Here is a 55,483-nt window from a genome sequence, read left to right as displayed (position 1 = left end):
CTCCCACAGGTACCCCGCTGATTTCGAAACCAGTGGAGTACCTGTGGGAGTGGCGGTTCGCCGCTGCGACTTGTCCCGCGATAGGGCCGGCCCGGTCAATCAATATTCCGGGGCAGGCACAAGGTCACCCGCAACCCACCCTCACGCAGGTTCAACAAGCTCACCTCCCCGCCATGGCTATGGGCGATATTGCGCGCAATCCCCAGCCCCAGCCCATACCCCTGCTGCTGCCCCGCCAGGCGGAAATGCGGTTCGAACACCTGCTCCAGGCGCTGCTCCGGCACCCCCGGCCCCTGGTCGTCGACCTGCAGCACGAAGGCCTCGGTGCTGTCGATGATGCGCAGGTGCGCACGCTCGCCGTACTTGATGGCGTTGTCGATCAGGTTGCCGATGCAGCGGCGCAGCGCCAGCGACTTGCCAGGGTACGGCGCCAGCGCGCGGCCCTCCAAGGTGATGCGCCCATCGCCCAGGTAGGGTTCGGCAAGAATCTCCAGTACCTGGTTGAGGTCGATCGGTTCGATGTTTTCGTGGATGTCGGTATCTTTCACGCATTGCAGCGCGCCCTTGACCAGCAGCTCCAGCTCGTCGAGATCGCGGCTGAACTTGGCCTGCAGGTGCTCGTCTTCAAGCAGTTCCACGCGCAGGCGCAGTCGGGTGATCGGCGTGCGCAGGTCGTGGGAGATGGCGCTGAACAGCTGCGAGCGTTCGGTCAGGTAGCGGCTGATGCGCTCACGCATGGCATTGAACGCGCGCCCCACCTCGACCACTTCGCTGCCGCCACCTTCAGCCACCGGCGGCACGTCCGCCCCCAGTGACATCTCCCGCGCCGCCCGCGCCAGGCGCTTGAGCGGCCAGCTCTGCCAGTGCACCAGCAGGCCGATGAACAACAGCAGCAACAGGGTGGTCAGGGCGATGAAGCCGATCTGCTGGCGCGGCAGGCGCTCGGGTTCAAGGCCGGTATAGGGCTCGGGCAGCAGCGAGGCGATGTACAGCCACTCGCCTTCGTCCAGGCGGATCTGGGTGACCAGCACCGGCGGGTTGAGCGGTTCGAGGGTCAACGCGTAGTGGGCCCAGGAGCGCGGCAGCTCGTCGAGCTTCAGGCCGCTGTTGAAGATGCGCAGGTCGTCGGGGCTGACGAACTCGACGGAGATTTCCATCTGCTGGCCCAGGCGCTCGTGCAGCACCTGCTGGAACACCTCGATCACCGCCTGCTTGCGCGGGGTGATGGGCAGCACCGGCATGCCCAGCGGCTTTTCGTTGAGCGAGACGAAAAAGCGCGTACCGCCCATGCTGCGCAACTGGTCGAGCACCATCGGCCGGTAGGCCACCGGCAGGGAACGGAAGTAGCTGACGCTGGCGCTCATCGAGTGCGCAAGGCTGCTGGCGCTGGCGCGCAGCCCCTGCAACTGGCTGGCGCGCAGTTGGGCGACCCAGATCACGCTCGACAGCCCCTGGGCGATCAGCACCACCAGCAAGGTGAGCAGCAACATGCGCCCGAGCAGCGAGCGCGGCAACAGGCGCAAGCGGCGCTCGGTGGCCTGCTCAGCCGGCACAGCTGACATTCGCTGCAAGCAAGTAGCCGCTGCCGCGCACGGTGCGGATCAGCCGCGGTGGCTTGTCGGTGTCGCGCAGGCGCTGGCGCAGGCGGCTGACCGCCATGTCGACGATGCGGTCCAGCGGCATCGGTTCACGCCCGCGGGTGGCATTGCCAATGGTGTCGCGGTCGAGGATCTGCTGGGGATGGTCGAGAAACAGCTTGAGCAGGGCGAAGTCGGCACCGGAGAGAATCACTTCTTCACCATCGCGGTGGAACAGGCGATGGCTGACCGTATCCAGGCGCCAGTCTTCGAAGGTGAGCACCGCGCTGGCGGGGGTGGCCGTGGTGAAGTCACAGCGACGCAGCAGGGCCTTGATCCGCGCCTGCAGCTCGCGCGGGCTGAATGGCTTGCCCAGGTAGTCGTCGGCGCCCAGCTCCAGGCCGATGACACGGTCGGCTTCATCGGAGCTGGCGGTGAGCATGATGATCGGCACCCGCGACTGACGCGGATGCTGACGCACCCAACGGCACAGGCTGAAGCCGTCCTCGTCGGGCAGCATCACGTCGAGGATCACCAGGTCGTAGTTGCCGGCATCCAGCGCGCGGCGAAAGCCCTGGCCGTCGGGTTCGGCATGGACCTGGAAGCCGGAGCGGCTGAGGTAGGTCTGCAGCAGCTCGCGAATGTCCTGATCGTCATCGACCATCAGGATGGTTTTACCGGCAGTGCTCACAATGAATTCCCTTGGGTCGGTACAGGTCTTGATGCCTGTTGTGGCGACATTCTATCGGCGTCGATGCCCTTCGCGGGCAAGCCCGCTCCTACAGTTTTTTGTGGGAGCGGGCTTGCCCGCGAAGGGCACCACAACCGACCGTCAGTGGTCCAGCCTCTGCTGCAAGGCCACCCCGGCCCCGAGCAACCCGGAAAACTCCGCCGTCACCAACCATACCGGCACACCGGGGAAGTAGCCGCTCATGCAGCCCTTGTCGGCAAAGCTTGCCGCGAACCCGCTGCGCAGGAACAGCTCGGCGAAGCGCGGCACCACGCCGCCAACAATATAGACCCCGCCACGCGCCCCCAGGGTCAGCACATTGTTACCCGCGACACGCCCGAGAAAACGTGAGAACTGTTCGATCACCGCCAGGGCCTGCGGCTCGCCGCCCAGCGCGGCATCGGTGATCTGCGCCGGGGTCTTGTGACGGGGTGTGTCGCCATCCAGTGCACAGATGGCCTGGTACAGCCGCACCAGCCCACCACCACTGAGCACGGTCTCGGCGCTGACATGGCCAATCTGCCTGTGGATCTGCTGGTGGATCGCCGCCTCACGGGCATTGCCCACCGGCAGGTCGACATGCCCGCCTTCGCCCGGTAGCGCCATCCAGTGCTGCTCGCCAAGGCTCAGCAAGGTGCCGACGCCAAGGCCGGTACCCGCGCCGATGACCAGCGCCGGGCGCGCGGCGTCCGCCTGCCCGGGGCACACCTCTACGAACTCGCCAGGCTTGAGGCGGGTCATGCCCAGGGCCATGGCGGAAAAGTCGTTGATCAGCGACAGGCGCTCGACCTGCAGCACCTTGCAGAAGGCCGAGCGGCTCAGGCGCCAGTGATTGTTGGTGAAGCGAAACTCGTCGCCATCGACAGGGCCGGCTACCGACAGGCACACGTCCGAGACATCGCCACGCTTGAGGCCCTGGTCCTTGAGGTAGGCCTCGATGGCCTGCTCGGGGCTGGAATAGTCCGCTGTCGCCAGCACCTGCACCGCGTGCAGGTCATTGTCACGCCACAGGGCAAAGCGGGCGTTGGTACCGCCGATGTCACCGACCAGCGAGGCCTTCATTTGAAACGCTCCAGGGCAGAGGTAAAGGCGCTGGCGCCCTGCTCTGCCGGGCTGAACGCGACGCGCATGAAGCCGAACAGCTCGCGCCCGCACCCCAGGTCATTACCCAGGGGCGCATCAGGCTGATCGCGCCCGGCCAGCTCCTCGGCCGACACCATCAGTTGCAGCGTGCCTTCGACACCGTCGACGCGCACGATATCACCATCGCGCACCCGTGCCAGCGGCCCACCGTCATACGCTTCGGGGCACACGTGGATCGCCGCCGGGATCTTGCCCGACGCACCAGACATGCGCCCGTCGGTAACCAGCGCGACCTTGTAGCCGCGGTCCTGCAGCACGCCGAGGAACGGCGTCAGCTTGTGCAGCTCGGGCATGCCATTGCAGCGTGGGCCCTGGAAGCGCACCACGGCGACGAAATCGCGCTCCAACTCGCCAGCCTTGAAGGCATCGGCCAGCGACTGCTGATCGTGGAAGACTCGCGCTGGAGCCTCGACCACCTGGTGTTCCGGCGCCACGGCAGAGACTTTCATCACCCCACGCCCCAGGTTGCCTTCCATCACCCGCAGGCCGCCTTCGGCCGAGAATGGCCGGGCGACCGGGCGCAGGATGCTCTCGTCCAGGCTGTGCTGCGGCCCCTCGCGCCACACCAGCTTGCCGTCGTCGAGGAACGGTTCCTGGGTGTAGCGGCGCAGACCGTGGCCGGCCACGGTATTGACGTCCTCGTGCAGCAGCCCGGCGTCGAGCAGTTCGCGGATCAGGAAGCTCATGCCGCCTGCGGCCTGGAAGTGGTTGATGTCGGCCTTGCCGTTGGGGTAGACGTGAGACAGCGTCGGCACCACCTCGGAGAGGTCGGCCATGTCCTGCCAGGTCAGCTGGATCCCGGCAGCCTGGGCAATCGCCGGGATATGCAGGGTGTGGTTGGTCGAGCCGCCGGTGGCGTGCAGAGCGACGATGGAGTTGACCAGCGCCTTCTCGTCGACGATCTCGCCCAGGGGCATGAAGCTGCCACTGGCCTTGGTCATGCGCGTGACCTGCTGGGCCGCCTCGGCGGTCAGGGCATCGCGCAACGGGGTGTAGGGATTGACGAACGAGGCCCCCGGCAGGTGCAGGCCCATGACCTCCATCACCAGCTGGTTGGTGTTGGCCGTCCCATAGAAGGTGCAGGTGCCAGGGCTGTGGTAAGACTTCATCTCCGACTCCAGCAACTCCTCGCGGCTGGCCTTGCCTTCGGCGTAGCGCTGGCGCACGTCGGCCTTTTCCTTGTTGGAGATACCCGAAGGCATCGGCCCGCCAGGAACGAAGATGGTCGGCAGGTGGCCGAAGCGCAACGCACCCATCATCAGGCCAGGCACGATCTTGTCGCAGATGCCCAGCATCAGCGCGGCATCGAACATGTTGTGCGACAGGGCGATGGCGGTGGACATCGCGATCACTTCGCGGCTGGCGATCGCCAGCTCCATGCCAGGTTCACCCTGGGTCACGCCATCGCACATGGCCGGTACGCCACCGGCGAACTGGCCGACCGAGCCGATCTCGCGCAGCGCCTGTTTGATCTGTTCGGGGAAGTGCTGGTACGGCTGGTGCGCCGAGAGCATGTCGTTGTACGCAGAGACGATGGCCACGTTGGCGGCGTTCATCATCCGCAGGCTGTGCTTGTCCTGGCTGCCACAACCGGCCACACCGTGGGCGAAGTTGGCGCACTGCAGGCTGGCACGCATCGGGCCGTCGCTGGCCGCGCCGCGAATGAGCTCAAGGTAGCGTTCACGGGTGGCACGGCTGCGTTCGGTCAGCCTTGCGGTGACCTCAAGGATGCGCGGATGCATGTACTGGACTCCAGGCTATGTGTAAGGGCGACCTGAACCGGCATTTCCACTCCAAACGGTTGCGACCTAGGCTCAAGGCAGGGGCCGGAAAGGTCGTTGGCGTGGAAGGCTCGATCACTCGTTGTAGGTTTACCAAAATATTGCCACTAAAAATGCTTGTTTTCTATCTTGGAGTGAATAATCTTGTAATTCCAATAACAAAACCGTTTCAGTGAAGCTTCTACCCATTTTGTGCCATAGGCTTCACCCAGACTGCCAGAGGTAATGCCAATGACCCTTCGCATCGCGATCAATGGATTCGGCCGCATCGGACGCAACGTCCTGCGCGCACTCTATACCCAAGGCTACCGCCAGGACCTGCAGGTCGTCGCCATCAACGACCTGGGCGACAGCGCGATGAACGCCCACCTGCTCAAGTACGACAGCGTACATGGCACCTTCGATGCCACCGTGGAGGCCGATCATGAGAGCCTGACGGTCAACGGCGATCGCATCGCGGTCAGCGCCATCCGCAACCCCGCCGAACTGCCCTGGAAAGCCGAAGCCATCGATGTGGTGTTCGAATGCACCGGGCTGTTCACCGACCGCGCCAAGGCGGCGGCCCACATCACCGCCGGCGCCGGCAAGGTGATCATCTCGGCGCCGGCCAAGGGCGCCGATGCTACCGTGGTGTATGGCGTCAACCACGACGTGCTGCGCGCCTCGCACCAGATCATCTCCAACGCCTCGTGCACCACCAACTGCCTGGCGCCGATTGCCCAGGTGCTGCACCGCGAGTTCGGCATCGAGCAGGGCTTGATGACCACCATCCATGCCTACACCAACGATCAGGTACTGACCGACGTCTACCACAGCGACCCCTACCGGGCCCGCTCGGCCACCCAATCGATGATCCCGAGCAAGACCGGCGCCGCCGAGGCCGTGGGCCTGGTGCTGCCAGAACTGGCCGGCAAGCTCACTGGTATGGCGGTGCGGGTGCCGGTGATCAACGTGTCGTTGGTCGACCTGACCGTCAACCTCAAGCGCGAAGCCAGCGCCGACGAGGTCAACCGCCTGTTCCTCGAAGCCAGCCGTCATTCGCGCGTGCTCGGCTACAACAGCCTGCCGCTGGTATCGTGCGACTTCAACCACAACCCGTTGTCGTCGATCTTCGACGCCAACCACACCCGCGCCAATGGCCGCATGCTCAAGGTGCTGGCCTGGTACGACAACGAATGGGGCTTCTCCAACCGCATGCTCGACAACTGCCTGGCGTTGTTCAGGGCGCAGTGAAAGGCCTTGGGGCTGCCTGGCGGCCCCACCTTTACCCCTTCATGACATTTCTCCGCTTGACCTGGCGCATGGATGATAAGCATTATCATTAACCCCTCGTCGGCCAGGTTTCCCCGTGAGTCAGTCCCGGTTCAACTCAGTCTTCCTCACCCAGCGCCTCACCCTGCTGCGCACCTTGCAGCGCATGGTCGGCAACCCCAGCACGGCGGAGGACCTGCTGCAGGAAACCTACCTGCGGGTTACCCGCGCGCTGGGTGAGCGCCCTATCGAACACCTCGAACCCTTCGTGTTCCAGACCGCCCGCAACCTTGCCCTCGACCACTTGCGCGCGCGCCGCGTGCAGTCGCGCACTCTGGTCGACGATGTGCCCGAGCAGGTGCTGCACAATGTCGCCGCGCCGCTGGGCAACAGCGAGGATGCGGTGCATGCCGAGCAACTGCTCAAGCGCCTGAGCGTCAGCCTCGGCCAGCTCACGGCACGCCAGCAGCGCATCTTCATTCTCAGCCGCCTGCACGGTGCCAGCTACCTGGAAATCGCCGAGCAGTTGCAGGTCTCGGCCAGCACCGTGCAGAAGGAACTGAAGCTGATCATGGCGATCTGCATGGGTGTGGCCGACCGCCTCAAGTAAGCGACCGCTCGCCACCTGGGCAGGTGCTGGCTATTGCCATGCCTGCGCACAGCGCCGATCATCTGCAAAAAACGCCATGCAAGGATCCCCCGTGAGCAACCCCGCCCCTCGCCCATCGCCCGCCGAGCCAGACGCCCGCGCCCGCGCCATGGACGAAGCGCAGGACTGGCTGATCCGCCTGCAATGCCCCACCGAGCAGGACACCCAGGACTTCGAAGCCTGGCTGGGCGCCGCCGAGCAGAACGCCGAAGCCTATGTCGAAGTCGAAGCGCTGTGGAACGGCGTCACCCTGCGCCACCTGGCGAGCGATCTGCACCAACAGCGCCGCACTTCGCTGCGCGGGCGCCTGCGCAGCCACTGGAAACCGCTGGCCACGGCGGCCATGCTGGTGGTCGGGCTGTTCACCTTCGGCAACCTGCCAGTGCGCCTGCAGGCCGATCACCTGACGGTGGTCGGCGAACGCCAGCGCCTGCAACTGGACGATGGCGCCAAGGTGCTGCTCAACACCAACTCGGCCTTTGCCAGTGACCTGCGCGACGGGCGCCAGGTTGCGCGGCTGTTGCAGGGCGAAGCCTATTTCGAAGTGCCCGGCGGCAACCAGCCGCCGCTTGAAGTCCAGGCCGGCCCCTTGCGCGCCCAGGCACGCGACACCAACTTCGCCGTACGCTACCTCGATGGCCAGGCGCAGGTGCGCGTGCAGCGCGGCGACGTCGACCTGCAGGCCGCCAGCGACCAGCGCATCCGCTTGAGCGCCGGTGACAGCATCAGCGTCGGGCCTGATGGCTTCGGTCAACGCCAGCGCGCCGACCTGCACAAGGAACTGGCCTGGATCGATGGCCGCCTGGTGTTCGAGAACTGCCCGTTGAGCCAGGTACTCGATGAACTGCGCCGCTATTACCCGGGCTGGATCATCAACCGCAACGACCACCTGCAACAGGTGGCCGTTACCGGCAACTACCGCCTGGACCAGCCCCTGGAGACCCTGCGGGCCCTGGCCCATATCACCTCGGCGCAGTTGCACGAATATCCGGCGGTGGTGATTCTCAACTGAGTGATGCCTGTGGGGGCGTCGAACCGCCGCCCCCACTAAATTATTTTTACGCGACTCCCACACCACGTCCGTCTCGTTATAGCCAATGCAACTGATTCTTGTTCGAAAACAAGAACTGCACTCACCTATAACAGTTCGCGCGACAGGGAGCGCTTCCGATGTCCTCAGGTCCAACCCGCCCTTCCCCCTCTTCCCGACGCATGGGGCAACTGTCCCTGCTGACCCTGGCACTGCTGGCCAGTGGCGCCTGCAGCCTGCCCGCGCTGGCCGCAGAGCCTGCCCAGGCCGCCAGCCCACGCATGGGCGACTACCGTTTCGCCATTGCCCAGCAGCCACTGGTCTCGGCAATCAATGCGTTCAGCGAAGTCACTGGCTGGCAGGTCGGCTTCTCCGCCGAGCTGGCCGAGGGCGTGGCTTCGCCGGGCGTGCAAGGGGCACTGGCACCGGAAGCGGCACTGCAAAAACTGCTGCACGGCACCGGCCTGGGCTTTCGCAAGATCGGCAACGGCAACGTCGTGCTCGAGCGCCAGACCGCAGGCAACGCCATCGCCCTGCAACAGTTGACCGTCAGCGCTACCCGCAGCGCCCAGGACGTAAGCCAGGTGCCGAGCACGGTCAGCGTGCAGACCCGCGGGCAACTGGACCGCCAGAACGTCAACGACATCAAGCAACTGGTGCGCTACGAGCCCGGCGTCTCGGTGGGCGGTGTCGGCCAGCGCAGCGGCCTGAACGGCTACAACATCCGCGGCATCGACGGCGAGCGGATCCTCACCCAGGTCGATGGCGTGTCGATCCCCGACAGCTTCTTCTACGGCCCCTACGCCCAGACCCAGCGCAATTACGTCGACCCCGAGATCGTCAAGCGCGTCGAGATCCTGCGTGGTCCGGCCTCGGTGCTGTACGGCAGCAACGCCATCGGCGGCGCGGTCAGCTACTACACCCTCGATCCGGACGACATCATCAAGCCCGGCAAGGACGTCGGCGCGCGCCTGAAGACCGGCTACAGCTCGGCCGACGAAAGCTGGCTGACCTCCGCCACCGTCGCTGGCCGCCAGGGCGACTTCGACGGTCTGCTGCACCTGAGCCAGCGCAACGGCCACGAGACCGAATCCTACGGTGGCCACGGCGGCACCGGCCTTGCCCGCACCGAAGCCAACCCGGAAGACGTGCGCACCACCAACGTGCTGGCCAAGCTGGGCTGGAACTACGCTGACGACGCGCGCCTGGGCTTCACCTACGAACACTACAAGGACGACCGCGACCAGAACATCCTCAGCGCGGTGGGCGGCCCATTCATCCCCGGCCGTGGTGCGTCGAACATGTATCGGATGCGTGAAGGCAACGACACCGTCACCCGCGAGCGCTTCGGCATCAACCACGAGTTCGGCCTCGACAGCCTGGTCGCAGACCACGTCAAGTGGAGCCTGAATTACCAGATCGCCAAGACCGACCAACGTACCGACGAGCTCTACTTCGCCTCCGGTCGCCAGGTGTTCCGCGACCGCCAGACCACCTACAAGGACCGCCAGTGGGTGTTCGATGGTCAGTTGGACAAAGCCTTCAGCATCGGCGAGACCGACCACCTGCTCACCTATGGCACCACAATCAAGCACGAGAAGGTCACCGGCTCGCGCAGCGGTACCGGCACTTGCCTGAACATCGGCGGCACCTGCCGCGCCATCGGCCAGAACAGCGCGAGTGATAGCCAGGCGCTGGTCAGCGACTTCCCGGACCCGACCATCAACACCTACAGCCTGTTCGCCCAGGACGAGATCCGCTGGAACAACTGGACCTTCCTGCCGGGTGCGCGTTACGACTACACCCGCATGGAACCGAAGATGACCGCCGAATTCCTGCGGGGCATCCAGGGCACCGGCGCGGCACCGTCCAGCGTCGACGATTCGGACAAGAAGTGGCACCGCGTCTCACCCAAATTCGGCATCACCTACGCCTTCAACGACAACTACACCTGGTATGGCCAGTACGCAGAAGGCTTCCGCACCCCAACCGCCAAGGCCATGTACGGGCGCTTCGACAACCCGACCCTGGGCTATCGCGTCGAACCCAACCCGAACCTGGAACCCGAGAAGAGCAAGAGCTACGAGACCGGCCTGCGCGGCAACTTCGACGCCGGCAACTTCGACGTGGCGGTGTTCTACAACAAGTACCGCGACTTCATCAACGAAGACGCCGTGCAGTCGGCCAACCTGGGCTCGACCTTCCAGGCCAACAACATCAAGCACGCGACCATCAAGGGTGCCGAGTTCAAGGGTCGCCTGAACCTCGATCACTTCGGCGCGCCGCAAGGCCTCTACACCCAGGGCTCCCTGGCCTACGCCCATGGCCGCAACGACGACAATGGCCAGCCGCTGAACAGCGTCAACCCACTGACCGCCGTGATGGGCCTGGGCTACGAACAGCAGAACTACGGCGGCCTGCTCAGTTGGACACTGGTCAAGCGCAAGAACCGTGTCGACGACTCCACCTTCTTCGCCCCCGACGGCGCCAGCAAGCAGTTCCGCACCCCAGGCTACGGCGTGCTGGACCTGACCGGCTTCTACAAGGTGACCGAAGACGTGACCGTCAACGCAGGTCTCTACAACCTCACCGACAAGAAGTACTGGCAGTGGGATGACGTGCGCGGCTACGACGGCCTTGGCGAGGCGGCAGTGACCCAGCCGGCCAACCTCGACCGCCTGACCATGCCGGGACGCAACTTTGCCATCAATGTGATCTGGGACATCTGATCCAGGCCAGCATCCCTGCGGGAGTGGCCCTGTGCCGCCCCCGCAAGGGGCATCCCCTTCCCCCGCCCGAACACAAATGCCTCCCACTCCCAGGTGAGGTTTTTTTACTGTCCTGCGTCTTCTCTTTCGTCTTGTACCTAGACAGCCCCATTTCCCAAGGATGCACCCATGACCAGCCACACCTCCGAGCGCGCCGCCCTGCGCTCGCAACGCCTGAACCAGGTCACCCACGCACCGCACACCGAGCTGGACGCTCTGGTCAAGTCGCACGCGCCGTTCGACAGCCGCGAGAGCTTCGCCCGCTTCGTCGTCGCCCAGTACCTGTTCCAGTCCGAGCTGCAGGCGCTGTACACCGACCCTGCACTGATCGCCATCGTCCCTGACCTGGCCGAACGTTGCCGGGCCGAACAGGCGCGCTTGGACCTGGCCGACCTGAACACCGAAGTACCCGCCCCGGTTGCCGGCGCTCTGGTCAAACCAAGCCTGGGCGAAGCCCTAGGCTGGATCTTCGTCTCCGAAGGCTCCAAACTGGGCGCAGCGTTCCTGATCAAGCGTGCCGTGGCCCTGGAGCTGTCCGACAGCTTCGGCGCCCGTCACCTGGGCGAGCCGGCCGGCGGCCGTGCAGAGGGCTGGAAACAGTTCACCCGCATCCTCGACGGCCTGGAGTTGTCGGCCGAAGAGGACGCCGCCGCCGAGCGTGGCGCAGTCGCTGCCTTCGAGCGCTTCACCGAGCTGCTCAAGCACGCCTACGCCACGGATGCCGCGCTGGCCTGAGACGCACCTGCCGGCCACCATTCGGGTGGCCGGACCGCTTTGCAGTGAGACCATGACCCGACTTGCCCGCTCCCGACTGTCCCGCCTGCTGTATGCGATCCTGGCTTATGTCAGCCTCGGGATAGGTCTGGTCGCCATCGTCATTCCTGGCTTGCCCACCACCGAGTTCATCCTCCTGGCCGCCTGGGCCGCGACCCGCAGTTCGCCGCGCCTGTCCGCCTGGCTGGAGAACCACCGTCTGTTCGGGCCGATCCTGTGGAACTGGCGCAACGGCAAGGTGATCCAGCGCCGCGCCAAGGTCAGCGCAACCATCAGCATGCTGCTGTGCGCAGGGTTGATGCTCACCGTTCTCGAGCACCACTGGCCAGTGTTTCTTGCCATCGCCGGGATGACCCTGGGCAACCTGTGGATCTGGTCGCGCCCCGAACAACCCACCGCACCACTGCCCGCCCAACTGCAACGCTGAGCATTTGCATCCTTGCGCGGGATGTACTGCAATGGGATCCACTCAGGAGGATCCTGCATGCCCCAGTTGCTCGACACCATCGCCCGTGAACTGAAACTCGACCATGCCGCCCTGCGCTGGCACGGCGTCGGCGGGCTGCCCTCGACCTTCGCCGTCACCGACCTGGCCGCCGCGAGCATGGCCGCCGCCGGTCTGGCACTGGCCAGCCTGCTGCAGCGCCAGACCGACCACTGCCCGCTGGTCAGCATCGATCGGCGCCTGGCCTCGTTCTGGTTTGCCACCAGCCTGCGCCCCCAGGGCTGGCAGACACCGCCTCTGTGGGATGCCGTCGCCGGCGACTACCCCACCCGCGATGGCTGGATTCGCCTGCACACCAACGCTCCCCATCATCGCCAGGCCGCACTCGGCGTGCTGGGCACCCCGGCCGATCGCCAGGCGGTCGCCGAGCAGGTCCGGCGCTGGGACGGCGAGGCGCTGGAAAGCGCCGTGGTCGAAGCCGGAGGCTGTGCGGCGAAGATGCGCAGTTGGGCCGAATGGTGCGAGCACCCGCAGGGGCGGGCAGTGAACATGGAGCCACTGGTGTTGCGCGAGCATTTCGACGCGACAGCGCCATTGGCCTGGCAAGGCTGTGAAACACGTCCGCTGGCCGGCATCAAGGTGCTCGACCTCACCCGCATTCTCGCCGGCCCTACAGCCAGCCGTCTGCTGGCAGGCTTCGGCGCCGACGTGCTGCGCATCGACCCACCCGGCTGGGACGAACCGGCGGTGGTCGCCGAAGTCACCCTGGGCAAGCGCTGTGCACGCCTGGACTTGCGCGCGACGCCTGACCGCAAGGTGTTCGAGCGGTTGCTGGGTGAGGCCGACATCCTCCTGCATGGCTATCGCGCCGATGCACTGGGACATCTGGGTTTCGGCGCACAGCGCAGGCGTCAGCTCAACCCCGGGCTGATCGACGTCAGCCTCAACGCCTACGGCTGGAGCGGCCCCTGGCAGGAACGTCGCGGCTTCGACAGCCTGGTGCAGATGAGCAGCGGCATCGCCCGCGAAGGCATGCGCTGGAAACAAACGGAAAAACCCGTGCCTTTGCCGGTGCAGGCGCTCGACCATGCAACCGGGTACCTGATGGCGGCCGAAGCGATCCGTGGGCTGGAGCAGCGCCTGGGTGGAAGGGCCGGTTACCGGGCACGGCTGTCCCTGGCACGCACCGCCAAGCTGTTGGTGGAGCATGGAACGATGGGGGATGACTTGCCCCTGGCAGCAGAAACGCCCGAGGATCTCGACCCGCATCTGGAACGGACACCTTGGGGGACCGCGCAAAGGATCAGGGGGCCGTTGAAGGTTGGGCCTGCCCATATGCACTGGGCACGCGGGGCATGCGAGCTGGGCTCGGCTCAAGCGCGTTGGTGACGGTTACGACCTCCGCCCACTTACAAACTCAGCGCCCCCGAGTACAGCGCGTAAGCCGCCACCGCCGCCCCCACCAGCACCGCCGCGAATATCAGCTTCTCCCAGCGGCTGAACACCACCTGCCCCTGTTCATGCCTGGCCCGGGCAAACAGGATCACCCCCGGCGCATACAACAGCGCCGAAAGCAGCAGGTACTTGAGGCCCCCGGCATACAGCAACCACAACGCATAGACCAGCGCCAGCAACGCCACCGCCAGATCCTTGCGCCGCAGCCCCGCCTGCCCGGCATAACTCTCGCCCCGCCAGGCCAGCAGCACGGCGTAGGCCGCTGACCAGAAGTACGGCACCAGGATCATCGACGACGCCAGGTAGATCAGGCTGGTATAGGTGCCGGCCGAAAACAGGGTGATCAGCAGGAAGCCCTGGATCATGCTGTTGGTCAGCCACAAGGCATTGGCCGGCACATGATTGGCATTTTCCCTGGCCAGAAAACGCGGCATGGTCTGGTCGCGAGCGGTGGCGAAGAGGATCTCGGCACACAGCAACGCCCATGACAGCAGCGCCCCAAGCAGCGACACCGCCAACCCGATACTGATCAGCATCGCCCCCCAGGGCCCGACGATATGCTCCAGCACCGAGGCCAGCGACGGGTTCTGCAACCCGGCCAGTTCAGGCCGGGTCATCACCCCCAGCGACAGCACGTTGACCAGCACCAGCAGCGCCAGCACCCCGAGAAAGCCGATCACCGTGGCCTTGCCGACATCCGACCGGTGCAGCGCACGCCCGGAGTAGACACTGGCGCCCTCGATGCCGATGAACACGAACACCGTCACCAGCATCATGTTGCGCACCTGCTCCAGCACGCTGCCGAACTTCGGATTGCCCAGCCCCCAGATATCGCGGGTGAAGATATCCGCGCGGAAGGCGAAGGCCGCGATGACGATGAAGATCAGCAGTGGCACGACCTTGGCCACCGTGGTGACCTGGTTGATGAAGGTCGCCTCCTTGATGCCGCGCAGCACCAAAAAATGCACCGCCCACAGCAACAGCGAAGCGCAGCCGATGGCTATCGGCGTGTTGCCTTCACCGAACACGGGAAAGTAGAAACCCAGGGTACTGAACAACAGCACGAAGTAGCCGACATTCCCCAGCCAGGCACTGATCCAGTAACCCCAGGCCGACGAGAAGCCCATGTAGTCGCCAAAGCCGGCTTTGGCATAGGCGTAGACGCCCGAGTCCAGGTCAGGCTTGCGGTTGGCCAGGGTCTGGAACACGAAGGCCAGCGCCAGCATGCCGACGGCCGTGATGGCCCAGCCGATCAGGACCGCGCCAACGTCGGCACGGGCGGCCATGTTCTGCGGCAATGAAAAGATCCCGCCGCCGATCATCGAACCGACCACCAGGGCGATCAGCGCCCCCAGGCGAAGCTTATGTCCCGGTTCGCCCATCTGCTGCTCCCTCACGCCTGTCGCCTGTATGAAACATAACGGCCATTACATATAAATGTTACAGCTTATTTATTAATCAAAGCCATTAAAGCTATAGCACTCATAACGCATTTGTCTATATGACGACGGCGGCCAATGTGCACATTGTCAAGCAACTCGCAAATTCGCGACACCCTGTCGAAAGGCCCGTGAAAAATTTGCGAAACCGGTGAAAGCGACTAGCTTGAGAGTTCGCAAGCCAAACAGAGCGTTTGCTCTAGAAGTACATGGAGGTGCCAGCGCACAAGGCTTGCAGCAAAGCGGTCGGCACTCTCCAGGAGACCCGAGAAAGAATTTCTCTCACGCTGTTGCGCCATGAACTGATCCACATCAGCGAATGACTACAGCGCCGGATTTATTCTGTCGTCAACTTTCTCCTGGCATGGAGTTGTTAAATGTCTGATTCTCCCGGAAAACTTAAACTCGGCGCATTAGTTGCACTTGTCGTGGGGTCGATGATTGGTGGGGGGATCTTCTCCCTGCCGCAAAACATGGCCGCCAGCGCGGGCGTAGGTGCCGTGCTGATCGGCTGGGCCATCACGGCCGTCGGCATGCTCACCCTGGCCTTCGTGTTCCAGACCCTGGCCAATCGCAAACCTGATCTGGATGGTGGCGTGTACGCCTACGCCAAGGCCGGCTTTGGCGACTACATGGGCTTTTCGTCGGCATGGGGCTACTGGATCAGTGCCTGGCTGGGCAACGTCGGCTACTTCGTCCTGCTGTTCAGCACCCTGGGGTACTTCTTCCCGGTCTTCGGTGAAGGCAACACCCCCGCAGCAGTGATCGGCGCATCACTGCTGCTGTGGGGCGTGCACTTCCTGGTCCTGCGCGGCATCAAGGAGGCGGCGTTCATCAACCTGGTCACCACCGTGGCCAAAGTCGTGCCGCTGGCGCTGTTCGCACTGATCTGCCTGTTCGCCTTCAAGCTCGACGTGTTCACCGCCGACATCTGGGGCCTGGGCTCGCCCGACCTCGGCAGCGTGATGGACCAGGTGCGCAACATGATGCTGGTCACCGTATGGGTGTTCATCGGCATCGAGGGCGCAAGCATCTTCTCCTCGCGGGCGGCAAAACGCTCCGACGTGGGCAAGGCAACGGTCATCGGTTTCATCACCGTGCTGCTGTTCCTGGTGCTGGTCAACGTGCTGTCGATGGGCGTAATGACCCAGCCGGAGCTGGCCAAGCTGCAGAACCCGTCGATGGCCGCGGTGCTGGAGCATGTGGTCGGTCACTGGGGCGCGGTGCTGATCAGCGTCGGCCTGATCATCTCGCTGCTGGGGGCACTGCTGTCGTGGGTGCTGCTGTGCGCGGAGATCATGTTCGCCGCCGCCAAGGACCACACCATGCCCGAGTTCCTGCGCCGCGAGAACGCCAACCAGGTGCCGGCCAACGCCCTGTGGCTGACCAACGCCATGGTGCAGATCTTCCTGGTCATCACTCTGTTCTCCAACAGCACCTACCTGTCGCTGATCTACCTCGCCACCTCAATGATCCTGGTGCCCTACCTGTGGTCGGCGGCCTACGCGGTACTGCTGGCGGTGCGCAGCGAAACCTACGAACAGGCCCTCGCCGAACGCAAGAAGGACCTGATCATCGGCGGTATCGCCCTGTTGTACGCGATCTGGCTGCTGTACGCCGGAGGCGTGAAATACCTGCTGCTGTCGGCCCTGCTCTACGCCCCTGGCGCGATCCTGTTCGCCAAGGCCAAGCGCGAGGTCGGCCAACCGATTTTCACCAACGTGGAAAAACTGATCTTCGCCGCTGTGATCGTCGGCGCCCTGGTGGCGGCCTACGGGTTATACGACGGCTTCCTGACCCTTTGACCACGTCTTCGTATGATTGGAGGAATCATCATGTCCACGGATAAACAGAAATACGGCGTGCATTCCGAAGCCGGCAAGCTACGCAAGGTGATGGTCTGCGCCCCGGGACTGGCGCACAAGCGACTGACCCCCAGCAACTGCGATGAACTGCTGTTCGACGACGTGATCTGGGTCGACCAGGCCAAACGCGACCACTTCGACTTCGTCACCAAGATGCGCGAACGCGGCGTCGATGTGCTGGAAATGCACAACCTGCTGACCGACATCGTGCAGAACAAGGAGGCCCTGGCCTGGATCCTCGATCGCAAGATCACCCCCAATACCGTTGGCGTTGGCCTGACCAATGAAGTGCGCAGCTGGCTCGAAGGCCTCGATCCGCGCCACCTGGCCGAGTTCCTGATCGGCGGCGTGGCCGGCCAGGACCTGCCACAGAGCGAAGGCGCCGATGTGGTGAAGATGTACAACGACTACCTCGGCCACTCCAGCTTCATCCTGCCGCCCCTGCCCAACACCCAGTTCACCCGCGACACCACCTGCTGGATCTACGGCGGCGTCACGCTGAACCCGATGTACTGGCCGGCGCGACGCCAGGAAACCCTGTTGACCACCGCCGTGTACAAGTTCCACAAGGAATTCACCGGCGCCGACTTCCAGATCTGGTATGGCGACCCTGACAAGGAACACGGCAGCGCCACTCTCGAAGGCGGCGATGTCATGCCGATCGGCAAGGGCATCGTGCTCATCGGCATGGGCGAGCGCACCTCGCGCCAGGCCATCGGCCAACTGGCACAGAACCTGTTCGCCAAGGGCGCAGTGGAAAAAGTCATCGTCGCCGGCCTGCCCAAGTCGCGTGCCGCGATGCACCTGGACACCGTGTTCAGCTTCTGCGACCGCGACCTGGTCACGGTCTTCCCGGAAGTGGTGCGCGAGATCGTGCCGTTCATCATCCGCCCCGACGAAAGCAAGCCCTACGGCATGGATGTGCGCCGTGAGAACAAGTCGTTCATCGAGGTGGTCGGCGAGCAGCTCGGGGTGAAACTGCGCGTGGTCGAGACTGGCGGCAACAGCTTCGCCGCCGAACGCGAACAGTGGGATGACGGCAACAACGTGGTGGCCCTGGAGCCTGGCGTGGTCATCGGCTACGACCGCAACACCTACACCAACACATTGCTGCGCAAGGCCGGGATCGAGGTCATCACCATCAGCGCCGGTGAACTGGGCCGTGGTCGTGGCGGCGGCCACTGCATGACCTGCCCGATCGTACGCGACCCTATCGACTACTAACGCCCTCGATCCGGCCCACGCTTACGAGGCGTGGGCCGGGCACTCACCGCATTCAAGGAGACACTGTCATGGCGTTCAACATCCACAACCGCAACCTGCTCAGCCTCGAGCACCACACCACCCGTGAGCTGCGCTACCTGCTGGATCTCTCCCGCGATCTCAAGCGCGCCAAGTACACCGGCACCGAGCAGCAGCACCTGAAGGGCAACAACATCGCCCTGATCTTCGAGAAGACCTCGACCCGCACCCGCTGCGCCTTCGAAGTCGCCGCCTACGACCAGGGCGCCAACGTCACCTACATCGACCCCAACTCCTCGCAGATCGGCCACAAGGAGAGCATGAAGGACACCGCCCGCGTGCTCGGGCGCATGTACGACGCCATCGAGTACCGCGGCTTCAAGCAGGAGATCGTCGAAGAACTGGCCAAGTTCGCCGGCGTACCGGTGTTCAACGGCCTGACCGACGAATACCACCCGACCCAGATGATCGCCGACGTGCTGACCATGCGCGAACACAGCGACAAGCCATTGCACGACATCAGCTATGCCTACCTGGGCGATGCGCGCAACAACATGGGCAACTCGCTGCTGCTGATCGGTGCCAAGCTCGGCATGGACGTGCGCATCGCCGCGCCCAAGGCGCTGTGGCCGCATGACGACCTGGTGCAGCGCTGCAAGCAGTACGCCGAGGAAAGCGGCGCGCGCATCACCCTCACCGAAGACCCGAAGGCGGCGGTCAAGGGCGTCGATTTCGTCCATACCGACGTCTGGGTGTCGATGGGAGAACCTGTGGATGCCTGGGGCGAGCGCATCGAACAACTGCTGCCGTATCAGGTGAACAAGGAACTGATGAAAGCCACCGGTAACCCGCGCAGCAAGTTCATGCACTGCCTGCCGGCGTTCCACAACTCCGAGACCAAGGTCGGCAAGCAGATCGCCGAAAAATACCCGCACCTGGCCAACGGCATCGAAGTGACCGATGACGTGTTCGAGTCGCCAGCCTGTATCGCCTTCGAGCAAGCGGAGAACCGCATGCACACGATCAAGGCCATCCTGGTATCGACCCTGGCTGATCTCTGACCCCCACTTCCGGGCTGGCCCCCTCCCCTGTGGGAGCGGGCTTGTCCCGCGATGACGGTGTGTCAGGCAGGTCGCCATCGCGGGACGAGCCCGCTCCCACAGAGGTTTTGCGCAGCCCTTCAGAAAGGACATTCCCCATGCGTATCGTTGTTGCACTGGGCGGCAACGCCCTCCTGCGCCGCGGCGAGCCAATGACCGCCGACAACCAGCGCGCCAATATCCGTACTGCCACCGAGCAGATCGCCAAGATCCACCCTGGCAACGAACTGGTCATCGCCCACGGCAATGGCCCGCAGGTCGGCCTGCTGTCGCTCCAGGGCCAGGCCTACAAGCCCGACGAAGCCTACCCGCTGGACGTGCTCGGTGCCGAGACCGAAGGCATGATCGGCTACATGATCGAACAGGAGCTGGGCAACCTGCTGGACTTCGAAGTGCCCTTCGCCACCCTGCTGACGCAAGTCGAGGTCGACGCCAACGACCCGGCCTTCAAGGACCCGACCAAGTTCATCGGCCCGGTCTACGCCAAGGACGAGGCCGAGCGCCTGGCCAAGGAAAAAGGCTGGGTGGTCAAGGCCGACGGCGACAAGTACCGCCGTGTGGTCGCCAGCCCGAAACCCAAGCGCATCTTCGAGATCCGTCCGATCAAGTGGCTGCTGGAAAAAAGCAGCATCGTCATCTGCGCCGGGGGCGGCGGCATCCCCACGATGTACGACGAAAACCGCAAGCTCAAGGGCATCGAGGCGGTGATCGACAAGGACCTGTGCTCGGCGCTGCTGGCCGAGCAACTGGACGCCGACCTGCTGATCATCGCCACCGATGTCGATGCCGCCTACATTGACTTTGGCAAGCCGACGCAGAAAGCCATTGCCCAGGCGCATCCCGACGAGCTGGAAAAACTCGGCTTCGCAGCGGGTTCGATGGGGCCGAAGGTACAGGCCGCCTGCGATTTCGCCCGCCACACGGGCAAGGTTGCGGTGATCAGCTCGCTGGAAAATATCGAAGAGATCGTCAAGGGTACTGCCGGTACGCGGGTATCGACCGCCAAGCCAGGTATCAGCTACCGTTGAGTGCAGTTGGCCGGTGCACGGCGCCGGCCATTTCCAACCTTGCGGAGGACGCCATCATGGCCCAGTACAGTCCTGGTCATGTTCATATCGAGCGCACGGCGCTGAACCAGAATGATCACAGCTACGACCTCAACATCGAGTACGAAGCCACTCAGGATCCCACGGAAGGCCGCGGTATCCAGTTCCGCATGCATGGCAGCATCGAAGGCAAGACGGTCGACGAAAAATTCTTCCTGGCCAAGGACCAGGTACTGCCCAGCTTTCTCATGCAGTTGAGCCGCAGGGCCCAGGCGCACCTGCCGGCGCCGAAGAAATTCGAGAACCTGAGCTCGCCGCACAAGCTCTACGACCACATGTTCGAGGACATCCGCCAGAAGCTGGACGTGAAGTCCGGGGATCCGATCAAGCCCGAGCATCTGGGTAATCCGTAATACCACCATCGCAGGACAAGTCGCAGCGGCGGTTCGGCGTCCCGACTTGTCCCGCGATTGGGCCTTCCACCTCGCCAATGGCATACTGACGCCCTTTCCCCCACGCCCGTTGCCCCCATGCGCATCCACGTCAGCTTCATCGACCGCGTCGGCATCACCCAGGAAGTCCTGGCCCTGCTCGGTGCCCGCAACCTCAACCTCGATGCCGTGGAGATGGTCCCGCCGAACGTCTACATCGACGCCCCCACACTCAGCCCCGCCGTGCTCGAAGAGCTGCACGACGCCCTGTTCGAGGTGCGCGGCGTGCAGTCGGTGGAAGTGGTCGACATCCTCCCCGGCCAGCGTCGCCACCTGCAGCTCGACGCCCTGCTCGCGGCCATGAGCGACCCGGTGCTGGCAGTGGACAGCGCCGGCAAGGTGCTGCTGGCCAACCCTGCGTTGATCGCGTTGTGCGGACGCGAATCGGCCGGTCGATCGGTGGGCGAGCTGTTTGCTGACAGCGACCTGCTCCAGGCCCTGCTCGACAACAACTTCCACCTGCCGATGCGCGAGATGCAGCTCAATGGCCAGAGCCTGCTTCTCGATGCCACGCCGATCACCAACGCTGGCGGCTTGCTTACCCTGTATCCACCCAACCGCATGGGCGAACGCCTGTCGGCGCTGCACCATGATCACGCCGAAGGCTTCGATGCACTACTCGGCGACTCTCCGGCGATCCGCACGCTCAAGGCCCGCGCCCTGCGCGTGGCCACCCTCGATGCCCCCTTGCTGGTGCACGGCGAGACCGGCACCGGCAAGGAGCTGGTAGCACGCGCCTGTCACGCCGTCAGCAGCCGTCATGCCGCGCCATTCCTGGCACTCAACTGCGCCGCATTGCCCGAGAGCCTGGCCGAGAGCGAGCTGTTCGGCTATGCCCCCGGCGCCTTCACTGGCGCACAACGTGGGGGCAAACCCGGGTTGATGGAGCTGGCCAACCAAGGCACGGTATTCCTCGACGAGATCGGCGAAATGTCGCCCTACCTGCAGGCCAAGCTACTGCGCTTTCTCAGCGACGGCAGCTTTCGCCGGGTGGGGGGCGACCGCGAGGTGAAGGTCGATGTGCGCATCATCAGCGCCACCCACCGCGACCTCGAACGCATGGTCGCCGAAGGCACTTTCCGCGAAGACCTGTTCTACCGCCTGAACGTCCTCAACCTGCAAGTCCCGCCACTACGTGAGCGCGGCCAGGACATCCTGTCACTGGCGCATTTCTTCATGCAGCAGGCCTGCACCCAGATCCAGCGCCCGCCCTGCCGCCTGACCCCGGCCACCCATCCGGCACTGCTGGCCAACCCCTGGCCGGGCAACGTGCGCCAGTTGCAGAACGTGATCTTCCGCGCAGCGGCGATCTGCGAGAGCAACCTGGTGGATATCGGCGACCTGGATATCGCCGGAACCTCAGTGGCACGTGGGCAGGATGGTGAGGTGGCGAGCCTGGAACAGGCGGTAGGCGACTTCGAGCGTGAGCTATTGCAGCGCCTGTATGCCAGCTATCCCTCGACCCGACAGTTGGCGGGAAGGCTGCAGACATCACATACCGCGATCGCCCAGCGGCTGCGCAAGTACGGAATTCCAGGCAAGTCCTGAGCTTGGAGCGCACCAGATAACCCCGTTTTTGCAGATTTTTCCTACATATTGAACCAAGCCCCTCCCACTTAGAATGGCGGCCGTACCACCGCACGCGTGTTCCGGGTGCATCTTCGATAAAGCCCCTGCGCACGATCGAAAGCGCGCTCAGGAACACCTCTCTCACAGTGACAAAGAGTGGCGTTTCAATGCTCGAACTCGATTTCTATGGCACTCTCGTGGCCGCCTCACTGGTACTGCTACTCGGACGCGGTCTTGTCGCCCACGTCAACGTCCTGCGTACCTACAACATCCCCGAACCCGTCGCAGGCGGCCTGGTCGTTGCCGTGCTGTTGCTGTCACTCCGGGCCCTGGACATACACATCCAGTTCGACACCTCCCTGCAAGCCCCACTGATGCTGGCCTTCTTCGCTACCATCGGTCTGAGCGCCGACCTCGGCAGCCTGAAAAAAGGCGGACGAACTGTCGGACTCTTCCTACTGGTCGTTACCGGGTTTCTGATCGTGCAGAACGCCATCGGTATCAGCCTGGCAAAACTGCTGGGCCTCGACCCACTCATGGGGCTGCTGGCAGGCTCGATCTCGCTCTCGGGCGGCCACGGTACAGGGGCCGCCTGGGGCTCGACCTTCAGCACCCAGTACGGACTACCCTCGGCCAGCGAACTGGCGTTGGCTTCGGCCACCTTCGGCCTGGTGCTGGGCGGACTGATCGGTGGTCCTGTAGCCCGGTTGCTGGTCAGCCGCGTCCAGGCCCCCGGCCTCGAACCGGAAACACCTCGCATACCGAAAGGCTTCGAACAGCCCAACAAGGAACGCCTGATCACCCCTTTCTCGATGATCGAAAGCCTGGCGCTGATCTCGGTCAGCCTGTTGGCAGGCACCCTGTTGAACAGCCTGTTGCGCGGCACCGCGTTCGAACTTCCGACCTTCGTCTGCGTGCTGTTCGTGGGTGTCGTGCTGAGGAACGGACTGTCCGCCGGGGGTGGGTACCAGGTGTTCGAACGCGAGATTTCGGTACTGGGCAATGTCGCACTGTCGCTGTTCCTGGCCTTGGCGTTGATGTCCCTGAAACTCTGGGACCTGGCCGCCCTGGCACTGCCCTTCCTGATCCTGTTGGGTGCACAGACACTGGTCATGGCACTGTTCGCGATCTTCGTCACCTTCAGGGTCATGGGGCGCAATTATGATGCGGCGGTGCTGGCAGCCGGGCATTGCGGATTCGGACTCGGCGCCACACCCACCGCCATCGCCAACATGCAAGCGGTGACCCAGCGCTACGGTGCATCGCAGATCGCCTTTCTCGTCGTACCCATGGTGGGGGCGTTCTTCATCGACATCGTCAATGTCATCGTGATCAAGCTGTACCTGGCGTTGCCCTTCTTTACCCCGCTATAACCTGCCTGCCGCCTTGTATCGATATCGATACACCGTAATCATTTCGATACAAGGCATCTTGCATCCCCATCTCCAAGGGTTTGATCGCTCGAGCCTTTTCTTCTAAGCCCGCACTGTAGCGTTTTCATTCCAAAGATGTGGCAAGCGTTCGCCAATAAATAAATAAGTCATTGATTTTATAGTGATTTAAATAAATGGCCGCATTATTGCTTAGGGAAATCCAATCTCAAGAGCGCGGACCGACCGCGCCCAACGCCCCCTGCTTCCCGAGGATTTCCCATGAGCGAGTTGCGTTTCACCGAAGATCACGAATGGCTGCGCGTCGAAGCTGACGGCAGCGTCACCGTAGGCATCACCGCCTATGCGCAGAACGCCCTTGGCGATGTGGTCTTCGTGCAACTGCCGGAACTGCAGCACTATGAAAAAGGCGCCGAAGCCTCCACCGTCGAATCGGTCAAGGCTGCCAGCGGCGTATACATGCCGCTGAACGGTGAAGTGGTCGCGGTCAACGAAGGCCTCAACGACAGCCCCGAGCAGGTCAACGAAGACCCGCTGGGCGAAGGCTGGTTTTTCCGCTTCGTTCCTGCAGACATGAGCGAGGTGACCGCCCTGCTCGACCAGGATGCCTACGACCGCCTGCTCAAAGCCAACGACGACGCCTGAGGACCACGACCATGACCATCAACCTCGGCACCGCCAACGAATTCATCGCCCGTCACATCGGTCCGCGCAGCACCGACGAACAGGCCATGCTGACCACCCTGGGCTTCGACTCTCTCGACGCCATGACCGCCGCCGTCATTCCCGACAGCATCAAGGGCACCAGCGTGCTCGGTAACGCCGACGGTCAGAGCGAGGCCGATGCCCTCGCCGCCCTCAAGGCGATCGCCGGCAAGAACCAGCTGTTCAAGAGCTTCATTGGCCAGGGCTACTACAACACCCACACCCCAGCACCGATCCTGCGCAACCTCCTGGAAAACCCTGCCTGGTACACCGCCTACACCCCCTACCAGCCAGAAATCTCCCAGGGTCGCCTGGAAGCACTGCTGAACTTCCAGACCCTGATCAGCGACCTCACCGGCCTGCCGATCGCCAACGCTTCGCTGCTCGACGAAGCAACCGCCGCCGCCGAGGCGATGACCTTCTGCAAACGCCTGTCGAAGAACAAGGGCAGCCATGCCTTCTTCGCTTCCGTGCACTGCCACCCGCAGACCCTCGACGTGCTGCGTACCCGCGCCGAGCCGCTGGGCATCGAAGTGGTAGTGGGTGACGAGCGTGAACTGGGCGATGTCAGCGCCTTCTTCGGTGCCCTGCTGCAATACCCGGCAAGCAACGGTGATGTGTTCGACTACCGCGAGCTGGTCCAGCGCCTGCACGGCGCCGGTGCCCTGGTGGCCGTGGCCGCCGACCTGCTGGCCCTGACCCTGCTGACCCCGCCGGGCGAATTCGACGCCGACGTGGCCATCGGCAGCGCCCAGCGCTTCGGCGTACCGCTGGGCTTCGGCGGCCCGCACGCGGCCTACTTCGCCACCCGCGATGCCTTCAAGCGTGACATGCCAGGCCGCCTGGTCGGTGTCTCGATCGACCGCTTCGGCAAGACCGCCCTGCGCCTGGCCATGCAGACCCGCGAGCAGCATATCCGCCGCGAGAAAGCCACCAGCAACATCTGCACCGCCCAGGTACTGCTGGCCAATATCGCCAGCATGTACGCCGTCTACCACGGCCCGGCCGGTCTCAAGCGCATCGCCGAACGCACCCACGCGCTCACGGCCATCCTCGCCAGCGGCCTGAAGTCGCTCGGCGTTCAGGTCATCACTGGCGAGTTCTTCGACACCCTGACCCTGGCCACTGGCACCGATACCACCAGCCTTCATGAGCAAGCCCGTACCAAGGGCTTCAACCTGCGCCAGGTCGACGCCACGCACCTTGGCCTTTCGCTGGACGAAACCACCTGCCAGGCCGATGTCGAGGCGCTCTGGGCGTTGTTCGCCGATGGCCAGGCGCTGCCGGACTTCGCCGCCCTCGCCGCCAACCACAGCCCGCGCCTGCCGGCTGCGCTGGTGCGCCAATCAGCGATCCTCGAGCACCCGGTGTTCAACCGCTACCACAGCGAAACCGAACTGATGCGCTACCTGCGCCGCCTGGCCGACAAGGACCTGGCGCTGGACCGCAGCATGATCCCGCTGGGCTCGTGCACCATGAAGCTCAACGCTGCCAGCGAAATGATTCCGGTCACCTGGGCCGAGTTCGGCAACCTGCACCCCTTCGCCCCGGCCGCCCAGAGCCAGGGCTACCTGCAGATGACCACCGAGCTTGAAGCCATGCTCTGCGCCGCCACCGGCTACGATGCCGTGTCGCTGCAGCCCAATGCCGGCTCCCAAGGCGAATACGCGGGCCTGCTGGCGATCCGCGCCTATCACCGCAGCCGCGGCGATAGCCACCGCGACATCTGCCTGATCCCCTCGTCGGCCCACGGCACCAACCCGGCCACCGCACACATGGCCGGCATGCGCGTGGTGGTCACCGCCTGCGACGCCCGGGGCAACGTCGACATCGACGACCTGCGCGCCAAGGCCCTCGAGCACCGCGAGCGCCTGGCAGCCATCATGATCACCTACCCCTCGACCCATGGTGTGTTCGAGGAGGCGATCGGCGAGATCTGCGCGATCATTCACGACAACGGCGGCCAGGTGTACATCGACGGCGCCAACATGAACGCCATGGTCGGCCTGTGTGCGCCGGGCAAGTTCGGTGGCGATGTGTCGCACCTCAACCTGCACAAGACCTTCTGCATCCCCCACGGCGGTGGCGGCCCGGGCGTCGGCCCAATCGGCGTCAAGTCGCACCTGGCGCCGTTCCTGCCCGGCCATGCCACCCTGGAAAACACTGCCGGTGCGGTTTGCGCTGCACCGTTCGGCAGCGCCAGCATCCTGCCGATCACCTGGATGTACATTCGCATGATGGGTGGCGCAGGCCTCAAGCGCGCATCGCAGATGGCGATCCTCAACGCCAACTACATCGCCCGTCGCCTGGAAGAGCACTATCCTGTGCTGTACACCGGCGGCAACGGTCTGGTTGCCCACGAATGCATCCTCGACCTGCGTCCGCTCAAGGACACCAGCGGCATCAGCGTGGATGACGTGGCCAAGCGTTTGATCGACTTCGGCTTCCATGCCCCGACCATGTCCTTCCCGGTGGCGGGCACGCTGATGATCGAACCGACCGAAAGCGAGTCCAAGGAAGAGCTGGACCGTTTCTGCGATGCGATGATCCAGATCCGCGAAGAGATTCGCGCCGTGGAGAACGGCAGCCTGGACAAGGACGACAACCCGCTGAAGAACGCCCCGCACACGGCGGCGGAGCTGGTTGGCGAATGGTCCCACGGCTACAGCCGCGAGCAGGCGGTGTATCCGCTGCCGAGCCTGGTGGAAGGCAAGTACTGGCCACCGGTCGGACGGGTCGACAACGTGTACGGCGATCGCAACCTGGTCTGCGCCTGCCCGTCGATCGAGAGCTATCAGGACGTCTGATAGCCCTCGGCCCGCCCTCTGATAGAGGTGTGTTCCTCTGTGGGACCGGGCAAGCCCGCTCCCACAGGGTTCAGCATCTGCCCAACCAACCTGGCAGGAGGTCACCATGTCTTTGAGCGTCTTCGACCTGTTCAAGATCGGCATCGGCCCCTCCAGTTCGCACACGGTCGGCCCGATGCGCGCCGCCGCGCGCTTCGCCGAGGGGCTGCGGCGCGATGGCCTGCTGGCCAGCACGGCCAGCGTCAAGGCCGAGCTCTACGGCTCGCTCGGTGCCACCGGCAAGGGTCACGGCAGCGACAAGGCTGTGCTCCTGGGGCTCGAGGGTGAACACCCCGACACCGTCGACACCGAATCCATCCCCGAGCGCCTGCAGGCGATCCGCGCCAGCGGTCACCTGCACCTGCTTGGCGAACACAGGATCGACTTCGTCGAGAAGCAGCACCTGGCGATGATCCGCAAGCCACTGGACTACCACCCCAACGGCATGATCTTCCGTGCTTTCGATGCCGCCGGCCTGCAGATCCGCAGCCGCGAGTACTACTCGGTGGGCGGCGGTTTCGTCGTCGACCAGGATGCAGCCGGCCAGGACCGTATCGTCGAAGACAACACCGCCCTGCCCTACCCCTTCACGACGGCAAAGCAACTGCTCGGCCATTGCGTCGCGCAGCACCTGTCGTTCAGCCAGGTGATGCTGGCCAACGAAGCCGCCTGGCGACCCGAACATGAAACCCGTGCAGGCCTGCTGCGCATCTGGCAGGTCATGCAGGATTGCGTCGAAGCGGGCTGTCGCCACGAGGGCATTCTGCCGGGTGGCCTCAAGGTCAAGCGCCGCGCCCCTGCTTTGTACCGCCAGCTCAGCCGACACCCCGAAGCCAGTCTGCGCGATGCGCTGTCGGTACTCGACTGGGTCAACCTCTACGCCTTGGCGGTCAACGAAGAGAACGCCTATGGCGGACGCGTCGTCACCGCACCGACCAACGGCGCGGCGGGTATCGTCCCCGCGGTGCTGCACTACTACATGCGGTTCGTTCCCGGCGCCAGCGAAGACGGCGTGGTGCGTTTTCTGCTCACCGCAGCCGCCATCGGCATCCTCTATAAGGAGAACGCCTCGATTTCCGGCGCCGAGGTCGGCTGCCAGGGCGAAGTGGGGGTGGCCTGCTCGATGGCGGCAGGCGCCCTCTGCGAAGTCATGGGCGGCACCCCGCAGCAGGTGGAGAACGCCGCCGAAATCGGCATGGAACACAACCTGGGCCTGACCTGCGACCCCATCGGTGGGCTGGTCCAGGTGCCCTGCATCGAACGCAACGCCATGGGCTCGGTCAAGGCGATCAACGCCGTGCGCATGGCCTTGCGCGGCGACGGGCAGCACTTCGTCTCGCTCGACAAGGTCATTCGCACCATGCGCCAGACCGGCGCCGACATGAAAAGCAAATACAAGGAGACCGCCCGCGGCGGTCTGGCCGTCAACATCATCGAATGTTGACCCGAACAAAAACCAAGGAGTTACCGATGTCCGAAACGTTGCTCAAGACCCCGCTCCACGCCCTTCACCTGGAACTGGGCGCGCGCATGGTGCCGTTCGCAGGCTTCGACATGCCGGTGCAGTACCCATTGGGCGTGCTCAAGGAGCACCTGCACACCCGCGAGCAGGCCGGCCTGTTCGATGTGTCGCACATGGGCCAGATCGTGTTGCGTGGCAGCGACGCGGCCAAGGCCTTGGAAAGCCTGGTGCCGGTAGACATCATCGGCCTGCCGGTGGGCATGCAGCGCTACGCCATGTTCACCAATGAGCAAGGTGGCATCCTCGACGACCTGATGGTGGCCAACCTGGGCGATGACACGCTGTTCCTGGTGGTCAATGCCGCCTGCAAGGATCAGGACCTGGCTCACTTGCAGAAACACATCGGCCAGCGCTGCGAGATCCAGCCCCTGTTCGAGGAGCGTGCCCTGCTCGCCTTGCAGGGCCCAGCCGCCGTCAAGGTGCTGGAGCGCCTGGCGCCGGAAGTGGCCGGCATGACCTTCATGCAGTTCCGCCCGGTGCAGCTGTTGGGCGAGGACTGCTTCGTCAGCCGCTCGGGCTACACCGGCGAGGACGGCTACGAAATCTCGGTTCCCGCCACTGCCGCCCAAGCCCTGGCCCGACGCCTGCTGAGCGAGCCTGAAGTGCAGCCGATCGGCCTGGGTGCACGCGACTCGCTGCGCCTGGAAGCCGGCCTGTGCCTGTACGGCCACGACATGGACACCCAGACCACGCCGATCGAGGCCAGCCTGTTGTGGGCAATCTCCAAGGTTCGTCGCACCGACGGTGCTCGTCCCGGTGGTTTCCCGGGGGCCGAATCGGTGTTCGCGCAACAGCAACAAGGCGTGGCACGCAAGCGCGTCGGCCTGCTGCCACAGGAGCGCACACCGGTCCGCGAAGGGGCCGAGATCGTCGATGCGAACGGCAAGGCGGTCGGCAAGGTCTGCAGCGGTGGCTTCGGCCCAACCTTGGGCGCACCGGTTGCAATGGGGTATGTCGATAACGAACATGCCGCACTGGAAACGCCATTGTTTGCGGTCGTGCGCGGCAAACAAGTTGCCTTGAAAGTCAGCAAAATGCCTTTCGTGGCGCAACGTTACTACCGAGGTTGAAAGCGATCTCACAACACTGCGCTTATTCGTTTACGAACCTGCGCAATAACTTTTGAACATGGCGCCAGGCCAGGCGCCATGCCGTTTCCGACAATTTTGTCGGTAATCGGCAAAAGCCTTGATCCGTGCACCGAACGGGGCTTGTTTTTGTCGCTGGAGTTGGCGTAGAGTCGTCTCACTGTGTTTGCATGGGTCGCAACAGTTCGTGACCTGGGCCAGTAGCCGCAATTTGCTACAACCCGTTCGACGTCTCTTACTTTCCTGCAACCCAGCCCAGTACTCTTTCGCTCTGTGATGCGAAAGAAACTGAAATCACTATCTAAAGATTCATAGGAAATAAGAAAATGGCTGAGCGTCAGAACGGTACCGTCAAGTGGTTCAATGACGAGAAAGGTTACGGCTTCATCACCCCAGAGAGCGGTCCGGATCTGTTCGTTCACTTCCGCGCCATCCAAGGCAACGGCTTCAAGAGCCTGAAAGAAGGCCAGAAAGTCACCTTCGTTGCAGTGCAGGGCCAGAAAGGCATGCAGGCTGACGAAGTACAAGCAGAAGGCTGATTTCTGTGAAAAAGCCCCTGCGTTGACGCGCAGGGGCTTTTTTGTGCCCGCAATTTCATAGAATGAGGACTTTCCACCCGGAGCCCTCCTGCATGTCCAAGCGTTCTCTCACCCCCCAGGGCGATTTCCCGCCCGCAGGCCTGGGGCGCCGTCTGGCGGCAATGTTCTATGACTTCCTACTGTGCACCGCCCTGCTGATCGTCACGGCAGGTGTCTACAAGTTGGTGCAGATGTCGATCATCGGCGAGGCCCGCATGCGTGAGCTGACCGACGCCGGGGCGCTCGATGGCGATCCGCTGTTGTCCACCGTCCTGTTGTTTGCCCTGTTCGGCTTCTTCGCCAAATTCTGGACCCACGGCGGCCAGACCCTGGGCATGCAAGTGTGGGGCGTGCGTGTACAGAATGCCGACGGCAGCGCGATCAGTTTGTGGCAGGCGCTGTTGCGCTTCGTGGTGTCGATCGCGTCGTGGTTGTGCCTGGGGCTGGGGTTCATCTGGTCGTTGATCGACAAGCGCAAGCGCAGCTGGCATGACATCTACTCGGAAACCCAGTTGGTGCGGATTCCGAAGCAGAAGAAATGACCCTGGGCTGCGATAAAGCCAACTTCGAGCCACAAAAAAGCCGACCCTGGGGTCGGCTTTCTCATTCACGCCTGGCTCATCACCCTGCCCGACGCAACAACCACACACCGGCCAGCGCACAGATCCCGGCCGGAATCACCACCGCCAACAGCGGCGGGAAACCGAACACCTGGCTCGACGGCCCCAGCAGGTCCTGGGCGATGCGGAACACGAAGCCCACCAGCACGCCGGTAAACACGCGCTGACCCAGGGTCACCGAGCGCAGCGGGCCGAAGATGAAGGAAATCGCCATCAGGACCAGTGCAGCGGTCACCGCCGGTTGCAGGATCTTGGTCCAGAACGCCAGCCAGTAACGGGCGTTGTTCAGGCCCTGGTCGGCCAGGTAGTGGATGTATTCCCACAACCCGGTGATCGACAACGACTCGGGTGGCAGCACCACGGTATTGAGCAATTCCGGCGTCACCGACACGTCCCAGATTTCTTCCGGTGCCTGCACCACTTCGGTGTGGTCGCCACGGAAGAACGTGGTGCTGACGTCGTGCAGCACCCAGCGCTGATCCTGGTACAGCGCGCGGCGGGCGAAGCTGGAAGCGACGATCTTGCGTTGCTCGTCGAAACGGTAGCGGGTCACCCCGAGCAGCAAGCCGTTGGGCTGTACCGAGTTGATGTGCACGAACTCTTCGCCCTGGCGGTGCCACATGCCGCGCTTGGAGCTTTGCGCCTCACCACCGCCCTGGGCCAGCGAGCGCTCGGCCTGGGCCTTGTTCTCGGTGACCGGGGCGACGTATTCGCCAATCAGCAGACCGACCAGCATCAGCACCAGCATCGGCTTCATCACTGCCCAGACGATACGACCGATGGACACGCCCGCAGCACGCATGATGGTCAGCTCGCTGCTGCTGGCCAGGCTGCCCAGGCCGATCAGGCAGCCGATCAGCGCAGCCATCGGCAGCATGTCATACAGCCGACGCGGCGCGGTAAGCAGCACGTAGCTGCTGGCGTCGAGCAGTGTATAGGTATCGCTCAGGTCGCCCATCTCGTCGATGAAGGCGAACAGCGAAGCCAGGCCGAGGATGATCCCCAGCACGGCCAGAATGGCCAGCAGTACGCTCTGGCCGATATACCGGTCGATCTTAACCATGGGCCACCCCCGCTCGGCGCGCGGCCATCTTCAGGCGCAGCGGCTCCCAGTACATCAGCGCCAGGCCGATGAGCAGGAACAACGCGTGCACCCACCAGATGCCCAGAGAGATCGGCAACTTGCCCTTCTCGAGGGCGCCGCGAACGGAAATCAGCATCGTCAGGTAGGCCATGTACAGGAGGATCGCCGGCAGCAACTTGAGGAAGCGGCCCTGGCGCGGGTTGACCTTGGACAGCGGCACCGCCAGCAGGGTCACGATGAATACCAGCAACGGCAGCGACAGGCGCCATTGCAGTTCGGCGCGCTCACGCAGGCCATCATGCCCGAACAGGTCGGTGGTCGGGATGGCTTCACGCTCGGTGACCTCCTCGCTGACCTCAGGCTTGGGCAGCAGCACACCGTAGGTGTCGTACTTGATCGCCCGATAGTCGGCCTGGCCAGGGTTGCCGTCGTAACGGTAACCGTTTTCCAGGATCAGGTAGCGGTTGCCATCAGGCTGCACTTCCTGGTGGCCTTTTTCTGCCACCAGTACCGACGGTGCACGGTCCTTGGTCTTGTCCTGGTTGAAGCGTTTCTCGGAAATGAACACCCCGCCCAGATTGACGCGATCGTCGGACATCCGCTCGGTGTAGGTGACACGGCTGCCGTCACGCAGGGTCTGGAAACGCCCCGGCACAAGGGTGTCGAACTCGGTCAGGGCATCCTGCTGAGCGATGATCTTCTGCACCTGGGACACGCCCTGGGGGGCCAGGCTCAGGCTCAGCCAGGCCACCACCAACGCGACCAACGCAGCCGGCGCCAGCGTCAGCGTCAGCAGTCGCTGCTGGCTCATGCCGGTGGCCGAAAGCACGGTCATCTCGCTTTCGAGATACAGGCGTCCATAGGCCAGCAGAATACCGAGGAACAGGCCCAGCGGCAGGATCAGCTGCAGGAAGCCCGGCAGGCGGAAGCCCATGATCAGGAACAGCACGCCCGGATCGAGCGCACCCTGGGCCGCCTGGGCCAGGTATTTGATGAAGCGCCCGCTCATGATGATCACCAACAGTACAGCGCTGACGGCGCTCAAGGTCACCAGGACCTCGCGGGACAGATAACGAAAGACGATCAAACCAGACACTCCTGGGTTGTCAGGGGCGGATTGCCAGACAATGACTGAGTACAGCCAAGACCTATGCCGGTTCGCCTCAAGCGAACCTCCATGTAAAAGTGCGCGCATTATCCTGTGATTGGGCGCGCCTGTCACTTGGCGGCGCATGACAGTGGATGTCATGCCCGCAAAAATGCGGCAAAGCCCCATCATTGAAGCAGACACAGGCCCGCAAAAGCATAGACCGGGGTTGTCAGCGAGGCGGCGGCAGGCTCAAACTGGCTGCTTTTCAACTGGCACGCAAGCACGCGGCCAGGCCTGTCGTACCCCGTGTGCGGCAGTGGCCAACAACAGAGATCATTCGGGGAACCTGACATGGAACTGGTTGTAAAGACCGTAGCCGCAGCATCCGTGAAAACCGCCACCCTGGTCGTGCCAGTCGGTGAAGGCCGCAAGCTTGGCAACGTGGCCAAGGCCGTTGATCAGGCGACCGATGGCGCCATCAGCGCCATCCTCAAGCGCGGCGACCTGGCCGGCAAGCCGGGCCAGACCCTGCTGCTGCAGAGCCTGCCGGGCCTCAAGGCCGAGCGCGTACTGCTGGTTGGCAGCGGCAAGGATGAAGCGCTGGGCGATCGAGCCTGGCGCAAGCTGATCGCCAGCGTTGCCGGCGTGCTGCGCAACCTGGCAGGCGGTGACGCCGTGCTGGCCCTGGACGACATCGCCGTGGCCAACCGCGACGGTCATTACGGCAAATATCGCCTGCTGGCCGAAACCCTGCTCGACGGCGCCTATGTGTTCGACCGTTTCAAGAGCCAGAAGGCCGAACCGCGCGCCCTGAAGAAAGTCACCCTGCTCGCCGACAAGGCCGGCCAGGCTGAAGTCGAGCGCGCGGTCAAGCATGCTACCGCGATCACCACCGGCATGAGCCTGACCCGCGACCTGGGCAATCTGCCGCCGAACATCTGCCACCCGAGCTTCCTCGCCGAGCAGGCCAAGGAACTGGGCAAGGCGCACAAGGGCCTGAAGGTCGAAGTACTCGACGAGAAGAAGATCAAGGACCTGGGCATGGGCGCGTTCTATGCCGTTGGCCAGGGCAGCGACCAGCCGCCACGGCTGATCGTCATGCAGTACCAAGGTGCCAAGAAGACCGACAAGCCGTTCGTGCTGGTCGGCAAGGGCATCACCTTCGACACCGGCGGCATCAGCCTCAAGCCCGGCGCCGGCATGGATGAGATGAAGTACGACATGGGCGGTGCCGCCAGCGTGTTCGGCACCCTGCGCGCGGTGCTCGAACTGCAGTTGCCGATCAACCTGGTGTGCCTGCTGGCGTGCGCCGAAAACATGCCCAGCGGCGGCGCGACTCGCCCGGGCGACATCGTCACCACCATGAGCGGCCAGACCGTCGAGATCCTCAACACCGACGCCGAAGGCCGTCTGGTGCTGTGCGATACGCTGACCTACGCCGAGCGCTTCAAACCGCAGGCGGTGATCGACATCGCCACCCTCACCGGCGCTTGCATCGTTGCCCTTGGCAGCCACACCTCGGGCCTGATGGGCAACAACGACGACCTGGTCGGCCAGTTGCTCGACGCCGGCAAGCGCGCCGACGACCGCGCCTGGCAACTGCCGCTGTTCGACGAGTACCAGGAACAACTGGACAGCCCGTTCGCCGACATCGCCAACATCGGCGGCCCCAAGGCCGGCACCATCACCGCGGGCTGCTTCCTGTCGCGCTTCACCAAGAACTACAGCTGGGCCCACCTGGACATCGCCGGTACCGCATGGGTCAGCGGTGGCAAGGACAAGGGCGCCACCGGCCGCCCGGTTCCGCTGCTGACCCAGTACCTGCTGGACCGCGCGGGCATCTGATGACGTAAGACCATGGCGACCCTATCGCGGGCAAGCGCGCTCCCACAGCTTCAGCACTGCAGCGAACCTGTGGGAGCGGGCTCGCCCCGCGATAGGGCCGTCACGGACACCCACCTTCCAGCTCAACGTACCTGACCATGGGCAAAGTCGACTTCTACATCCTCCCCACCGACTCCCTCGCCGCACGCCTGGATTTCGCCTGCAAGCTGTGCGAAAAGGCCTGGCGCCTCGGCCACCGGGTCTACCTGCACTGCCAGGACGACGAACAGCGAAACGCACTGGACGAACGCCTGTGGTGCTTCAAGGGCGAGGCCTTCGTGCCGCACGACCTGGCCGAGCAACATGCCGATGCCAGTGTCGCGCTGGGCCTTGGTGGCACGGCTGGCGAGCACCGCGACCTGCTGATCAACCTGGGCGGCGATGTGCCGGGGTTCGTCGGCCAGTTCGAGCGGGTCGCCGAGATCGTTGTCGAGGAGGCGTCCATACGCCAGTTGGCCCGCGAGCGGTTCCGTTTCTACCGCGAACAGGGCTATGCTCTGCAAGACCACCGCTTACAGCGACTTTGACGACGATGGACAAACCCTCTTCACTGACCCAATCCGCCCACCTGCTCGATGATCTCGAGTCGATCCGCCAACTGCTTGGCGACGCCGACCTGCAGCCGCCGCTGCTGACCGAAACGGTCGAACAGATTCCCCTGCTGCTCGATGAGCCGGTCGGCAAAGCGCCAAGCGCCGTCGAACCGTCCGCGGCCAGCGCACCTATAGAGGATGCCCAGACTCGCCGCCAGGACACCCTGCTGCACCTGGACACCGAACTGCGCGCTGCGGCGCAATCGATCATGCAGGACGTGATCAACGACTTCGTTCCGCACATCGAGACCGAGGTCAAGCGTCGCCTTGAAGCGCGGATGGAACGGTTGATCAAGCGTTCCGAGTAACACTCGCCTTTTACGGCGTCCTTTTCGCGGGCAAGCCCGCGAAATGCACGCCATCGTCGGCAACTTAACGACACCATGTCCCCTTCGCCTTGCCCGTTGTATACTTCTCGGCTTTCCCGAATTAATGCCTAAGGGTCCCCCCGCGCATGGATAAGACCTACCAGCCGCACGCCATCGAAACTTCCTGGTACAACACCTGGGAGTCCGAGAACTATTTCGCCCCGCAAGGTGCAGGCGAGTCCTACACCATCATGATCCCACCGCCGAACGTGACCGGCAGCCTGCACATGGGTCATGGGTTCAACAACGCGATCATGGACGCCCTGATCCGCTTCCGCCGCATGCAGGGGCGCGACACCCTGTGGCAGCCTGGCACCGACCACGCCGGCATCGCCACGCAGATGCTGGTAGAACGCCAGCTCGAGGCGAAAGGCCAGAACCGTCACGACCTGGGCCGCGAAAAGTTCCTGGAGAAGGTCTGGGAGTGGAAGGATCAATCCGGTGGCAACATCAGCCGCCAGATCCGTCGCCTGGGTTCGTCGGTCGACTGGAGCCGCGAACGCTTCACCATGGATGACGGCCTGTCCGAGGCAGTCAAGGAAGCCTTCGTGCGCCTGCACGAGGACGGCCTGATCTACCGCGGCAAGCGCCTGGTCAACTGGGACACCAAGCTGCACACCGCGATTTCCGACCTCGAAGTGGAAAACCACGACGAGAAAGGCCACCTGTGGAACCTGCGCTACCCGCTGGCCGATGGCGCCACCACGGCCGAAGGCAAGGACCACCTGGTCGTCGCCACCACCCGTCCGGAAACCCTGCTCGGTGACGTCGCCGTTGCCGTCAACCCGACCGACGAGCGCTATCAGGCGCTGATCGGCAAGTTCGTCGAACTGCCGCTGGTCGGACGCCGCATCCCGATCATCGCCGACGACTACTGCGATCCAGAATTCGGCACCGGCTGCGTGAAGATCACCCCGGCCCACGACTTCAACGACTATGAAGTCGGCAAGCGCCACAACCTGCCGCTGCTGAACATCTTCGACAAGAACGCCACCGTGCTCGCCGCGGTCCAGGCCTTCAACCTCGACGGCAGCGTCAACGAAAACCTCGACACCTCGCTGCCTGCCCAGTACGCCGGCCTCGACCGCTTCGTGGCGCGCAAGCAAATGGTTGCCGACCTGGACGCCCAGGGCCTGCTGGTCAGCGTCGATGACCACGCCCTGAAAGTGCCGAAGGGCGACCGCTCGGGTACCGTCATCGAGCCGTGGCTGACCGACCAATGGTACGTCTCCACCAAGCCACTGGCCGAGCCTGCAATCGCCGCGGTGGAAGACGGTCGCATCCAGTTCGTGCCGAAACAGTACGAGAACATGTACTTCTCCTGGATGCGCGACATCCAGGACTGGTGCATCAGCCGCCAGCTGTGGTGGGGCCACCGCATCCCGGCGTGGTACGACGAGGCCGGCCAGGTCTATGTCGGCCGCAACGAGGAAGAAGTCCGGACCAAGCATGGCCTGGGCAACGATGTGGTCCTGCGCCAGGACGACGACGTGCTCGACACCTGGTTCAGTTCGGGCCTGTGGACCTTCTCCACCCTCGGCTGGCCGGAGCAGACCGAGTTCCTGAAGAAATTCCACTCCACCGACGTACTGGTCACAGGCTTCGACATCATCTTCTTCTGGGTCGCCCGGATGATCATGCTGACCATGCACCTGATCAAGAACGAGGATGGCACCCCGCAGGTTCCGTTCAAGACCGTCTACGTGCATGGTCTGGTGCGCGATGGCCAAGGCCAGAAAATGTCCAAGTCCAAGGGCAACGTGCTCGACCCGCTGGACATCGTCGACGGCATCACGCTTGAAGCGCTGCTGGAAAAACGCACCAGCGGCATGATGCAGCCCAAGCTTGCCGAGAAGATCGCCAAGCAGACCAAGGCGGAGTTCCCCGAAGGTATCGCCAGCTACGGCACCGACGCCCTGCGCTTCACCTTCTGCTCGCTGGCCTCTACCGGCCGTGACATCAAGTTCGACATGGGCCGCGTCGAAGGCTACCGCAACTTCTGCAACAAGATCTGGAATGCCGCCCGCTACGTGCTGGACAAGGGCGAGGACTGCGGCCAGAACGGCGAGGCCTACGAGCTGTCGCTGGCCGATCGCTGGATCATCTCGCAACTGCAACGCACCGAAGCCGAAGTGACCCGCCAGCTCGAGCAGTTCCGCTTCGACCTGGCCAGCCAGGCACTGTACGAGTTCGTCTGGAACCAGTACTGCGACTGGTACCTGGAGCTGTCCAAGCCGGTACTGTGGGACGAGAACGCTCCGGTCGAACGCGCCCGCGGCACCCGCCGCACCCTGGTCCGCGTGCTGGAAGTGATACTGCGCCTGGCGCATCCGTTCATGCCGTTCATCACCGAAGAGATCTGGCAGCGCATCGCTCCGCTGGCGGGCGTCCAGGGCAAGACCATCATGCTGCAGCCTTGGCCGGTGGCCAATGAGAGCCGCATCGATTCTGGCGCCGAAGGCGACATCGAATGGCTCAAGGAGCTGATGGTCGGCCTGCGCAATATCCGCGCCGAGATGAACATCGGCCCGGGCAAGCCGCTGCCGCTGTTCCTGAAGAACGCCAATGCCGACGACCAGCGTCGCCTGCAGGAAAACGAAGCGCTGCTCAAGAAGCTGGCCAAGGTCGAGACCTTCACCGTACTCGGCGAACAGGATGAAGCACCGCTGTCGGCCACCGCACTGGTGGGCGATCTGCAGGTGCTGGTGCCGATGGCCGGCCTGATCGACAAGGATGCCGAGCTTGCACGCCTGAACAAGGAAATCCAGCGCCTGCAGGGCGAGGTCCAGCGTGTCGGCGGCAAGCTGTCCAACGCCGCCTTCGTCGACAAGGCACCACCTGCGGTGATCGAGAAGGAACGCGCGAAGTTGGCCGAGTCCGAACAGGCCCTGGCCAACTTCACCGAGCAGCATGCGCGGATTGCAGCGCTGTAACCTGACATTGCTGAACTGACCGGCGAGGGCTCCGCCCTCGTTCGCGGCCAAGGCCGCTCCCGCAGGAATGGGCTGCCTTCAAGGAGCCCCACTATCCTGTGGGAGCGGCCTTGGCCGCGAATGGGCCGCCCTGCGGCCTCTGGCCAGTGCACGCAACACCGGACACGAGCATGACCCAGAATAAACCCACCCTGCACCCGCGCAACCGCCACCAGGGCCGCTACGACTTCCCCGCGCTGATCAAGGCGCACCCGGACCTTGGCCGCTTCACCCTGACCAACCCCCACGGCAAACCCAGCATCGATTTCGCCAACCCCGAGGCCGTGCGGGTGTTCAACCGTGCCTTGCTCAAGGCCCAGTACGGCATCCAGCACTGGGACATCCCCGCTGACTACCTGTGCCCGCCGATCCCTGGGCGGGCCGACTACATCCATGTGCTGGCCGACTTGCTGGCCGAAGACAACGGCGGGCAAGTGCCACGCGGCGCCCAGGTGCGCGCGCTGGACGTCGGCGTCGGCGCCAACTGCATCTACCCGCTGCTCGGCCATAGCGACTACCGCTGGCGCTTCCTCGGCTCGGATATCGACGCCACGGCGCTGGCTTCGGCCAAGGCGATCGTCCAGGCCAATGGCCTGACCAAGGCCATCACCCTGCGCCAGCAGGCCAACCGCAAGCACATCCTCAGCGGCCTGCTGCAGGACGACGAGCGCTTCGACCTGACCCTGTGCAACCCACCCTTCCACAGTTCGCGCGAGGAGGCCACCCGTGGCAGCCAGCGCAAATGGAAGAACCTGGGCAAGCAGGACCCCAGCCGCAAGCTACCGGTGCTGAACTTCGGTGGGCAGAACAACGAGTTGTGGTGCGAAGGCGGTGAGATCCGCTTCGTCACCCAACTGGTGAACGAAAGCGTGCAGTACGGCGGGCAGGTGCTGTGGTTCACCAGCCTGGTGTCCAAGGCCGGCAATCTGCCGGGTATCGAAGCGGTGCTCAAGAAAGCAGGCGTGAAAGCCCAGCGCATCGTCGAGATGGGCCAGGGCCAGAAACAGAGCCGCATGGTGGCCTGGAGCTTCCAGGACGACGCCATGCGCGGCGCCTGGCATGCCGCGCGGGGCAAGGCACAGGCATGAAAAAACCGCGCCCGGACAAGCCGGGCGCGGTTTCAATGAAGCATCGACAATTACTTGTTGATGGCGTCGTTCAGGACCTTGGCCGGTACGAACTTGACGACTTTCTTGGCAGCGATTTCGATGGCAGCGCCAGTCGAAGGGTTGCGGCCAGTACGGGCAGGACGCTCGGAGACTTTCAGCTTGCCGATGCCTGGCAGGGTGATTTCAGCGCCGTTTTCCAGTTGGTCGGCGACGATCTGGCCCAGTTGCTCCAGAGCGTTGCGCGCGGTGGTTTTCGGCGCGTCGATGGCTTCGGCGATGTCGGCAATCAGTTGGTCTTTGGTCAATGCCATGGTGGTGTTCCTTCCCTATCAAATCAGAGGTATGCAGCGTGCTTCATCGTTATCGGGCTGCGCGGAAGGTCCGGCGAGCCTCGCCAATCGCGTATGTAGATACGAAAATCAGCGTTTGGTTCGACACGACGCAAGCGAGCTGCCAGCAATGCGCCACCCCAAGGGGCGCAAGACGGCGCAAAGCTAACACAGGAATCAGGAAATATCCGCTGTCGACCGTGATTTTATTCAGGTTTTTCGGGGGGTTGCCCGAAAAACGCAGATTTTTGAACAAAAAACGAACAACTGACATTTCCGCCAACATCTGGCCACTGCATCACCCCTGCGCTGCGGTAAACTGAGCCACTTTGCAGCGCGGTTTCGCTCCGCCCACCCTTTCAGAGAATTCCATGCCAATCCGTCATTGCATCGTTCACCTGATCGACAAGAAGCCCGATGGCAGCCCCGCCGTGCTCCATGCGCGAGACACCGAGCTGGCGGCGTCGGACGCCATCGAGAACCTCCTGGCCGACCTCAACGACAGCTATAACGCCAAACAAGGCAAAGCCTGGGGCTTCTTCCACGGAGAGTCCGGCGCCTATCCGCTCAGCGGCTGGCTCAAGCAGTATCAGGAAGGGGAAAAGGACTTCACCACTTTCAGCCGCATCGCGGTCGAGCACCTGCAGAAGCTGATGGAAGAGTCGAACCTGTCCACCGGCGGTCACGTGCTGTTCGCCCATTACCAGCAAGGCATGACCGAATACCTGGTCATCGCCCTGCTGCACCACAGCGAAGGCGTGGCAGTGAACGCCGAACTGGACGTCACCCCGTCGCGGCACCTGGACCTGGGCCAACTGCATCTGGCCGCGCGAATCAACCTGTCCGAGTGGAAGAACAATCAGCACTCGAAGCAGTACATTTCCTTTATCAAGGGCAAGAATGGCAAGAAGGTGTCGGATTACTTCCGCGACTTCATCGGCTGCCAGGAGGGTGTCGACGGCCCGGGCGAAACCCGCACGTTACTCAAGGCCTTCAGCGACTTCGTCGAAAGCGAAGACCTCCCCGAAGAGGCTGCGCGCGAGAAGACCCAGACCCTGGTGGACTACGCCACCAGCCAGACCAAGCAGGGCGAGCCGATCACCCTGGAGGAACTGTCGAGCCTGATCGACGAGGACCGCCCCAAAGCGTTCTTCGACCATATTCGCAACAAGGACTACGGCCTGTCGCCGGAAATCCCCGCGGACAAACGCACCCTCAACCAGTTCCGCCGTTTCACCGGCCGCGCCGAGGGCCTGTCGATCAGCTTCGAGGCCCACCTGCTGGGCTCGAAGATCGAATATGACGAAGAAGCCGGAACCCTGGTGATCAAAGGCTTGCCGACCCAACTGGTCGACCAGCTCAAACGCCGCAAGGACTGATCACGCCCCCGCTACACCTCGCCAACAGTAAAGGAGGCGACCAGCGCCTCCTTTGCCGACTTGCGCAGTTTTTTCACCAGCCGTTCCTGGCGCAAGGCCTCGCCCTTGTCCGGCCACTGCTCGACATAGACCAGCGCCTGCGCCGGACTGGTCTTGAAATAACGTGCGCCCTGCCCTTTCCGATGCTTCTGGAAGCGTCGCTGCGGATCGTCACTGATGCCGCAATACAACGAGCCATTGGCCGCCCGCACGAGGTAGACGTACCAGGGTTTGGCCTCCCGTTCGGGAATCTCTTCACTCACCACAGGGATCCTGAGTGTCATTAGTTTGGAGAGCCCATCCATCTCGAGGGCTCTACCATGTTGAAAGAATCTTCCCGGCTGCTCCTGGCCGCAGCTGCGCTGCTGACCTCACATTTGGCCCAGGCGTCCCTGGGGCAGCGAACCGCTGCACAGATGCAGGAAAACTATGATGCCGCACTGATTGACTGCGGGGGCTCGGCCATTCCGGCCCACGGCTGTTCGGGCGTACTGATTCGCGCGACCAAACCCTCCCCCAAATACCACACCTGGCATCATAGCCCGAACAACAAGGAAAAAGGCGGCGTCTCGTTCTCCTATCTGCGCGCCGATCTGCCAATCACGCGTCTGGCTGCCGACGCCCGCAGCGGCTTTACCCTGTACCCGCGCATGCAGCGCCCGGCAGGGTCGATCAGCTATCAAGTGCTGTGCGCCTGGCCAACCGATGGCGATACCTGGACCCGTGAACAACAAGGGTGTGGCAACAACAGCGAAACTACCTTCAACGAACGCCTGTGCCACGAGCAAGGCATCATGACCGCGCAGGCCTGGATCGACCAGTTCCGCCGCACCGGGGACTACAGACGCCAATGCGCATTCGATGTCCGTGACACCCGCAAGAGCGAGCGCGCCGAAGCCTTTTACCAGAGTCTGATGGCACAGCGAATGTTCGCCTCCGAACTGCCATTCCCTTGGAACGAAGTCATCGTTCAGGCTTGGGAGGAAGACCAGTCCCACAGACTGCCGATCCAGTCGTTCTTCCATATCGAAGGCATGTGGGGGGCGCTCGAGCAGGCACAGGCCGACCAGAAGGACTGGCACAGGACCTACGGCACCTACATCCCGATCATTCGCATCCGCATGCCCCTGCAGGCCCACGACAAGGCCACATTCAGCTATCACAGCAAAGAGCAGGCGGTTCCCACGTCCTGAAAAGACGCTCAGCGCGCCTGAAATGCCCGCAGGCCCTTGTTGGCCTGCTGGCGGACCTTGTTTCTGACCAGGGGACTCCATCCCAGCAACAGGCCGGGCGTACCAAGGGCTTGGCGCGACCAACGCCACAGGTCGAAGCTGTCGTCATGCTGGCAGATCAAGCCGTCGCGAAACACGAAACGAGCCTGGATATCATTGACTACGGTGCGTCCGGTCTGGCTGAACAGGTAAGTGGCGACCCAATGGGCACTGCCACCCCGTGCGTCCGCGTGCACGCTGTCGAAGGTCAGGGAGAAGTCTTTGGCGCGAGTGGTCAGCATCCGCCACATATCGCCCACATCCTGGCCGCGCAAAGTACCGAAGGCCGGATCGCTGAAGACGATGTCATCGCTGTAGCAGGCCACCATGGCCTCGGCGTCCAGGCGCTGGAACGCCTGGTAGAAACGGGTGATCAGGGCGCTGTTGGCGTCGCTCATGGGGCAGGTCCGTCCTGGGAATCGAGAGCTGCACGATAATCCGCGCCACGCCTTCGCGCCATGGTCATTTGCGCCATGAATGCATCCAGCCTCGTACCGGCTTCACACCCGTTCGCTAACGACCTGCACATGCAGTGCCCGCCCAGCGCCCAGGCCAAAGACGATCGCCCCCAGCCCCAGTACCGCGAAAATCCAGCCGACCGCTGCCCAGCCGCCGGTGAGGTCATGTACCAGGCCGACAGCGAACGGGCCCATCGAAGCCAGCGTGTAGCCGACCCCCTGGGCCATGCTCGAAAGGTTCGCCGCCACGTGCGAATCCTTCGAGCGCAACACGATCAGGGTCAGGGCCAGAGCGAAGGTACCGCCTTGCCCCAGCCCCAGCAGTATCGCCCAACCCCACAGCCCCGAGATCGGCGCATACAGGCATCCGAACAGACCACCGAGGGTGACCAGCATCACCACCACGATCGCCAGGCGCTGGTCCTTGCCGCGGGTCGCCAGCCAAGGCGCACTGAGCGAACTGATCAACTGCACCAGCACCGACCCCGAGAGCACCAGCCCAGCTTCCGTGGGGCTCAGCCCACGACCGATGAGAATCGACGGCAGCCAGCCGAACACGATGTAGGCCAGCGAGGACTGCAACCCCATGTACAGGGTCACCTGCCAGGCCAGCCGATCACGCCACAGCCCGCGTACCCGATAGGCCACCTGGTGCGCACCATGTCCATTGCGCGCCTGGGGCGACCACACCAGCATCGCCAGCAGCGCCGGTAGCAGCCAGAAGCCCAGCCCCATGGCCCAACTGTCGCCGAAGTACCGGCTCAAGGGCACGGTGCTGCCTGCGGCCATCGCTGCACCGAAGCACAGGGCCATGGTGTAGACGCCCGTCAGGGTGCCGGCGTGAGCCGGGAAGTCACGCTTGACGATACCCGGCAGCAGCACGCCGATGATGCCGATGCTGGCACCGGCGATCAGGCTGCCGACGAACACACCGGTCGCACCGAGCGCACTGCGCAACAGGATCCCCAGCGCCAGGGTCAGGAGGATGCCCAGAATCACCCGCTCGCTGCCGAAACGACGCGCCAGGATCGGCGCCAGCGGTGCGAACAGGCCCAGGCACAGGACCGGCAAGGTCGTCAGCAGACCTGCAGCGGACGCATTGAGGCCCAGGCCCTCGGACACCTGGCCCAGCACTGGCGCCATGCTCGACAGCGCCGGGCGCAGGTTCAGCGCGACCAGCCCCAGCCCCAGCAGCAGCAACCAAGGTCGACGCAGCACCACCGGTTGCTGCTGGACCTGTTCGTCGTCGGCCTCGGCATCGATCAGCAGTTCATCGAGTTCGGGGTCGTGCTTGGAACGGTTGGGCGTCAGTTGTTCAGGCATGGGGCACTCGGGCTCAGGATTCGATGAGGGCCCGGCTCAGGCGCTTGGCCGTGTCCGGGTCGCGTTGTTCGATGGCGTCGAGGATCTGCACGTGCAGATCGAACACCCGTTGACTGCGGGGAAGCGCACTCATGTTGTGCTGGACCGCTGCAGCGACGACGCTGGAAAAGTAGCGGTACAACTCGCTCAGTGCGGGGTTGTGCGCAGCGTCCACCAGGCGCTGGTGGAACACCAGGTCACAGGCCACATAGGTGTCCAGGTCGCCGTGGAAGTGCCCGCAACTGTGCTCCAGGGCCTCGCGCAAGCCGCGCAGATCATCGTCGGTACGCCGCAAGGCGGCGAGGCCGATAGCCTCGGCTTCGAGGATGCAGCGGGTCTCGCGAGCCTGCTCGACCGTGCAGCGCGAGATGGCCTGCACCGCCTGCAAGGGGTCTTGGGCGGCGCGCAGGTAACTGCCATCGCCCTGGCGCACTTCGACCAGACCACTGAAGGCCAGCACGCGCATGGCCTCACGCACGGTATTGCGGCTGATGCCCAGCTCCAGGGCCAGTTCCGGCTCGGTAGGCAGACGCTGCCCCACAGCCCATGCGCCCTGGGCGATGCGCTCGCGCAATTGGTCCACGGCTTGCTCCACCAGGGAGCGCTTGATCAACAGGGACATATTAACGTCCAGTCATCGGATGAATTTACAACTTGTGACAATAGCGCTGAAAAGCATCGCGGGGCAAGTCGGAGTGGCAATGCAGCGATCCGACCTGCCCCGCGATAGAGACGCCGCGAACTATCCGTTCAACGCATCGATCAACGCCTGGTTCATCTCCGGCGTCCCTACGGTGATCCGCAGGAACTGCGCAATCCGGGCCTGCTTGAAGTGCCGCACGATCACACCCTGCTCACGCAGACGCGCCGCCAGTTCAGCCGCGTCCTGTTGCGGGTGACGGGCGAAGATGAAGTTGGCCGCCGATGGCAACACCTCGAAGCCCCGCGCCGTCAACTGCTCGACCAGTGCCTCGCGGCTGTCGATGACCTTGCGGCAGGTCTCGTCGAAATAAGCGCGATCTTCGAACGCCACCGCCGCGCCGACGATCGCCATGCGATCCAGCGGATAGGAGTTGAAGCTGTTCTTGATCCGCTCCAGCGCCTCGATCAGGTCCGGGTGCCCCACTGCCAGCCCCACCCGCAGGCCAGCCAGCGAGCGCGACTTGGACAGGGTCTGGGTCACCAGCAGGTTGTCGTAGCGGTCCACCAGGGCAATGGCGGTTTCGCCGCCAAAGTCGATGTAGGCTTCGTCCACTACCACCACCGAGTCGCGATTGGCCTTTAGCAACTGCTCGATCGCCTCGAGCGGCAACAGACAGCCGGTCGGTGCGTTGGGGTTGGGGAAGATGATCCCGGCGTTTGGTTTTTCATAGTCCTCGATGCGGATCTGGAACTGCTCGTCCAGCGCTACCTGCTCGAAGTCGATACCATACAAGCCGCAATACACCGGATAGAAGCTGTAGCTGATATCCGGGAACAGCAGCGGCGCGCCGTGCTGGAACAGGCCGTGGAAGATGTGCGCCAGCACTTCGTCCGAACCATTACCGACGAAGACCTGCTGCGGGGTGACCTGGTAGTAGTCAGCCACGGCCTGCTTGAGCCGGTCGCTGTTCGGATCGGGGTAAAGGCGCAGGTTGTCGCTCAACTCGCCACGCATGGCCTCCAGCGCCTTGGGCGAAGGCCCATAGGGGTTTTCGTTGGTATTGAGCTTGACCAGGCGTGCCAGCTTGGGTTGCTCGCCCGGCACGTAAGGCACCAGGTCCTTGACGAAGGGGCTCCAGAATCGACTCATGTTCAGTTCCCCTTCTCGTTGAGGATGCGGTATTCGGCGCTACGGGCGTGGGCGGTCAGCGACTCGCCGCGGGCCAGTACGGATGCAGTGTGACCGAGCTCGGACGCGCCCTGCTCGGAGCAGAAGATGATCGACGAACGCTTCTGGAAGTCATACACCCCCAGAGGCGAGGAGAACCGCGCGGTGCCGGAGGTCGGCAACACGTGGTTGGGACCTGCGCAGTAGTCACCCAGGGCCTCGCTGGTGTGGCGGCCCATGAAGATCGCGCCGGCATGACGGATCTGCGGCAACCAGGCCTGCGGGTCGGCGACCGACAGTTCGAGGTGCTCGGGGGCGATGCGGTTGGCGACCTCGATGGCCTGCTGCATGTCACGCACCTGGATCAGGGCGCCTCGGCCGTTGATCGACTTCTCGATGATCTCGGCGCGCTCCATGGTTGGCAGCAGCTTGCCGATGCTGGCCGCCACGCGGTCGAGGAAAGCCGCATCGGGGCTGACCAGGATTGCCTGGGCGTCTTCATCGTGCTCAGCCTGGGAGAACAGGTCCATGGCGATCCAATCCGGGTCGGTCTGGCCATCACATACCACGAGAATTTCCGACGGCCCGGCGATCATGTCGATGCCAACCTGGCCGAACACGTGACGCTTGGCGGTGGCTACGTAGATATTGCCGGGACCGACGATCTTGTCGACCTGCGGCACGCTCTCGGTGCCATAGGCCAACGCCGCGACTGCCTGGGCGCCACCGACGGTGAACACGCGGTCGACACCGGCGATGCAGGCTGCAGCCAGCACCAGTTCGTTGATTTCTCCACGCGGGGTCGGCACCACCATGACCACCTCGCCGACACCGGCGACCTTGGCGGGGATGGCATTCATCAGTACCGACGACGGGTACGACGCCTTGCCACCAGGCACATACAGCCCTGCGCGATCGAGCGGGGTGACTTTCTGGCCGAGCACGGTGCCATCGGCTTCGGTGTACTGCCAGGAGTCCTGTTTCTGCCGCTCGTGGTAGCTGCGCACGCGATTGGCGGCGGTTTCCAGCGCCTCGCGCTGGGCTGCGGAAATGCGGGTCAGGGCCAGTTCCAGGCGCTCGCGACCAAGGATCAGGTCATCGATGGACTTGGCATCAACGCCATCGAAACGCTGGGTGAACTCCACCAGCGCCGCATCGCCACGCTCGCGAACGGCCTTGATGATGTCGAGAACCCGCTGGTTGACCGCGTCATCGGACACGCTTTCCCAGCTCAGCAGATGATCCAGATGTCGCGCGAAATCCGGATCAGCGGCGTTGAGACGGGCAATTGCAGTGGACACGGTCATGACGAGGGCCTCGTTTTATTGGCGAATGCTCAGGCGCCCTAGGCTACCAGTCCATCCGCGCGGGCACCCGAGAAAAGTGGCTATGACGCGGATAGACGGGCGCGACAGCGAAGGTCGCGCGCAGAAGTCAGCCGCGGTGTCGCGATTCGACAGCCTTGCGCAGGGTGTCGATGAGACTCTGGATACGGGCGTGCTGCATCTTCATGGAGGCCTTGTTCACCACCAGGCGCGAACTGATCGTGGCGATCAGCTCCTGTGGCTCCAGGCCATTGGCGCGCAGGGTGTTGCCGGTATCCACCACGTCGATGATCTTGTCGGCGAGGTTGATCAGGGGGGCCAGTTCCATGGAGCCATAGAGCTTGATGATGTCGACCTGGCGGCCTTGTTCAGCGTAGTAGCGCTTGGCTACGTTGACGAACTTGGTGGCCACACGCAGACGCCCCTTGGGCTCGGGTGCGCCGACGACACCAGCGGTCATCAACTTGCACTTGGCGATCTGCAGGTCGAGCGGCTCGTACAGGCCCTGGCCGCCGTATTCCATCAACACGTCCTTGCCGGCCACACCCAGGTCGGCGGCACCATGCTCGACATAGGTCGGCACGTCGGTGGCACGCACGATGAGCAGGCGCACATCGTCCTGCGTGGTGGGGATGATCAGCTTGCGGCTCTTGTCCGGATTCTCGGTCGGCACGATACCGGCCTCGGCCAGCAGCGGCAGGGTATCGTCGAGAATACGGCCTTTTGAAAGCGCGATGGTCAACATTGCAACGTCGGTCCTTAAGCGGCTACAGCCGACCAGGTCATCGACCTGGCCGTGTTCGATTCGGCTGGCACGTCCGTGTGCCGATCACAGGCAGATAGCGCGACTAGCCCGGTACGCGACGGATCTTCGCGCCCAGCATCTGCAGTTTTTCCTCGATGCACTCGTAACCACGGTCGATGTGGTAGATGCGATCGATCAGGGTATCGCCTTCGGCCACCAGCGCAGACAGCACCAGGCTCGCCGAAGCGCGCAGGTCAGTCGCCATCACGGGCGCGCCCTTGAGCATGTTGACCCCAGTGACGATGGCGGTGTTGCCCTCGACCTGGATCTGCGCGCCCATGCGGTGCATCTCGTACACGTGCATGAAGCGGTTTTCGAAGATGGTCTCGATCACAGCGCCAGTGCCTTCGGCAATGGCATTGAGGGAGATGAACTGTGCCTGCATGTCGGTCGGGAATGCCGGATACGGCGCGGTACGCAGGTTCACGGCTTTGGGCCGTTTGCCGTGCATGTCCAGCTCGATCCAGTCTTCACCGGTGGTGATGTCGGCACCCGCTTCCTTGAGTTTCTCGAGGACGGCTTCGAGGATGGTCGGATCGGTGTCCTTGACCTTGACACGGCCGCCGGTGACAGCAGCAGCCACGAGGTAGGTACCGGTCTCGATACGGTCGGGCATCACACGGTAGCTGGCCGAGTGCAGGCGCTCGACGCCATCGATGGTGATGGTGTCGGTGCCGGCGCCCTGGATCTTCGCACCCATGGCGATCAGGAAGTTGGCCAGATCGACCACTTCAGGTTCGCGCGCGGCGTTCTGCAGCACGCTGCGGCCCTTGGCGAGCGCAGCGGCCATCATGATGTTCTCGGTACCGGTCACGCTGACCGTATCGAAGAAGAAGTGCGCGCCACGCAGGCCACCTTCAGGGGCCTTGGCCTTGATGTAGCCGCCTTCAACTTCGATCTTCGCGCCCATGGCTTCAAGGCCACGGATGTGCAGGTCGACAGGGCGCGAACCGATGGCGCAGCCACCTGGCAGGGCGACTTCGGCCTCACCGAAGCGGGCGACCATCGGGCCGAGCACCAGGATAGAGGCGCGCATGGTCTTGACCAGCTCGTAGGGCGCGACCAGCGTCTTGATGGTGCGCGGGTCGATCTCCACCGCCAGCTTCTCGTCGATCACAGGCTCGATGCCCATGCGCCCGAACAGCTCGATCATGGTGGTGATATCGTGCAGGTGCGGCAGGTTGCCGACGGTGACCGGGCCATCGGCCAGAAGCGTAGCCGACAAAATCGGCAGGGCAGCGTTCTTCGCGCCGGAAATGCGGATCTCGCCGTCGAGGCGCGCGCCGCCAGTAATAATCAGTTTGTCCATTTCAATCTCGCCGCCAACGTTGGCTCAGGTGCGCTCAGCCCAGGCTGCGCTGCTGAAAAATTTCATGGTTACCGCATGGATGCTGCCGTTGGCGATCCACGGATTCAGGTGAGCATAGATCGCCTGCTGACGCTTGACCGGGCTCTGGCCAGCCAGCTCGTCGCTGATCACGTTCAACTGGAAGTTGCAGCCTTCGCCTTCAACTTCAACCCGGGTTCCCGGCAGTTTTTCTTCAAGGAAGCTCTTAACTTCTACGGCCTGCATGCTCAACCTCAATCGGCGCCCAGTGCGCGCGGGTCGGCCATGATACAAAAAAGCCCCTCGCCTGCGAAGCCCATACGAGGACGCGCTGACCGAGGGGCCTTCCCTTGTTGACGGGTCATCAGCCCGCCAGTACTTCATCGAGGTCGTAGACCTCGGCGATTTCACGCATGTCTGCAGGCATGCCGCGCACTTCCCAGGCCTTGCCAGCGGCCTGGGCATCACGCATGAACGCCAGCAGCAACGACAGCCCCACGCTGCTGGACTTGCTCACGGCCGAGCAGTCGAGCACCAGCCGCTGCTCGCGGCTGGCGGCGATCAGCGCCTTACCCTGCTTGCGCAGTGCCGGCCCGCTGCGGTAGTCCAGCACACCGGCCAGGCGCAGGACACCCGGCTCGGCCATAGTCATGTCGGCTTCACTCATTTGACAGTCTTCTCGGGAGAGCTGTCGGCAGCTTCCTTGGCCTTTGCCACTTCGCCAGCCCAGCCGTCGATGGTCTTGTCGAGGTTGTTGCCGTTACGGTTCATCGCGTCGGCGAACTGATCGCGGAACAGCTTGCCGATGTTGATGCCGTTGACGATGACATTGCGCACCTTCCATTCGCCCCCGATGTTTTCCAGGGTGTACTGGACCGGATACACGGCACCATTATTGCCGGACACCTTCATGCCCACCGAGGCACGCTGGCCATCATCCGGCTTGGCGGGATCGACGGTAATGCCCTGGTTGTCGTATTCCAGCAATGCATTGCCGTAGAACTGGAACAGACTGCGGCGGAAATTCTCCTGGAAGCGCTGCATCTGCTCGGGCGTGGCCTTGCGCGAGTACTTGACGGTCATGATGCTTCTGGAAATGCCGTCAGCGTCTACTACCGGGCCAAGGATGCGGTTGAGCGCATCATAGAAGGCTGCGGGGTTGGACTTGTACTGTTCCTTGTTCGCCTTGAGGTCGGACAGCAGCTCAGTGGTGGTGCCCTGAACCACGTCGCGCGGGGACTGGCCCGGCGCCGCCAGGGCCATCAGGGGGAAGGCCGCCAGCAGGACCAGCAGGCCACGTCGCAGGATCGAAATCATGGAAACTCCTCAATTAGCTGGTTGGGCTTCTTTCGGTTCCTTGCCAACGGAGTTGAGCAGGAACTTGCCAATCAGATCTTCCAGCACCAGCGCCGACTGGGTGTCGTGGATGGTGCTGCCATCCTTGAGCACCTGCTCTTCACCGCCCACGCTGATGCCGATGTACTTCTCGCCGAGCAACCCGGCGGTCAGGATCGAGGCAGTGGAATCGGTCGGCAGGTTGTCGACCGACTTGTCCAACTGCAAGGTGACCCGACCGGTGTAGGAGTCGCGATCCAGATCGATGGCCGTGACCTTGCCGATGGTCACACCGGCCATGGTCACTTTAGCTCTGACAGTCAAACCGGCGATATTGTCGAAGTACGCATAAACTTTATAGGTATCGCTGCTCGGGCTGGCCGACAATCCACTGACACGCAGGGCCAGCAGCAGCAGCGCCAGGATCCCGGCCAGGAGGAACAGGCCGACACCGATTTCCAGGGTGCGGTTTTGCATCAGAAATCTCCAAACATCAAGGCGGTCAGAATAAAGTCCAGACCCAGGACTGCCAACGAGGCATAGACCACGGTCTTGGTGGTGGCACGGCTGATCCCCTCTGAAGTGGGTTCGCAGTCATACCCCTGGAATACGGCGATCCAGGTGACGACGAAGGCAAACACCAGGCTCTTGATCAGCCCGTTGATCACGTCATCGCTGAAAGAAACGCTGTTCTGCATGTTGGCCCAGAAAGAGCCTTCGTAGACCCCCAGCCAGTCCACGGCCACCCAGGATCCACCCCAGATACCGACCACGCTGAAGATCAGCGCCAGCAGCGGCAGCGAGATGAAGCCGGCCCACAGGCGTGGGGCAACGATGTACTTGAGCGGGTCGACACCGATCATCTCCAGGCTGGAGAGCTGCTCGGTGGACTTCATGTTGCCGATCTCGGCGGTCAGTGCCGAACCCGCACGCCCGGCGAACAGCAGCGCCGTGACGACAGGGCCCAGCTCGCGAAGCAGCGTCAGCGCGACCATCTGCCCGACAGCCTGCTCGGAACCGTACTTGGTGAGGATGCTATAGCCTTGCAGGGCCAGCACCATGCCGATGAACACGCCGGACACCACGATGATCGCCAGCGACAGCACGCCCACCGAATAGAGCTGCTTGGTCAGCAGCTGGAAGCCGCCACCGATGCCGCCACGCCCGGCCAGGGCATGAAAAAGGAACAGGCACGAGCGCCCGAGCACGGCCAGCACGTCGATGGCGGCACGCCCGAACAGGCGAATGCGTTCGAGTAAGGATTTTCTGCGCATCAACGCGCTCCCAGCAGATCGGCGCGGTAGTCTGGCGCAGGAAAATGAAATGGCACCGGACCATCCGGGTCGCCCTTCATGAACTGGCGGATGCGCGGATTGTCCGACCCCATCAGTTCGTCAGGCGTGCCCTGCCCCAATACCTGCCCATCACCCACCACATAGAGGTAGTCGGCGATACTCGCGGTTTCGGCGAGGTCGTGGGAGACAACGATGCTGGTGATGCCCAGGGCATCGTTGAGCAGACGGATCAGGCGCACCAGAACGCCCATCGCGATCGGGTCCTGGCCGACGAAAGGCTCGTCGTACATGAGGATCTGCGGGTCCAGCGCGATCGCCCGGGCCAGCGCCACACGGCGCTTCATGCCGCCTGACAGCTCGTCCGGCATCAGGTCGATGGCACCGCGCAGGCCCACGGCCTGCAGCTTCATCAGGACGATGTCGCGAATCATCTCGTCGGACAACTGGGTGTGCACCCGCAGCGGGAAGGCCACGTTCTCGAAGACATCCAGGTCGGTGAACAGCGCACCGCTCTGGAACAGCACCCCCATCTGCTTGCGCGCATCGAACAGGTCGCTGCGCGACAGGGCCGGCAGGTTCTGCCCGCCTACCCAGACTTCGCCGCTGGAGGGACGCAGCTGCGCGCCCATCAGGCGCAGCAGGGTTGTCTTGCCGCACCCGGAAGGTCCCATGATGCCGGTGACCTTGCCGCGGGGTATACGGATGTCGACATTGCTGAAAATGCTACGCGAACCGCGTTTGAAGGTGACCCCCTTCAACTCGACCGCGTAGGCGCTATCCGAACTCATCTAGACTCCTTGCAATGCAGCCTCGTCTACATGGACGCCTGCCTTCATCGTGAAGGCACACGCATCCCTGGCGGGCCGAATAGCGGCGAACTATAGCACCGCGCAAAGTTGTCCCCAAGGCCATTTCCCCGAGTCGTTCAGGCACCGTACAGCTATTTTGCAACTTCCTACGACAACTCGAAGGTGAGCGTTTCACACATTGCCGCTATAATCGGCGCCTTTTCATCAGGCATTGCTTTTTCGACATGAGCCAATCCAGCGAGCTGATCCAATCCGCCCAGCGCACCCTGCGCCTGGAACTCGAGGCCGTAGAAGGCCTGCGGGCCCGTATCGACGACAATTTCGTCAAGGCCTGCGAGCTGATCCTGGCCAGCAAGGGTCGGGTCGTCGTGGTGGGCATGGGCAAGTCCGGCCATATCGGCAACAAGATCGCCGCCACCCTCGCCAGTACCGGCACCCCGTCGTTCTTCGTGCACCCGGCAGAGGCCAGCCACGGCGACATGGGCATGATCACCCGCGACGACGTCATCCTCGCCCTGTCCAACTCCGGCAGCACCGCCGAGATCGTCACGCTGCTGCCGCTGATCAAGCGCCTGGGCATCCAGATGATCAGCCTGACCGGCAAGCCGGACTCACCGCTGGCACAGGCCGCCGAAGTCAACCTCGACGCCAGTGTCGCCCAGGAAGCCTGCCCGCTGAACCTGGCGCCCACCTCGTCCACCACCGCTGCATTGGTCCTGGGTGATGCCCTGGCCATCGCCCTGCTCGAGGCACGCGGCTTCACCGCCGAGGATTTCGCGTTCTCCCATCCGGGTGGCGCCCTGGGCCGTCGCCTGCTGTTGAAAGTCGAGAACGTCATGCACGCGGGTGACGAACTGCCCCAGGTACAGCGCGGCACGCTGCTCAAGGACGCCTTGCTGGAGATGTCGCGCAAGGGCCTGGGCATGACCGTGGTCATGGAGCACGACGGCCGCCTGGCCGGCGTCTTCACCGACGGCGACCTGCGCCGCAGCCTGGATCGCAACATCGACGTGCACAAGACGCTCATCGACGAAGTCATGACTGTTCACGGCAAGACCGCCCGCGCCGAAATGCTCGCGGCCGAAGCCCTGAAGATCATGGAAGACCACAAGATCAGCGCACTGGTGGTGGTCGATAACCAGGATCGCCCGACCGGCGCCCTGAACATGCACGACCTGCTGCGCGCCGGAGTGATGTAAATGACCCAGGACCTGATGCAACGCGCCAAGGCCATCAAGCTGGCCGTCTTCGACGTGGACGGCGTGCTGACCGACGGCCGCCTGTACTTCCTCGAGGACGGCAGCGAATTCAAGACCTTCAACACCCTCGATGGCCACGGCATCAAGATGCTGATGGCCTCGGGCGTGACCACCGCGATCATCAGTGGGCGCAAGACCCCCGTGGTCGAGCGTCGGGCAAAGAACCTGGGCATTCCACACCTGTTCCAGGGGCGCGAGGACAAGCTGGTGGTGCTCGACGGCCTGCTCGCCGAACTGGGCCTGAGCTACGAGCAGGTCGCCTACCTGGGCGACGACCTCCCCGATCTCCCGGTAATCCGCCGGGTGGGCCTGGGGATGGCCGTGGCCAACGCGGCGCCCTTCGTCCGCGAGCACGCCCACAGCGTCACCCAGGCACGCGGCGGCGAAGGCGCAGCCCGCGAGTTCTGTGAACTGATCATGCAGGCCCAGGGCACCCTGGACGCTGCCAACGCCCATTACCTGTAGGCCACGCCAT

52 protein-coding genes (1 of these 52 cut by a window edge) are annotated in these 55,483 nt (G+C 63.6%); 30 read left to right on the top strand and 22 right to left on the bottom strand.

The genetic code is table 11. The features are described from left to right. Positions 1-95: 95 nt before the first annotated feature. From HU748_RS20630 to edd, 4 genes are all read right to left on the bottom strand, one after another. A complete protein-coding gene (locus tag HU748_RS20630) occupies positions 96-1,562 on the bottom strand; it encodes an ATP-binding protein (protein ID WP_186721719.1) in 1,467 nt (488 codons plus the stop codon). After that, positions 1,543-2,268, bottom strand: a complete 726-nt coding sequence (locus tag HU748_RS20625) for a response regulator transcription factor (RefSeq protein WP_186710269.1) — start codon at positions 2,266-2,268, stop codon at positions 1,543-1,545. Before HU748_RS20625 ends, HU748_RS20630 begins: the two co-directional genes overlap by 20 nt. Positions 2,269-2,409: 141 nt before the next feature. Beyond that, positions 2,410-3,369 (bottom strand): glucokinase, encoded by a 960-nt coding sequence (locus HU748_RS20620; RefSeq protein ID WP_186667953.1) that lies wholly within the window; start codon positions 3,367-3,369, stop codon positions 2,410-2,412. Further along, positions 3,366-5,192: a phosphogluconate dehydratase gene (gene edd, locus HU748_RS20615; RefSeq protein WP_186667951.1), complete on the bottom strand. Its 1,827-nt coding sequence runs from the start codon at positions 5,190-5,192 to the stop codon at positions 3,366-3,368. The genes HU748_RS20620 and edd overlap by 4 nt, the downstream gene beginning before the upstream one ends. 270 nt (positions 5,193-5,462) lie before the next feature. Between edd and gap the strand changes: the two genes are divergently transcribed. From gap to HU748_RS20580, 7 genes are all read left to right on the top strand, one after another. Then, the gene (gene gap, locus HU748_RS20610; RefSeq protein ID WP_186721717.1) at positions 5,463-6,464 is read left to right on the top strand and encodes a type I glyceraldehyde-3-phosphate dehydrogenase; all 1,002 of its coding nucleotides are present in this window, start codon (positions 5,463-5,465) and stop codon (positions 6,462-6,464) included. A gap of 115 nt (positions 6,465-6,579) precedes the next feature. Then, positions 6,580-7,092 (top strand): sigma-70 family RNA polymerase sigma factor, encoded by a 513-nt coding sequence (locus HU748_RS20605; protein WP_054895146.1) that lies wholly within the window; start codon positions 6,580-6,582, stop codon positions 7,090-7,092. A gap of 76 nt (positions 7,093-7,168) precedes the next feature. Then, complete coding sequence (locus HU748_RS20600) at positions 7,169-8,143, top strand: FecR domain-containing protein (RefSeq protein ID WP_186721715.1); 975 nt, start codon at positions 7,169-7,171, stop codon at positions 8,141-8,143. 158 nt (positions 8,144-8,301) lie between these two features. Continuing rightward, positions 8,302-10,890 carry a TonB-dependent receptor gene (locus HU748_RS20595; RefSeq protein ID WP_186721713.1) on the top strand — a complete coding sequence of 863 codons (2,589 nt, stop codon included), beginning with the start codon at positions 8,302-8,304 and terminating at the stop codon, positions 10,888-10,890. A 168-nt stretch (positions 10,891-11,058) separates the two neighbouring features. After that, entirely contained in the window at positions 11,059-11,664 is a 606-nt protein-coding gene (locus HU748_RS20590; protein WP_186710274.1) for a biliverdin-producing heme oxygenase, read from the top strand. Positions 11,665-11,716: 52 nt separating this feature from the next. Continuing rightward, positions 11,717-12,130, top strand: a complete 414-nt coding sequence (locus tag HU748_RS20585; RefSeq protein ID WP_186667933.1) for a YbaN family protein — start codon at positions 11,717-11,719, stop codon at positions 12,128-12,130. Between the two features lie 57 nt (positions 12,131-12,187). Further along, positions 12,188-13,537: a CoA transferase gene (locus HU748_RS20580; RefSeq protein WP_186721711.1), complete on the top strand. Its 1,350-nt coding sequence runs from the start codon at positions 12,188-12,190 to the stop codon at positions 13,535-13,537. A gap of 20 nt (positions 13,538-13,557) precedes the next feature. Here HU748_RS20580 and arcD (HU748_RS20575) read toward each other — a convergent pair whose 3' ends face one another. Further along, positions 13,558-14,985, bottom strand: a complete 1,428-nt coding sequence (arcD, locus tag HU748_RS20575) for an arginine-ornithine antiporter (protein WP_186667929.1) — start codon at positions 14,983-14,985, stop codon at positions 13,558-13,560. 434 nt (positions 14,986-15,419) lie between these two features. On the opposite strand from arcD (HU748_RS20575), the gene arcD (HU748_RS20570) reads away from it, so the two are divergent. The 13 genes from arcD (HU748_RS20570) (at position 15,420) to HU748_RS20510 (ending at position 31,027) form a co-directional block, all read left to right on the top strand. Next, positions 15,420-16,847: an arginine-ornithine antiporter gene (gene arcD, locus HU748_RS20570; protein WP_186667927.1), complete on the top strand. Its 1,428-nt coding sequence runs from the start codon at positions 15,420-15,422 to the stop codon at positions 16,845-16,847. A gap of 30 nt (positions 16,848-16,877) precedes the next feature. Next, positions 16,878-18,131: an arginine deiminase gene (arcA, locus tag HU748_RS20565; protein ID WP_186667925.1), complete on the top strand. Its 1,254-nt coding sequence runs from the start codon at positions 16,878-16,880 to the stop codon at positions 18,129-18,131. Positions 18,132-18,199: 68 nt separating this feature from the next. Beyond that, positions 18,200-19,210 carry an ornithine carbamoyltransferase gene (locus HU748_RS20560; RefSeq protein ID WP_054895515.1) on the top strand — a complete coding sequence of 337 codons (1,011 nt, stop codon included), beginning with the start codon at positions 18,200-18,202 and terminating at the stop codon, positions 19,208-19,210. 137 nt (positions 19,211-19,347) lie between these two features. Then, complete coding sequence (gene arcC, locus HU748_RS20555; protein ID WP_186667923.1) at positions 19,348-20,277, top strand: carbamate kinase; 930 nt, start codon at positions 19,348-19,350, stop codon at positions 20,275-20,277. Positions 20,278-20,333: 56 nt separating this feature from the next. Then, positions 20,334-20,708 carry a DUF5064 family protein gene (locus HU748_RS20550; RefSeq protein ID WP_186667914.1) on the top strand — a complete coding sequence of 125 codons (375 nt, stop codon included), beginning with the start codon at positions 20,334-20,336 and terminating at the stop codon, positions 20,706-20,708. A 117-nt stretch (positions 20,709-20,825) separates the two neighbouring features. Further along, complete coding sequence (locus HU748_RS20545; protein ID WP_186721709.1) at positions 20,826-22,334, top strand: sigma-54-dependent transcriptional regulator; 1,509 nt, start codon at positions 20,826-20,828, stop codon at positions 22,332-22,334. 188 nt (positions 22,335-22,522) lie between these two features. Further along, on the top strand, positions 22,523-23,728 hold the full coding sequence (gltS, locus tag HU748_RS20540) for a sodium/glutamate symporter (protein ID WP_186667911.1): 1,206 nt from the start codon (positions 22,523-22,525) through the stop codon (positions 23,726-23,728). Between the two features lie 279 nt (positions 23,729-24,007). Then, positions 24,008-24,391 carry a glycine cleavage system protein GcvH gene (gcvH, locus tag HU748_RS20535; RefSeq protein WP_186667909.1) on the top strand — a complete coding sequence of 128 codons (384 nt, stop codon included), beginning with the start codon at positions 24,008-24,010 and terminating at the stop codon, positions 24,389-24,391. Between the two features lie 11 nt (positions 24,392-24,402). Further along, positions 24,403-27,258: an aminomethyl-transferring glycine dehydrogenase gene (gcvP, locus tag HU748_RS20530; RefSeq protein WP_186721707.1), complete on the top strand. Its 2,856-nt coding sequence runs from the start codon at positions 24,403-24,405 to the stop codon at positions 27,256-27,258. Between the two features lie 106 nt (positions 27,259-27,364). After that, positions 27,365-28,741, top strand: coding sequence for an L-serine ammonia-lyase (locus HU748_RS20525; protein ID WP_186710296.1), 1,377 nt, complete (start codon positions 27,365-27,367; stop codon positions 28,739-28,741). A gap of 26 nt (positions 28,742-28,767) precedes the next feature. Continuing rightward, entirely contained in the window at positions 28,768-29,889 is a 1,122-nt protein-coding gene (gcvT, locus tag HU748_RS20520; protein ID WP_186721705.1) for a glycine cleavage system aminomethyltransferase GcvT, read from the top strand. 344 nt (positions 29,890-30,233) lie between these two features. Beyond that, positions 30,234-30,446 (top strand): cold-shock protein, encoded by a 213-nt coding sequence (locus HU748_RS20515; RefSeq protein WP_046854299.1) that lies wholly within the window; start codon positions 30,234-30,236, stop codon positions 30,444-30,446. A gap of 92 nt (positions 30,447-30,538) precedes the next feature. Then, the gene (locus tag HU748_RS20510) at positions 30,539-31,027 is read left to right on the top strand and encodes an RDD family protein (RefSeq protein ID WP_054895507.1); all 489 of its coding nucleotides are present in this window, start codon (positions 30,539-30,541) and stop codon (positions 31,025-31,027) included. 79 nt (positions 31,028-31,106) lie between these two features. On the opposite strand, the gene lptG is transcribed toward HU748_RS20510, so the two are convergent. After that, positions 31,107-32,168 (bottom strand): LPS export ABC transporter permease LptG, encoded by a 1,062-nt coding sequence (gene lptG, locus HU748_RS20505; RefSeq protein WP_186667901.1) that lies wholly within the window; start codon positions 32,166-32,168, stop codon positions 31,107-31,109. Further along, on the bottom strand, positions 32,161-33,276 hold the full coding sequence (gene lptF / locus HU748_RS20500) for an LPS export ABC transporter permease LptF (protein WP_186721703.1): 1,116 nt from the start codon (positions 33,274-33,276) through the stop codon (positions 32,161-32,163). The genes lptG and lptF overlap by 8 nt, the downstream gene beginning before the upstream one ends. A gap of 354 nt (positions 33,277-33,630) precedes the next feature. Here lptF and HU748_RS20495 point away from each other — a divergent pair, with 354 nt between their 5' ends. From HU748_RS20495 to rlmF, 5 genes are all read left to right on the top strand, one after another. Then, the gene (locus tag HU748_RS20495; protein ID WP_186721701.1) at positions 33,631-35,124 is read left to right on the top strand and encodes a leucyl aminopeptidase; all 1,494 of its coding nucleotides are present in this window, start codon (positions 33,631-33,633) and stop codon (positions 35,122-35,124) included. 137 nt (positions 35,125-35,261) lie between these two features. Then, a complete protein-coding gene (locus HU748_RS20490; protein ID WP_186721699.1) occupies positions 35,262-35,690 on the top strand; it encodes a DNA polymerase III subunit chi in 429 nt (142 codons plus the stop codon). Positions 35,691-35,695: 5 nt separating this feature from the next. After that, positions 35,696-36,064 carry a DNA polymerase III subunit chi gene (locus tag HU748_RS20485; protein ID WP_186667893.1) on the top strand — a complete coding sequence of 123 codons (369 nt, stop codon included), beginning with the start codon at positions 35,696-35,698 and terminating at the stop codon, positions 36,062-36,064. Between the two features lie 146 nt (positions 36,065-36,210). Beyond that, positions 36,211-39,057 carry a valine--tRNA ligase gene (locus tag HU748_RS20480; RefSeq protein ID WP_186721697.1) on the top strand — a complete coding sequence of 949 codons (2,847 nt, stop codon included), beginning with the start codon at positions 36,211-36,213 and terminating at the stop codon, positions 39,055-39,057. Between the two features lie 170 nt (positions 39,058-39,227). Further along, entirely contained in the window at positions 39,228-40,184 is a 957-nt protein-coding gene (gene rlmF / locus HU748_RS20475; protein WP_186667882.1) for a 23S rRNA (adenine(1618)-N(6))-methyltransferase RlmF, read from the top strand. Between the two features lie 50 nt (positions 40,185-40,234). Here the strand turns inward: rlmF and HU748_RS20470 are convergent, their stop codons facing one another. Further along, positions 40,235-40,516, bottom strand: a complete 282-nt coding sequence (locus HU748_RS20470) for an HU family DNA-binding protein (protein WP_054894359.1) — start codon at positions 40,514-40,516, stop codon at positions 40,235-40,237. A 389-nt stretch (positions 40,517-40,905) separates the two neighbouring features. On the opposite strand from HU748_RS20470, the gene yejK reads away from it, so the two are divergent. Then, on the top strand, positions 40,906-41,913 hold the full coding sequence (yejK, locus tag HU748_RS20465) for a nucleoid-associated protein YejK (RefSeq protein WP_186721695.1): 1,008 nt from the start codon (positions 40,906-40,908) through the stop codon (positions 41,911-41,913). An 11-nt stretch (positions 41,914-41,924) separates the two neighbouring features. On the opposite strand, the gene HU748_RS20460 is transcribed toward yejK, so the two are convergent. Further along, a complete protein-coding gene (locus tag HU748_RS20460; protein ID WP_288374342.1) occupies positions 41,925-42,215 on the bottom strand; it encodes a GIY-YIG nuclease family protein in 291 nt (96 codons plus the stop codon). Positions 42,216-42,272: 57 nt separating this feature from the next. Between HU748_RS20460 and HU748_RS20455 the strand changes: the two genes are divergently transcribed. Beyond that, positions 42,273-43,145, top strand: a complete 873-nt coding sequence (locus tag HU748_RS20455; protein ID WP_186667879.1) for a hypothetical protein — start codon at positions 42,273-42,275, stop codon at positions 43,143-43,145. Between the two features lie 8 nt (positions 43,146-43,153). Here HU748_RS20455 and HU748_RS20450 read toward each other — a convergent pair whose 3' ends face one another. The 13 genes from HU748_RS20450 to HU748_RS20390 form a co-directional block, all read right to left on the bottom strand. After that, the gene (locus tag HU748_RS20450; protein WP_186721693.1) at positions 43,154-43,621 is read right to left on the bottom strand and encodes a nuclear transport factor 2 family protein; all 468 of its coding nucleotides are present in this window, start codon (positions 43,619-43,621) and stop codon (positions 43,154-43,156) included. Positions 43,622-43,723: 102 nt separating this feature from the next. After that, entirely contained in the window at positions 43,724-45,004 is a 1,281-nt protein-coding gene (locus HU748_RS20445) for an MFS transporter (protein WP_186721691.1), read from the bottom strand. 13 nt (positions 45,005-45,017) lie between these two features. Further along, positions 45,018-45,665 (bottom strand): FadR/GntR family transcriptional regulator, encoded by a 648-nt coding sequence (locus HU748_RS20440; protein WP_186667872.1) that lies wholly within the window; start codon positions 45,663-45,665, stop codon positions 45,018-45,020. A gap of 120 nt (positions 45,666-45,785) precedes the next feature. Then, entirely contained in the window at positions 45,786-46,835 is a 1,050-nt protein-coding gene (gene hisC / locus HU748_RS20435; protein WP_186721689.1) for a histidinol-phosphate transaminase, read from the bottom strand. Positions 46,836-46,837: 2 nt separating this feature from the next. Then, positions 46,838-48,160: a histidinol dehydrogenase gene (gene hisD, locus HU748_RS20430; protein WP_186667868.1), complete on the bottom strand. Its 1,323-nt coding sequence runs from the start codon at positions 48,158-48,160 to the stop codon at positions 46,838-46,840. Positions 48,161-48,287: 127 nt separating this feature from the next. After that, on the bottom strand, positions 48,288-48,923 hold the full coding sequence (gene hisG, locus HU748_RS20425) for an ATP phosphoribosyltransferase (RefSeq protein WP_186667866.1): 636 nt from the start codon (positions 48,921-48,923) through the stop codon (positions 48,288-48,290). 103 nt (positions 48,924-49,026) lie between these two features. Further along, complete coding sequence (gene murA / locus HU748_RS20420) at positions 49,027-50,292, bottom strand: UDP-N-acetylglucosamine 1-carboxyvinyltransferase (protein ID WP_186721687.1); 1,266 nt, start codon at positions 50,290-50,292, stop codon at positions 49,027-49,029. 24 nt (positions 50,293-50,316) lie between these two features. After that, a complete protein-coding gene (locus tag HU748_RS20415; RefSeq protein WP_028689666.1) occupies positions 50,317-50,556 on the bottom strand; it encodes a BolA family protein in 240 nt (79 codons plus the stop codon). A 118-nt stretch (positions 50,557-50,674) separates the two neighbouring features. Beyond that, complete coding sequence (locus HU748_RS20410) at positions 50,675-50,977, bottom strand: STAS domain-containing protein (RefSeq protein ID WP_186667862.1); 303 nt, start codon at positions 50,975-50,977, stop codon at positions 50,675-50,677. Next, positions 50,974-51,627 carry an ABC transporter substrate-binding protein gene (locus HU748_RS20405; protein ID WP_186667860.1) on the bottom strand — a complete coding sequence of 218 codons (654 nt, stop codon included), beginning with the start codon at positions 51,625-51,627 and terminating at the stop codon, positions 50,974-50,976. The genes HU748_RS20410 and HU748_RS20405 overlap by 4 nt, the downstream gene beginning before the upstream one ends. Before the next feature lie 9 nt (positions 51,628-51,636). Continuing rightward, on the bottom strand, positions 51,637-52,122 hold the full coding sequence (gene mlaD, locus HU748_RS20400) for an outer membrane lipid asymmetry maintenance protein MlaD (RefSeq protein WP_186667858.1): 486 nt from the start codon (positions 52,120-52,122) through the stop codon (positions 51,637-51,639). Continuing rightward, complete coding sequence (gene mlaE / locus HU748_RS20395; protein ID WP_186667856.1) at positions 52,122-52,919, bottom strand: lipid asymmetry maintenance ABC transporter permease subunit MlaE; 798 nt, start codon at positions 52,917-52,919, stop codon at positions 52,122-52,124. The genes mlaD and mlaE overlap by 1 nt, the downstream gene beginning before the upstream one ends. Then, a complete protein-coding gene (locus tag HU748_RS20390) occupies positions 52,919-53,728 on the bottom strand; it encodes an ATP-binding cassette domain-containing protein (protein ID WP_186667853.1) in 810 nt (269 codons plus the stop codon). The genes mlaE and HU748_RS20390 overlap by 1 nt, the downstream gene beginning before the upstream one ends. A gap of 245 nt (positions 53,729-53,973) precedes the next feature. Here HU748_RS20390 and HU748_RS20385 point away from each other — a divergent pair, with 245 nt between their 5' ends. The 3 genes in view from HU748_RS20385 to lptC are tightly spaced (at most 8 nt apart) and all read left to right on the top strand, a layout consistent with a single transcriptional unit that may run on beyond the window. Beyond that, complete coding sequence (locus tag HU748_RS20385; protein WP_186721685.1) at positions 53,974-54,948, top strand: KpsF/GutQ family sugar-phosphate isomerase; 975 nt, start codon at positions 53,974-53,976, stop codon at positions 54,946-54,948. Then, positions 54,949-55,473 (top strand): 3-deoxy-manno-octulosonate-8-phosphatase KdsC, encoded by a 525-nt coding sequence (gene kdsC / locus HU748_RS20380; RefSeq protein WP_186711068.1) that lies wholly within the window; start codon positions 54,949-54,951, stop codon positions 55,471-55,473. Between the two features lie 8 nt (positions 55,474-55,481). Further along, a protein-coding gene (gene lptC / locus HU748_RS20375) for an LPS export ABC transporter periplasmic protein LptC (RefSeq protein ID WP_186667840.1) crosses the window boundary here: on the top strand, positions 55,482-55,483 show a 2-nt sliver of it. The gene runs 571 nt beyond the window's last position; just 2 of its 573 coding nucleotides fall inside the window; its start codon straddles the right edge of the window (only 2 of its three bases are visible, at positions 55,482-55,483); its stop codon lies off the right edge, out of view.

Source organism: Pseudomonas sp. RW3S2 (assembly GCF_014268955.1).
GTDB classification, from domain to species: domain Bacteria; phylum Pseudomonadota; class Gammaproteobacteria; order Pseudomonadales; family Pseudomonadaceae; genus Aquipseudomonas; species Aquipseudomonas wayambapalatensis.
The sequence above is the reverse complement of the archived record's forward strand: the minus strand, read 5'-3'. Positions and strand labels throughout refer to the sequence as shown.

Bases quoted from the DNA above. Each gene is read 5' to 3' on its own strand.
- yejK (WP_186721695.1), top strand. From the start codon at position 40,906: ATGCCAATCCGTCATTGCATCGTTCACCTGATCGACAAGAAGCCCGAT.
- HU748_RS20390 (WP_186667853.1), bottom strand. From the start codon at position 53,728: ATGAGTTCGGATAGCGCCTACGCGGTCGAGTTGAAGGGGGTCACCTTC.
- gcvH (WP_186667909.1), top strand. From the start codon at position 24,008: ATGAGCGAGTTGCGTTTCACCGAAGATCACGAATGGCTGCGCGTCGAA.
- HU748_RS20450 (WP_186721693.1), bottom strand. From the start codon at position 43,621: ATGAGCGACGCCAACAGCGCCCTGATCACCCGTTTCTACCAGGCGTTC.
- murA (WP_186721687.1), bottom strand. From the start codon at position 50,292: ATGGACAAACTGATTATTACTGGCGGCGCGCGCCTCGACGGCGAGATC.
- HU748_RS20585 (WP_186667933.1), top strand. From the start codon at position 11,717: ATGACCCGACTTGCCCGCTCCCGACTGTCCCGCCTGCTGTATGCGATC.
- HU748_RS20415 (WP_028689666.1), bottom strand. From the start codon at position 50,556: ATGCAGGCCGTAGAAGTTAAGAGCTTCCTTGAAGAAAAACTGCCGGGA.
- HU748_RS20410 (WP_186667862.1), bottom strand. From the start codon at position 50,977: ATGAGTGAAGCCGACATGACTATGGCCGAGCCGGGTGTCCTGCGCCTG.
- lptG (WP_186667901.1), bottom strand. From the start codon at position 32,168: ATGGTTAAGATCGACCGGTATATCGGCCAGAGCGTACTGCTGGCCATT.
- edd (WP_186667951.1), bottom strand. From the start codon at position 5,192: ATGCATCCGCGCATCCTTGAGGTCACCGCAAGGCTGACCGAACGCAGC.
- kdsC (WP_186711068.1), top strand. From the start codon at position 54,949: ATGACCCAGGACCTGATGCAACGCGCCAAGGCCATCAAGCTGGCCGTC.
- hisC (WP_186721689.1), bottom strand. From the start codon at position 46,835: ATGAGTCGATTCTGGAGCCCCTTCGTCAAGGACCTGGTGCCTTACGTG.
- HU748_RS20620 (WP_186667953.1), bottom strand. From the start codon at position 3,369: ATGAAGGCCTCGCTGGTCGGTGACATCGGCGGTACCAACGCCCGCTTT.
- gltS (WP_186667911.1), top strand. From the start codon at position 22,523: ATGCTCGAACTCGATTTCTATGGCACTCTCGTGGCCGCCTCACTGGTA.
- HU748_RS20440 (WP_186667872.1), bottom strand. From the start codon at position 45,665: ATGTCCCTGTTGATCAAGCGCTCCCTGGTGGAGCAAGCCGTGGACCAA.
- rlmF (WP_186667882.1), top strand. From the start codon at position 39,228: ATGACCCAGAATAAACCCACCCTGCACCCGCGCAACCGCCACCAGGGC.
- mlaE (WP_186667856.1), bottom strand. From the start codon at position 52,919: ATGCGCAGAAAATCCTTACTCGAACGCATTCGCCTGTTCGGGCGTGCC.
- HU748_RS20385 (WP_186721685.1), top strand. From the start codon at position 53,974: ATGAGCCAATCCAGCGAGCTGATCCAATCCGCCCAGCGCACCCTGCGC.
- HU748_RS20495 (WP_186721701.1), top strand. From the start codon at position 33,631: ATGGAACTGGTTGTAAAGACCGTAGCCGCAGCATCCGTGAAAACCGCC.
- HU748_RS20445 (WP_186721691.1), bottom strand. From the start codon at position 45,004: ATGCCTGAACAACTGACGCCCAACCGTTCCAAGCACGACCCCGAACTC.
- arcA (WP_186667925.1), top strand. From the start codon at position 16,878: ATGTCCACGGATAAACAGAAATACGGCGTGCATTCCGAAGCCGGCAAG.
- arcC (WP_186667923.1), top strand. From the start codon at position 19,348: ATGCGTATCGTTGTTGCACTGGGCGGCAACGCCCTCCTGCGCCGCGGC.
- HU748_RS20455 (WP_186667879.1), top strand. From the start codon at position 42,273: ATGTTGAAAGAATCTTCCCGGCTGCTCCTGGCCGCAGCTGCGCTGCTG.
- HU748_RS20590 (WP_186710274.1), top strand. From the start codon at position 11,059: ATGACCAGCCACACCTCCGAGCGCGCCGCCCTGCGCTCGCAACGCCTG.
- gap (WP_186721717.1), top strand. From the start codon at position 5,463: ATGACCCTTCGCATCGCGATCAATGGATTCGGCCGCATCGGACGCAAC.
- HU748_RS20560 (WP_054895515.1), top strand. From the start codon at position 18,200: ATGGCGTTCAACATCCACAACCGCAACCTGCTCAGCCTCGAGCACCAC.
- HU748_RS20470 (WP_054894359.1), bottom strand. From the start codon at position 40,516: ATGGCATTGACCAAAGACCAACTGATTGCCGACATCGCCGAAGCCATC.
- HU748_RS20550 (WP_186667914.1), top strand. From the start codon at position 20,334: ATGGCCCAGTACAGTCCTGGTCATGTTCATATCGAGCGCACGGCGCTG.
- HU748_RS20545 (WP_186721709.1), top strand. From the start codon at position 20,826: ATGCGCATCCACGTCAGCTTCATCGACCGCGTCGGCATCACCCAGGAA.
- gcvT (WP_186721705.1), top strand. From the start codon at position 28,768: ATGTCCGAAACGTTGCTCAAGACCCCGCTCCACGCCCTTCACCTGGAA.
- HU748_RS20600 (WP_186721715.1), top strand. From the start codon at position 7,169: ATGCAAGGATCCCCCGTGAGCAACCCCGCCCCTCGCCCATCGCCCGCC.
- HU748_RS20485 (WP_186667893.1), top strand. From the start codon at position 35,696: ATGGACAAACCCTCTTCACTGACCCAATCCGCCCACCTGCTCGATGAT.
- hisG (WP_186667866.1), bottom strand. From the start codon at position 48,923: ATGTTGACCATCGCGCTTTCAAAAGGCCGTATTCTCGACGATACCCTG.
- gcvP (WP_186721707.1), top strand. From the start codon at position 24,403: ATGACCATCAACCTCGGCACCGCCAACGAATTCATCGCCCGTCACATC.
- HU748_RS20525 (WP_186710296.1), top strand. From the start codon at position 27,365: ATGTCTTTGAGCGTCTTCGACCTGTTCAAGATCGGCATCGGCCCCTCC.
- arcD (WP_186667927.1), top strand. From the start codon at position 15,420: ATGTCTGATTCTCCCGGAAAACTTAAACTCGGCGCATTAGTTGCACTT.
- HU748_RS20480 (WP_186721697.1), top strand. From the start codon at position 36,211: ATGGATAAGACCTACCAGCCGCACGCCATCGAAACTTCCTGGTACAAC.
- mlaD (WP_186667858.1), bottom strand. From the start codon at position 52,122: ATGCAAAACCGCACCCTGGAAATCGGTGTCGGCCTGTTCCTCCTGGCC.
- arcD (WP_186667929.1), bottom strand. From the start codon at position 14,985: ATGGGCGAACCGGGACATAAGCTTCGCCTGGGGGCGCTGATCGCCCTG.
- HU748_RS20630 (WP_186721719.1), bottom strand. From the start codon at position 1,562: ATGTCAGCTGTGCCGGCTGAGCAGGCCACCGAGCGCCGCTTGCGCCTG.
- HU748_RS20515 (WP_046854299.1), top strand. From the start codon at position 30,234: ATGGCTGAGCGTCAGAACGGTACCGTCAAGTGGTTCAATGACGAGAAA.
- hisD (WP_186667868.1), bottom strand. From the start codon at position 48,160: ATGACCGTGTCCACTGCAATTGCCCGTCTCAACGCCGCTGATCCGGAT.
- HU748_RS20595 (WP_186721713.1), top strand. From the start codon at position 8,302: ATGTCCTCAGGTCCAACCCGCCCTTCCCCCTCTTCCCGACGCATGGGG.
- HU748_RS20405 (WP_186667860.1), bottom strand. From the start codon at position 51,627: ATGATTTCGATCCTGCGACGTGGCCTGCTGGTCCTGCTGGCGGCCTTC.
- HU748_RS20580 (WP_186721711.1), top strand. From the start codon at position 12,188: ATGCCCCAGTTGCTCGACACCATCGCCCGTGAACTGAAACTCGACCAT.
- HU748_RS20490 (WP_186721699.1), top strand. From the start codon at position 35,262: ATGGGCAAAGTCGACTTCTACATCCTCCCCACCGACTCCCTCGCCGCA.
- HU748_RS20510 (WP_054895507.1), top strand. From the start codon at position 30,539: ATGTCCAAGCGTTCTCTCACCCCCCAGGGCGATTTCCCGCCCGCAGGC.